General features: G+C 62.5%; 56 protein-coding genes and 1 tRNA gene (1 of these 57 running past the window's edge). 21 read left to right on the plus strand and 36 right to left on the minus strand.

Features of this window, described 5'->3' with window-relative positions; translation table 11 throughout:
- Positions 1–13: 13 nt before the first annotated feature.
- The 10 genes from ACF8R4_RS07315 to ACF8R4_RS07360 all read right to left on the minus strand — a co-directional run bounded on the left by ACF8R4_RS07315 (position 14) and on the right by ACF8R4_RS07360 (position 12,387).
- On the minus strand, positions 14–844 hold the full coding sequence (locus ACF8R4_RS07315) for an alpha/beta fold hydrolase (RefSeq protein WP_060497762.1): 831 nt from the start codon (positions 842–844) through the stop codon (positions 14–16).
- An 80-nt stretch (positions 845–924) separates the two neighbouring features.
- Positions 925–2,214 (minus strand): FAD-binding oxidoreductase, encoded by a 1,290-nt coding sequence (locus tag ACF8R4_RS07320; protein WP_060497761.1) that lies wholly within the window; start codon positions 2,212–2,214, stop codon positions 925–927.
- 217 nt (positions 2,215–2,431) lie between these two features.
- Positions 2,432–4,390 (minus strand): DNA topoisomerase III, encoded by a 1,959-nt coding sequence (locus ACF8R4_RS07325; RefSeq protein WP_392492283.1) that lies wholly within the window; start codon positions 4,388–4,390, stop codon positions 2,432–2,434.
- Positions 4,391–4,557: 167 nt separating this feature from the next.
- A complete protein-coding gene (locus tag ACF8R4_RS07330) occupies positions 4,558–4,986 on the minus strand; it encodes a GNAT family N-acetyltransferase (RefSeq protein ID WP_156867697.1) in 429 nt (142 codons plus the stop codon).
- Positions 4,979–6,145 carry a cupin domain-containing protein gene (locus tag ACF8R4_RS07335; protein ID WP_016711508.1) on the minus strand — a complete coding sequence of 389 codons (1,167 nt, stop codon included), beginning with the start codon at positions 6,143–6,145 and terminating at the stop codon, positions 4,979–4,981. The genes ACF8R4_RS07330 and ACF8R4_RS07335 overlap by 8 nt, the downstream gene beginning before the upstream one ends.
- A gap of 81 nt (positions 6,146–6,226) precedes the next feature.
- Entirely contained in the window at positions 6,227–7,597 is a 1,371-nt protein-coding gene (purB, locus tag ACF8R4_RS07340; RefSeq protein WP_033693092.1) for an adenylosuccinate lyase, read from the minus strand.
- Positions 7,598–7,727: 130 nt separating this feature from the next.
- Positions 7,728–8,354, minus strand: coding sequence for a high frequency lysogenization protein HflD (gene hflD / locus ACF8R4_RS07345; RefSeq protein WP_104834319.1), 627 nt, complete (start codon positions 8,352–8,354; stop codon positions 7,728–7,730).
- The gene (mnmA, locus tag ACF8R4_RS07350) at positions 8,351–9,475 is read right to left on the minus strand and encodes a tRNA 2-thiouridine(34) synthase MnmA (protein ID WP_060497757.1); all 1,125 of its coding nucleotides are present in this window, start codon (positions 9,473–9,475) and stop codon (positions 8,351–8,353) included. The genes hflD and mnmA overlap by 4 nt, the downstream gene beginning before the upstream one ends.
- Positions 9,476–9,534: 59 nt before the next feature.
- Positions 9,535–9,975, minus strand: coding sequence for an NUDIX hydrolase (locus tag ACF8R4_RS07355; protein WP_060497756.1), 441 nt, complete (start codon positions 9,973–9,975; stop codon positions 9,535–9,537).
- Between the two features lie 186 nt (positions 9,976–10,161).
- Positions 10,162–12,387, minus strand: coding sequence for an NADP-dependent isocitrate dehydrogenase (locus ACF8R4_RS07360; protein ID WP_060497755.1), 2,226 nt, complete (start codon positions 12,385–12,387; stop codon positions 10,162–10,164).
- A 414-nt stretch (positions 12,388–12,801) separates the two neighbouring features.
- Here ACF8R4_RS07360 and icd point away from each other — a divergent pair, with 414 nt between their 5' ends.
- Positions 12,802–14,058 carry an NADP-dependent isocitrate dehydrogenase gene (icd, locus tag ACF8R4_RS07365; protein ID WP_016711502.1) on the plus strand — a complete coding sequence of 419 codons (1,257 nt, stop codon included), beginning with the start codon at positions 12,802–12,804 and terminating at the stop codon, positions 14,056–14,058.
- 69 nt (positions 14,059–14,127) lie between these two features.
- Here icd and cspD read toward each other — a convergent pair whose 3' ends face one another.
- The gene (cspD, locus tag ACF8R4_RS07370; RefSeq protein WP_060497754.1) at positions 14,128–14,382 is read right to left on the minus strand and encodes a cold shock domain-containing protein CspD; all 255 of its coding nucleotides are present in this window, start codon (positions 14,380–14,382) and stop codon (positions 14,128–14,130) included.
- A gap of 229 nt (positions 14,383–14,611) precedes the next feature.
- On the opposite strand from cspD, the gene clpS reads away from it, so the two are divergent.
- Entirely contained in the window at positions 14,612–14,974 is a 363-nt protein-coding gene (clpS, locus tag ACF8R4_RS07375; RefSeq protein WP_013973290.1) for an ATP-dependent Clp protease adapter ClpS, read from the plus strand.
- Between the two features lie 30 nt (positions 14,975–15,004).
- A complete protein-coding gene (gene clpA, locus ACF8R4_RS07380) occupies positions 15,005–17,275 on the plus strand; it encodes an ATP-dependent Clp protease ATP-binding subunit ClpA (protein WP_104834320.1) in 2,271 nt (756 codons plus the stop codon).
- Positions 17,276–17,432: 157 nt separating this feature from the next.
- Here the strand turns inward: clpA and infA are convergent, their stop codons facing one another.
- From infA to aat, 3 genes are all read right to left on the minus strand, one after another.
- The gene (gene infA, locus ACF8R4_RS07385; RefSeq protein WP_002553999.1) at positions 17,433–17,651 is read right to left on the minus strand and encodes a translation initiation factor IF-1; all 219 of its coding nucleotides are present in this window, start codon (positions 17,649–17,651) and stop codon (positions 17,433–17,435) included.
- 101 nt (positions 17,652–17,752) lie between these two features.
- Positions 17,753–18,460, minus strand: coding sequence for an arginyltransferase (locus ACF8R4_RS07390; protein WP_016711499.1), 708 nt, complete (start codon positions 18,458–18,460; stop codon positions 17,753–17,755).
- A 56-nt stretch (positions 18,461–18,516) separates the two neighbouring features.
- The gene (aat, locus tag ACF8R4_RS07395; protein ID WP_019096728.1) at positions 18,517–19,197 is read right to left on the minus strand and encodes a leucyl/phenylalanyl-tRNA--protein transferase; all 681 of its coding nucleotides are present in this window, start codon (positions 19,195–19,197) and stop codon (positions 18,517–18,519) included.
- Positions 19,198–19,493: 296 nt separating this feature from the next.
- Here aat and ACF8R4_RS07400 point away from each other — a divergent pair, with 296 nt between their 5' ends.
- The 6 genes from ACF8R4_RS07400 (at position 19,494) to cysG (ending at position 27,156) form a co-directional block, all read left to right on the plus strand.
- Positions 19,494–22,058, plus strand: coding sequence for a DNA translocase FtsK (locus ACF8R4_RS07400; RefSeq protein WP_374754782.1), 2,565 nt, complete (start codon positions 19,494–19,496; stop codon positions 22,056–22,058).
- Between the two features lie 62 nt (positions 22,059–22,120).
- Positions 22,121–22,744, plus strand: a complete 624-nt coding sequence (lolA, locus tag ACF8R4_RS07405; protein WP_019096729.1) for an outer membrane lipoprotein chaperone LolA — start codon at positions 22,121–22,123, stop codon at positions 22,742–22,744.
- A 12-nt stretch (positions 22,745–22,756) separates the two neighbouring features.
- Positions 22,757–24,082, plus strand: a complete 1,326-nt coding sequence (locus tag ACF8R4_RS07410) for a replication-associated recombination protein A (protein WP_392492021.1) — start codon at positions 22,757–22,759, stop codon at positions 24,080–24,082.
- Positions 24,079–24,453: a fluoride efflux transporter CrcB gene (gene crcB, locus ACF8R4_RS07415; RefSeq protein WP_016711494.1), complete on the plus strand. Its 375-nt coding sequence runs from the start codon at positions 24,079–24,081 to the stop codon at positions 24,451–24,453. Before ACF8R4_RS07410 ends, crcB begins: the two co-directional genes overlap by 4 nt.
- A gap of 30 nt (positions 24,454–24,483) precedes the next feature.
- A complete protein-coding gene (gene serS / locus ACF8R4_RS07420) occupies positions 24,484–25,764 on the plus strand; it encodes a serine--tRNA ligase (RefSeq protein ID WP_060497748.1) in 1,281 nt (426 codons plus the stop codon).
- The gene (cysG, locus tag ACF8R4_RS07425) at positions 25,765–27,156 is read left to right on the plus strand and encodes a siroheme synthase CysG (RefSeq protein WP_392492023.1); all 1,392 of its coding nucleotides are present in this window, start codon (positions 25,765–25,767) and stop codon (positions 27,154–27,156) included.
- Between the two features lie 33 nt (positions 27,157–27,189).
- Here the strand turns inward: cysG and ACF8R4_RS07430 are convergent, their stop codons facing one another.
- The 8 genes from ACF8R4_RS07430 to ACF8R4_RS07465 form a co-directional block, all read right to left on the minus strand.
- Positions 27,190–28,149: a glutathione S-transferase family protein gene (locus tag ACF8R4_RS07430; protein WP_156867702.1), complete on the minus strand. Its 960-nt coding sequence runs from the start codon at positions 28,147–28,149 to the stop codon at positions 27,190–27,192.
- A 96-nt stretch (positions 28,150–28,245) separates the two neighbouring features.
- The gene (locus ACF8R4_RS07435; RefSeq protein WP_392492025.1) at positions 28,246–29,247 is read right to left on the minus strand and encodes a glycosyl transferase family protein; all 1,002 of its coding nucleotides are present in this window, start codon (positions 29,245–29,247) and stop codon (positions 28,246–28,248) included.
- Positions 29,244–29,579, minus strand: a complete 336-nt coding sequence (locus tag ACF8R4_RS07440; RefSeq protein ID WP_060497744.1) for a TusE/DsrC/DsvC family sulfur relay protein — start codon at positions 29,577–29,579, stop codon at positions 29,244–29,246. Before ACF8R4_RS07440 ends, ACF8R4_RS07435 begins: the two co-directional genes overlap by 4 nt.
- Positions 29,576–29,872 (minus strand): sulfurtransferase complex subunit TusB, encoded by a 297-nt coding sequence (gene tusB / locus ACF8R4_RS07445; protein ID WP_060497743.1) that lies wholly within the window; start codon positions 29,870–29,872, stop codon positions 29,576–29,578. Before tusB ends, ACF8R4_RS07440 begins: the two co-directional genes overlap by 4 nt.
- On the minus strand, positions 29,872–30,231 hold the full coding sequence (tusC, locus tag ACF8R4_RS07450) for a sulfurtransferase complex subunit TusC (RefSeq protein WP_060497742.1): 360 nt from the start codon (positions 30,229–30,231) through the stop codon (positions 29,872–29,874). Before tusC ends, tusB begins: the two co-directional genes overlap by 1 nt.
- A gap of 1 nt (position 30,232) precedes the next feature.
- Positions 30,233–30,625, minus strand: coding sequence for a sulfurtransferase complex subunit TusD (gene tusD / locus ACF8R4_RS07455; RefSeq protein WP_060497741.1), 393 nt, complete (start codon positions 30,623–30,625; stop codon positions 30,233–30,235).
- A 96-nt stretch (positions 30,626–30,721) separates the two neighbouring features.
- Positions 30,722–32,101, minus strand: coding sequence for a nucleobase:cation symporter-2 family protein (locus tag ACF8R4_RS07460; protein ID WP_060497740.1), 1,380 nt, complete (start codon positions 32,099–32,101; stop codon positions 30,722–30,724).
- A 204-nt stretch (positions 32,102–32,305) separates the two neighbouring features.
- Positions 32,306–32,977, minus strand: coding sequence for a Bax inhibitor-1/YccA family protein (locus tag ACF8R4_RS07465; protein ID WP_003251184.1), 672 nt, complete (start codon positions 32,975–32,977; stop codon positions 32,306–32,308).
- 134 nt (positions 32,978–33,111) lie between these two features.
- On the opposite strand from ACF8R4_RS07465, the gene ACF8R4_RS07470 reads away from it, so the two are divergent.
- Positions 33,112–33,199 (plus strand) — tRNA-Ser (locus ACF8R4_RS07470).
- Between the two features lie 138 nt (positions 33,200–33,337).
- Here the strand turns inward: ACF8R4_RS07470 and ACF8R4_RS07475 are convergent.
- Entirely contained in the window at positions 33,338–33,685 is a 348-nt protein-coding gene (locus tag ACF8R4_RS07475) for a hypothetical protein (RefSeq protein ID WP_223624402.1), read from the minus strand.
- Between the two features lie 51 nt (positions 33,686–33,736).
- On the minus strand, positions 33,737–33,871 hold the full coding sequence (locus ACF8R4_RS07480) for a hypothetical protein (RefSeq protein ID WP_317851767.1): 135 nt from the start codon (positions 33,869–33,871) through the stop codon (positions 33,737–33,739).
- 261 nt (positions 33,872–34,132) lie between these two features.
- Here ACF8R4_RS07480 and ACF8R4_RS07485 point away from each other — a divergent pair, with 261 nt between their 5' ends.
- The gene (locus ACF8R4_RS07485; RefSeq protein WP_060497648.1) at positions 34,133–34,312 is read left to right on the plus strand and encodes a hypothetical protein; all 180 of its coding nucleotides are present in this window, start codon (positions 34,133–34,135) and stop codon (positions 34,310–34,312) included.
- A 99-nt stretch (positions 34,313–34,411) separates the two neighbouring features.
- Positions 34,412–34,825, plus strand: coding sequence for an alternative ribosome rescue aminoacyl-tRNA hydrolase ArfB (gene arfB / locus ACF8R4_RS07490; protein WP_060497647.1), 414 nt, complete (start codon positions 34,412–34,414; stop codon positions 34,823–34,825).
- A 144-nt stretch (positions 34,826–34,969) separates the two neighbouring features.
- Here the strand turns inward: arfB and ACF8R4_RS07495 are convergent, their stop codons facing one another.
- Positions 34,970–35,611: a 3-oxoacid CoA-transferase subunit B gene (locus tag ACF8R4_RS07495; protein ID WP_060497646.1), complete on the minus strand. Its 642-nt coding sequence runs from the start codon at positions 35,609–35,611 to the stop codon at positions 34,970–34,972.
- A gap of 8 nt (positions 35,612–35,619) precedes the next feature.
- Positions 35,620–36,315: a 3-oxoacid CoA-transferase subunit A gene (locus tag ACF8R4_RS07500; protein ID WP_026020319.1), complete on the minus strand. Its 696-nt coding sequence runs from the start codon at positions 36,313–36,315 to the stop codon at positions 35,620–35,622.
- Positions 36,316–38,219: 1,904 nt separating this feature from the next.
- Between ACF8R4_RS07500 and ACF8R4_RS07505 the strand changes: the two genes are divergently transcribed.
- From ACF8R4_RS07505 to ACF8R4_RS07515, 3 genes are all read left to right on the plus strand, one after another.
- On the plus strand, positions 38,220–38,879 hold the full coding sequence (locus ACF8R4_RS07505; protein ID WP_392492286.1) for a methyl-accepting chemotaxis protein: 660 nt from the start codon (positions 38,220–38,222) through the stop codon (positions 38,877–38,879).
- Positions 38,880–38,896: 17 nt separating this feature from the next.
- Positions 38,897–39,076 (plus strand): hypothetical protein, encoded by a 180-nt coding sequence (locus tag ACF8R4_RS07510; RefSeq protein WP_016711479.1) that lies wholly within the window; start codon positions 38,897–38,899, stop codon positions 39,074–39,076.
- A gap of 117 nt (positions 39,077–39,193) precedes the next feature.
- Positions 39,194–40,084, plus strand: a complete 891-nt coding sequence (locus tag ACF8R4_RS07515; protein WP_025753674.1) for a LysR substrate-binding domain-containing protein — start codon at positions 39,194–39,196, stop codon at positions 40,082–40,084.
- 53 nt (positions 40,085–40,137) lie between these two features.
- Here the strand turns inward: ACF8R4_RS07515 and ACF8R4_RS07520 are convergent, their stop codons facing one another.
- Positions 40,138–41,358 (minus strand): amidohydrolase family protein, encoded by a 1,221-nt coding sequence (locus ACF8R4_RS07520; protein ID WP_019096742.1) that lies wholly within the window; start codon positions 41,356–41,358, stop codon positions 40,138–40,140.
- Positions 41,359–41,643: 285 nt separating this feature from the next.
- On the opposite strand from ACF8R4_RS07520, the gene ACF8R4_RS07525 reads away from it, so the two are divergent.
- Positions 41,644–42,798 (plus strand): MFS transporter, encoded by a 1,155-nt coding sequence (locus tag ACF8R4_RS07525; RefSeq protein ID WP_104834428.1) that lies wholly within the window; start codon positions 41,644–41,646, stop codon positions 42,796–42,798.
- A gap of 75 nt (positions 42,799–42,873) precedes the next feature.
- Here the strand turns inward: ACF8R4_RS07525 and ACF8R4_RS07530 are convergent, their stop codons facing one another.
- The gene (locus tag ACF8R4_RS07530) at positions 42,874–43,059 is read right to left on the minus strand and encodes a hypothetical protein (RefSeq protein ID WP_060497641.1); all 186 of its coding nucleotides are present in this window, start codon (positions 43,057–43,059) and stop codon (positions 42,874–42,876) included.
- A 555-nt stretch (positions 43,060–43,614) separates the two neighbouring features.
- Here ACF8R4_RS07530 and ACF8R4_RS07535 point away from each other — a divergent pair.
- Complete coding sequence (locus ACF8R4_RS07535) at positions 43,615–43,971, plus strand: SH3 domain-containing protein (protein WP_019096764.1); 357 nt, start codon at positions 43,615–43,617, stop codon at positions 43,969–43,971.
- A 334-nt stretch (positions 43,972–44,305) separates the two neighbouring features.
- On the opposite strand, the gene ACF8R4_RS07540 is transcribed toward ACF8R4_RS07535, so the two are convergent.
- Positions 44,306–45,211 (minus strand): LysR family transcriptional regulator, encoded by a 906-nt coding sequence (locus tag ACF8R4_RS07540; RefSeq protein WP_104834429.1) that lies wholly within the window; start codon positions 45,209–45,211, stop codon positions 44,306–44,308.
- Between the two features lie 100 nt (positions 45,212–45,311).
- On the opposite strand from ACF8R4_RS07540, the gene ACF8R4_RS07545 reads away from it, so the two are divergent.
- Complete coding sequence (locus ACF8R4_RS07545) at positions 45,312–46,073, plus strand: TSUP family transporter (protein ID WP_016711449.1); 762 nt, start codon at positions 45,312–45,314, stop codon at positions 46,071–46,073.
- Between the two features lies 1 nt (position 46,074).
- On the opposite strand, the gene ACF8R4_RS07550 is transcribed toward ACF8R4_RS07545, so the two are convergent.
- From ACF8R4_RS07550 to ACF8R4_RS07565, 4 genes are all read right to left on the minus strand, one after another.
- Positions 46,075–47,499: a GGDEF domain-containing protein gene (locus tag ACF8R4_RS07550; RefSeq protein ID WP_104834430.1), complete on the minus strand. Its 1,425-nt coding sequence runs from the start codon at positions 47,497–47,499 to the stop codon at positions 46,075–46,077.
- 137 nt (positions 47,500–47,636) lie between these two features.
- Positions 47,637–49,466, minus strand: a complete 1,830-nt coding sequence (locus ACF8R4_RS07555; RefSeq protein ID WP_156867706.1) for an SLC13 family permease — start codon at positions 49,464–49,466, stop codon at positions 47,637–47,639.
- A 138-nt stretch (positions 49,467–49,604) separates the two neighbouring features.
- Positions 49,605–49,994: a glycine zipper domain-containing protein gene (locus ACF8R4_RS07560; RefSeq protein WP_025753699.1), complete on the minus strand. Its 390-nt coding sequence runs from the start codon at positions 49,992–49,994 to the stop codon at positions 49,605–49,607.
- A gap of 73 nt (positions 49,995–50,067) precedes the next feature.
- The gene (locus ACF8R4_RS07565) at positions 50,068–50,259 is read right to left on the minus strand and encodes a hypothetical protein (protein WP_104834432.1); all 192 of its coding nucleotides are present in this window, start codon (positions 50,257–50,259) and stop codon (positions 50,068–50,070) included.
- A gap of 224 nt (positions 50,260–50,483) precedes the next feature.
- Here ACF8R4_RS07565 and ACF8R4_RS07570 point away from each other — a divergent pair, with 224 nt between their 5' ends.
- Positions 50,484–51,644, plus strand: coding sequence for a GGDEF domain-containing protein (locus ACF8R4_RS07570; RefSeq protein ID WP_104835441.1), 1,161 nt, complete (start codon positions 50,484–50,486; stop codon positions 51,642–51,644).
- Between the two features lies 1 nt (position 51,645).
- On the opposite strand, the gene ACF8R4_RS07575 is transcribed toward ACF8R4_RS07570, so the two are convergent.
- On the minus strand, positions 51,646–51,936 hold the full coding sequence (locus ACF8R4_RS07575; RefSeq protein ID WP_104834433.1) for an RcnB family protein: 291 nt from the start codon (positions 51,934–51,936) through the stop codon (positions 51,646–51,648).
- A gap of 114 nt (positions 51,937–52,050) precedes the next feature.
- Here ACF8R4_RS07575 and ACF8R4_RS07580 point away from each other — a divergent pair, with 114 nt between their 5' ends.
- Positions 52,051–52,401, plus strand: coding sequence for a hypothetical protein (locus ACF8R4_RS07580; protein WP_060497634.1), 351 nt, complete (start codon positions 52,051–52,053; stop codon positions 52,399–52,401).
- A 110-nt stretch (positions 52,402–52,511) separates the two neighbouring features.
- Positions 52,512–53,333, plus strand: a complete 822-nt coding sequence (locus ACF8R4_RS07585) for a bifunctional 2-polyprenyl-6-hydroxyphenol methylase/3-demethylubiquinol 3-O-methyltransferase UbiG (protein ID WP_060497633.1) — start codon at positions 52,512–52,514, stop codon at positions 53,331–53,333.
- On the opposite strand, the gene ACF8R4_RS07590 is transcribed toward ACF8R4_RS07585, so the two are convergent.
- Together ACF8R4_RS07590 and ACF8R4_RS07595 are read right to left on the minus strand one after the other, a co-directional pair.
- The gene (locus ACF8R4_RS07590) at positions 53,334–54,101 is read right to left on the minus strand and encodes an SDR family oxidoreductase (protein ID WP_016711440.1); all 768 of its coding nucleotides are present in this window, start codon (positions 54,099–54,101) and stop codon (positions 53,334–53,336) included.
- 36 nt (positions 54,102–54,137) lie between these two features.
- Positions 54,138–54,986 carry the 3' portion of a phosphotransferase family protein gene (locus ACF8R4_RS07595; protein WP_060497632.1) on the minus strand. It continues 219 nt past the right edge of the window, so the window shows 849 of its 1,068 coding nt (coding positions 220–1,068); the start codon falls outside the window, past its right edge; it ends in the stop codon at positions 54,138–54,140.

Genomic DNA, 54,986 nt, shown 5'->3' on the forward strand with positions numbered 1-54,986 from the left:
CAGGCTAACGACATCAACTACGGATGAACGCCAGCAAATCCGCATTGATCACATCGGCATGGGTAGTCGGCATGCCATGCGGGTAGCCCTTGTAAGTCTTCAGTGTGCCATTGGGCAGCAGCTTCGCCGACAACACCCCGGAATTCTCATACGGCACGATCTGGTCATCGTCCCCATGCATCACCAGCACCGGCTGCTGAATGCCCTTCAAATCCTCGGTGAAGTCCGTCTGGGAAAACGCCACGATGCCATCGTAATGGGCCTTGGCACTGCCGATCATGCCTTGGCGCCACCAGTTGCCGATGATGCCTTCGCTGGCTTCGACACCAGGGCGGTTGTAGCCATAGAACGGCCCGGCCGGCACATCCCGGTAGAACTGCGCCCGGTTACTGGCCACCTGGGCCTGAAACCCGTCAAACACCGACTTGGGCAGGCCGCCGGGGTTGGCGGGTGTTTGCACCATCAGTGGTGGTACAGCGGCGATCAGCACGGCCTTCGCCACCTTGTCTTCCGGGTGCCGCGCTATGTAGCGCACCACCTCGCCACCACCGGTCGAGTGGCCGACATGCACGGCGCCCTGGGTGCCCAGGTGAGTAACCACGGCAGCCGTATCATCGGCATAGTGGTCCATGTCATGGCCGTCCCATACCTGGCTGGAACGCCCATGGCCTCGGCGGTCGTGGGCGACCACGCGGAAACCCTGGGCCAGGAAGAACAGCATCTGCGCGTCCCAGTCATCGGCGCTGAGCGGCCAGCCGTGGTGGAAGTGGATGACCGGTGCGTCGCGTGGGCCCCAATCCTTATAGAAAATCTGCACCCCGTCCTTCGTGGTTACATAGCTCATGGTCGTGTCTCCTGTTTGCAGGAACCGAATGGAGCTGTTGAGAATAGGAGAGATTTCCGGGCAGCAAGCACCGGCCGTCTTCAGGCACGGTCGCGCATTCTGTACCAAGCCTTGGCGGCCGCCTCCAGCGGTGCTGCCAGCAGGTCGCCGCCGGGGAAGCGGCCGTTGTCGATGCCTTGGTACAGTGCCAGCAGGTCGTCGTCACCGAGAATTGCATCACTGACTGCCCGTGCCGCTGCCAGGGTTGGCAGCACGCCATGGCCGGAGAAACCTTGCAGCCAGTAGCGTTGGCCCTCGCGGCCGACGTCCGGGGTACGCTGGATACTGCAGTCGATATGGCCGCCCCAGGCATAGTCGATGGCCACCCCGGCCAGTTGCGGGAAGACGCGCTCCAGGTAGGGCCGGGTGGCGCTGGCGACGTCCTTGGGGATGCCGCCCAGGTAGGTACAGCCGCCACCGAACAGCAGGCGGTGGTCCGGCGTAAGGCGGAAGTAGTCGGGTACGAACTGGTTGTCGATCACGCAGCTGTTGCGCGGTAGCAGCGAACGGGCGAAGTCGGCGTCCAGTGGCGCGGTGGCCACCTGGTAGGAGCCGACGGGTAACAGGCGGCGCGACAGGCTGCGGTCGAGGCGGTCGATGTAGGCGTTGCAGGCCAGCACCAACACGTTGCAGCGCACTTCGCCTTTGTCGGTTCGGGCAACGTAGCCATCGCCTGCCTCCTGGTAGCGGAGTACCTGGCTTTGTTCGTAGATATGGCCGCCAGCGGCTTCAATGGTGCTGGCCAGGCCTTGTGCCAGCTTCAGCGGGTTGAGGTGGGCGCCTTTGGCGTCATACAGCGCGGCCTGATAGCGCGGGCTGTCGATCCATTGCGGCAGCTCTTCACGGCCGATCAGGCGCAGGGCGTCGTAGCCCCATTTGTGTTCAGCCTCGTGCTGGGCTTCCTCAAGCAGTTTCACCCGGCGCGGTAGCACGGCGGTCCATAGGCTGCCCAGCCGGTAATCGACATCGAAGCCGTGGCGCTGGGGGAGGTCGCGCATTTCGTCAGCGGCCCAGCACATGCTGGCCCACAGCCGTTGGGTGCGTTCGATGCCCAAGGCCTTTTCCAGCGGCGGCATATCGCACGACCAGCCCAATAGTGCCTGGCCGCCGTTGCGCCCGGAGGCGGCCCAGGCCACGCGGCTTGCTTCCAGCAGTGTGACGCGCTTGCCCGCCTGGGTAAGGCGCAGGGCGGTGTGCAGGCCGCTGAAACCGGCGCCGACGATAAGCACATCGGTGTCGTGGGGGCCTTGTAGCGTTGGGCGTAGGGGGATGTTGGCGGGGTAGGTCTGGGCGTAGTAGCTGGCGACGTGCTGGGCGGACTGCTTGAACATGCATAGACCTCATGAAAATTATTGTGATTATTTTCATGAAAACTTAGCAGGTAAATTTCATGCTGCCAATGTGTCGGGCTGGATGTGAGGTTTGCCTGTTAGTGATGTGCTGCCTGTACTGGCCTCTTCGCGGGTAAACCCGCTCCTACATTGGGTACAGTTTCGTTGTAGGAGCGGGTTTACCCGCGAAGAGGCCAGTAATGACGATGCAGAACTTTCAGGTTGCCGGTTTTTTTCGAGGCTGACGCGGCTTGCTAGCGGCCGACTTGCTGCCAGCTGTTTTACTTTTCCCCCCACCACGCCGCTTTTTCTTCCAAGGCGGCGGCGCACCTGCGGCCGGCCCGCTGATGGTCATGCGCATGCCGCTACACCGCTCGACCAGCTTGCCCATCCACGCCGATTGCCGGGCAACGAACTCTTCCAGGCTCATCTCGCCGCTCTGCACCATGTCCAGCGCCTGCTCCCAGATGGCCGTGGTGCCAGGGTCAGCAATGGCTTTCGGCACCGCATCGATCAGGCTGAACGCCGCCGGTGTGGCCGACAGTGCCTTGCCATTCTTCACCAGGTAGCCACGGTCAAGCAGGCCCTGAATGATGCTGGCGCGCGTGGCTTCGGTGCCGATACCGGTGGTTTCCTTCAGCTTCTGTTTCAACCGCGGGTCGTCCACCAGCTTGGCCACGTTTTTCATGGCCTTGATCAGGTCGCCTTCGGTGAACGGCTTGGGGGGTTGAGTCCACAGGTCTTTCAGTTGCAGACCTTGTACGTTGCAGTCCTGGCCTTCGCGCAGTGCTGGCAGCACCTGGGCGGGTGGTGCCTCGCGGCCCTTGGCCGGGGTCAATGCCTCAGGCAGGGCGCGGCGCCAGCCCGGCTCGACAATCTGCTTGCCCACCGCACGCAGGGCATGTCCGGCACAGTCGAAGTCGGCCTGGGTGCGGTCGTACTCATGGTTGGGCAGGAACTGCGCCAGGTAGCGGGCGCGGATCAGGGTATACACCGCCTTGTGCTTGGCCGGCAGGCGCGACGGGTCGCTGGCGGCGGCGGTGGGGATGATGCCGTGGTGGGCGCTGACCTTGGCGTCGTTCCATGCCCGCGAGCGGCGCTGTGGCTCCAGGTAGGGCTGTAGAGGCGCCAGGCTGGCATCGGCCCGTTGCAAGGCAGCGAGGATGGCCGGCGCTTCGGCGTGCTGGCTTTGCGGCAGGTAACCGCAGTCGCTGCGCGGGTAGGTGATCAGCTTGTGGGTTTCGTACAGGGCCTGGGCGATGTCGAGGGTTTCCTGGGCGCCGAGGCCGAACTTTTTCGAGCACAGCTCCTGCAGGGTGCCGAGGTCGAAGGGGAGTGGTGCGGCTTCACGCACGCGCTCGGTGGCAACCTTGACGGCGCGGGCTGTGCCAGCATTGCCGATGTCGGTGGCCGCTTGTTGTGCCAAGGCTTGCTTCAGGCAGCGGCCTTGGTCGTCGCAGGCGTCCTCGGGGGCGCGCCATTGGGCATTGAAGTGTTGGCCGGCGAGTTCCAGTTGCACATCGATGGCCCAGAACGGCACGGGTACGAAGTCGGCGATGCTGCGGTCGCGGTCGACCACTAGGCGCAAGGTGGGCGTTTGCACCCGGCCCACCGGCAATACGCCCTGGTAGCCGGATTGGCGGCCCAGCAGGGTGAACAGCCGGCTCATGTTCATGCCGATCAGCCAGTCGGCGCGCGAGCGGCCCAGTGCCGAGTGGTACAGGTTGAAGGTTTCGTGGCCGGGCAGCAGGCGGGCCAAGGCCTTGCGGATGGACGCGTCGTCCAGTGCCGACAGCCACAGGCGTTGCACCGGGCCGCGATAGCGGCAATGTTCGACCAGTTCGCGGGCGATCATTTCGCCTTCGCGGTCGGCGTCGGTGGCGATCACCAGCTCCCGCGCTTCGCCAAGCAGGCGTTTGACGGCCTTGAACTGGCTGGCGGTCTTGGGCTTGACCAGCATCTTCCACTTGTCCGGGATGATCGGCAGGTCGGCCAGGTTCCAGCGCTTGTAGCGTTCGTCGTAGCTGTCGGGCGGGGCGGTTTCCAGCAGGTGGCCGATGCACCAGGTGACGCAGACGTCGGTGCCTTGCCAGCAGCCGTCGCCCTTGCGGTTGGCGCCGAGCACTTTGGCGATGTCTTTTGCCTGAGAGGGTTTTTCGCAGAGGAACAGGCGCATGGCCGGGAACGCTTCATCGGGGGTGATGAGCACTAGGATGCGCAAGCGGGGGCGCAGAGGCAAGTTTTATCTGGATGGATGTACAGGTTTTTGTCAGTGGAAGTGTTTTGAGCCTGTACCGGCCTCTTCGCGGGTAAACCCGCGAAGAGGCCGGTACAGGTTACGGGTCAGGCGCGCGAGTCGCGCACCATGTCCACGTGCGGGATACCGGCTTCGAGGAATTCCTCGCTGACTACGCGAAAGCCCAGGCGCTCGTAGAACGGTGTGGCATGCACCTGAGCGCTGAGCATCTGCTGCTTCAGGTCGCGGTTCTGCGCTTCGACGATGACTGCGTTCATGAGTGCGTCACCCACTTTCAAGCCGCGCCAGTCCTTCAGCACCGATACCCGGCCGATCGTCCCGTCTGGCAGCAGGCGGGCAGTGCCGATCGGGTAGTCGCCTTCCAGGGCCAGGAAGTGTGCCGCGGTCGGGTCGTCCGAGTCCCACTCCAGCTCCGGCGGTACATGCTGTTCGGCAATGAACACCGCCTCACGGATACGGCGAATGTCGGCGTTGTCTTTGTGCCAGTCGGCGACGCGAACGCTGATCTTATTCATTGGCGAATCCCAGGCTTCCTTGTTTGACCAGCTGCTGTACCAGCATAAGGCCATCTTCGTCTTGCAGCCAGTCTGCCAGGTTGTCGATATGCAGGGCATCGGCCGCGCACACCAGCTTCAGCAGCTCGCGCAGTTTGCCCGGCAGCGGGCAGCTGCGGCCGCTGGCGAACAGCAGCAGGTCGTCTTCGAATTCGGACCAGGCCAGGCGTGCGCTTGGGTTGCGGATCAGGATGGCGCCTTGTTCCAGGGCATCGATCAGCTCCTCTTCGCTCAGCTCTTCGCCAACGATCTGCTCGGGGTAACGCGGCTCGGTCATGAACTGACCGAACCAGGTCAGCAGCAGGTCCTTGTCGTTCATGTGCTTGTCGAGCAGCGCCTTGAGGCGGTCGAGGGCGTCGTGCTGGATCTGGTGCGGGTCGCTGGCTGGCTGGGCGTCGGCATCGCTGTAGCGCTCTTCGTCAGGCAGGAACTGGCCCAGGAAGTCGGTGAAGTGGGTCAGCACTTCGGCGGCGCTTGGGGCGCGGAAGCCGACCGAGTAGGTCAGGCAGTCGTCCACGGCCACGCCATAGTGGGCCAGACGCGGTGGCAGGTAGAGCATGTCGCCTGGCTCCAGGGTCCATTCTTCGCTCTGCTCGAACTCGGCCAGGATACGCAGGTCGGCGTGCTCCAGCAGCGGGCTGTCGCTGCTGCACATCTGGCCGATCTTCCAGTTGCGCTGGCCGTGGCCTTGCAGCAGGAACACGTCGTAGTTGTCGAAGTGCGGACCAACGCTGCCACCCGGAGCGGCGAAGCTGATCATCACGTCATCGATACGCCAGCTGGGCAGGAAACGGAAGTTTTCCAGCAGTTCGGCCACTTCTGGGACAAACTGGTCCACGGCTTGTACCAGCAGGGTCCAGTCTTTTTCTGGCAGCTCGGCGAAGGTGTCTTCGTTGAACGGGCCGCGGCGCAGCTCCCACGGGTGGGCGCCGTGCTCCAGCACGATACGCGACTCGACTTCGTCTTCCAGGGCCAGGCCGGCCAGTTCGTCGGGGTCGATGGGGCTGATGAAGTCCGGGAAGGCCTGGCGCACCAGCAGCGGCTTCTTCTGCCAGTAGTCGCGCATGAATTCGCGGGCCGAGATGCCGCCGAGCAGCTGCAGTGGAGTATCAGGATTCATGTTCAACCTATTGAAAAAACGTAATTTTCGTACGGGAATAAAAACGCCCGGCCAGGCCGGGCGTTGTACGCGACGGTCAGCTTAGATGCGTTTGGCCTGCGCTGCCGCGTTACCGATGTAGGTAGCGGGGGTCAGCAGCTTGAGCTCGGCCTTGGCGTCGGCTGGCATGTCCAGGCCGTCGATGAAGGTCAGCAGCGCGTCCGGGGTGATGCCCTTGCCACGGGTCAGCTCTTTGAGCTTCTCGTAGGGGTTTTCGATGTTGAAGCGGCGCATCACGGTCTGGATCGGCTCGGCCAGCACTTCCCAGCAGGCGTCCAGGTCGGCGGCGATGCGGGCTTCGTTCACTTCCAGCTTGCCGATGCCTTTCAGGCTGGCTTCGTAGGCGATGACGCTGTGGGCAAAGCCCACGCCCAGGTTACGCAGCACGGTGGAGTCGGTCAGGTCACGCTGCCAGCGCGAGATCGGCAGCTTGCTGGCCAGGTGCTGGAACAGCGCATTGGCGATACCCAGGTTGCCTTCGGAGTTTTCGAAGTCGATCGGGTTGACCTTGTGCGGCATGGTCGACGAGCCGATTTCGCCAGCGACAGTCTTCTGCTTGAAGTAGCCCAGCGAGATGTAGCCCCACACATCGCGGTCGAAGTCGATCAGGATGGTGTTGAAGCGGGCAATGGCGTCGAACAGCTCGGCGATGTAGTCGTGCGGCTCGATCTGGGTGGTGTACGGGTTGAACTGCAGGCCCAGCTCGTCTTCGATGAAGGCGCGGGCGTTCTGCTCCCAGTCGATCTGCGAGTAGGCCGACAGGTGGGCGTTGTAGTTGCCCACGGCGCCGTTGATCTTGCCCAGCAGCGGCACGGCGGCAACCTGGGCGATCTGGCGCTCCAGGCGGTACACGACGTTAGCCAGTTCTTTGCCCAGGGTGGTCGGCGAGGCTGGCTGGCCGTGGGTACGCGACAGCATCGGCACGTCGGCGTGGGCGTGGGCCAGGGCACGGATGGCGTCGGCGATCTGGCGCATCAGCGGCAGCAGCACGTCGTCACGGCCGGCGCGCAGCATCAGGGCGTGGGACAGGTTGTTGATGTCCTCGCTGGTGCAGGCGAAGTGGATGAATTCGCTGACCTTGGCCAGCTCAGGCAGCTTGGCGGCCTGCTCCTTGAGGAGGTATTCGATCGCCTTGACGTCGTGGTTGGTGGTGCGCTCGATTTCCTTGACGCGCTCGGCGTGTTCAAGCTTGAAATCGGTGGCCAGGCTGTCCAGCAGGGCGTTGGCTTCGGCGGAGAACGCCGGCACTTCGCCGATCTGCGGGTGGGCGGCCAGGCGCTGCAGCCAGCGCACTTCGACCAGGGCGCGGAAACGGATCAGGCCGAATTCGCTGAAAATGGGGCGCAAGGCCTGGGTTTTGCCGGCATAACGGCCGTCTACAGGGGAAACCGCAGTGAGCGAAGAAAGCTGCATGGGGTGTTCTCGGACAGTCAGGCTTTTGGAAGGGCGCATATCATACATGAAAATTGCGCCCGAGTCGGGTGGCTGACCAAAGGTCGGCCCGATTGGGATCTGGTGGCAGACCCTGTGGGAGCGCAGCCTGTCAGTTGGGGCTGCGCATCATGTCATACAGTTCGTTCAGCAGCTTGCGCCGGCTGAACACCAGCTGCCAGCGGTGCCCGCCCAGTTGGCGCCACAGCCGGGCGGCGCGGATGCCGGCCAGCAGCAGGGCACGGATCTTCGAGGCGTTGCTGGCCTGCTGCAGGAAGCGCATGTCGCCGTGCACCTGGATGCGCTGGCGCAAGGTGCTGAGCGTGTCCTGATACAAGGCTCCGCTGGAAGCGATGACGTTTTCATGAACCAGGCCGAAATGCTCGGCCTGGGACTGGATTTGCGGCAAGCGGTTGCCGATGGTGTCGAGCAGGTCGCCACGCTTGTTCAGCTGGCGCTCCAGGCCCAGCATCGACAGGGCATAGCGCAGCGGCTCGCGCTGCAGGCTGCTGGGGTCGCGCTCCAGGGCGCCTGCCAGTGCACGGTAGCCGTCGCGCAGGTTCAGGTCGTCGCCACCGAACACTTCCAGGGTGTCCTTGGGGTCGCGGACCAGCAGGCTGCCGAGCATGCAGCCAATGTTGGCCTCGCTGGCCTGGCCGGTGCGGGCGATACGGTCAACCAGCACGGCGGCCTGGAATACACCGCCCAAAGCAATCAATTGCTCCTGCAGGTTGCTCATGCGCGCGGGCTCCACGGCTCGGCGGCTTCGATCACGCCGCCGCCCAGGCACACTTCGCCGTCGTAGAACACCACCGACTGGCCCGGGGTGACGGCGCGCTGCGGCTCGTCGAACACGGCGCGGTAGCCGGTTTCGGTCAGCTCAAGGGTGCATTGCTGGTCGCTCTGGCGGTAACGCACCTTGGCAGTCAGCTGGCGTGGGCGGCTGAGGTCGATCGGGTTGACCCAGAAGATTTCCGAGGCGAGCAGGGCGCGGGAGAACAGCCATGGGTGTTCGTTGCCCTGGCCGACCACCAGCACGTTGCGGGTCAGGTCCTTGTGCAGCACGTACCACGGCTCGTCACCGGCATCTTTCAGGCCGCCAATCCCCAGGCCCTGGCGCTGGCCGATGGTGTGGTACATCAGGCCATGGTGGCGGCCGATCACTTCACCTTCGGTGGTTTCGATATCGCCCGGCTGGGCTGGCAGGTACTGCTTGAGGAAGTCGCTGAAACGGCGCTCGCCAATGAAGCAGATGCCGGTGGAGTCCTTTTTCTTGGCGGTGGCCAGGCCGTGTTTCTCGGCAATCGCGCGCACCTCGGGCTTTTCCAGCTCGCCGACCGGGAACAGGGTGCGGGCGATTTCCTTGCCGCCGACGGCGTGCAGGAAGTAGCTCTGGTCCTTGTTCGGGTCAAGGCCCTTGAGCAGTTCGGTGAGCTCACCGGTGTCGCGGCGGCGTACGTAGTGGCCGGTGGCGATCAGGTCGGCACCCAGCGACAAGGCGTAGTCGAGAAACGCCTTGAACTTGATTTCGCGGTTGCAGAGGATGTCCGGGTTGGGCGTACGGCCAGCCTTGTATTCTTCAAGGAAGTGCTCGAACACGTTGTCCCAGTATTCGGCGGCGAAGTTGGCGGTGTGCAGCTTGATGCCGATGCGGTCGCACACGGCCTGGGCGTCGGCCAGGTCTTCGCGGGCGGTGCAGTATTCGGTGCCGTCGTCTTCTTCCCAGTTCTTCATGAACAGCCCTTCCACCTGGTAGCCCTGCTCCATGAGCAGAAGGGCGGAGACGGAAGAGTCCACGCCGCCGGACATGCCGACGATGACGCGGGTCTTGGCGGGGTCTTTGAGTGCTGGGCTGGTCATGGGTACCGGTGTGTATCAGAGGGGAAAAACGCCGATTCTATCAAACCCGCGACGTTGCGTCAGTCGCGTAGCAGTTCGAGGCTGTGCAAGGGGCCTTTGAGGTAGTCGTCGAGACAGCGCGGCACCAGCTCGCTGCGCCAGTGGGTGGGGTCGGCCAGCAGCTCGTCGCGGGTCAGCCACACGGCACGGACGATGTCGCTGTCCAGGGCCAGGTCGGCGTGGTGGCGAACGGGGCGGGCGGCGAAGCAGATGCGCTGGTAGGTCACGCCGTTGCTGGGGGCGGTGTAGAGGTAGATGCCGACCACGCCGGTGAGCTCCACTTCCCAGGCGGTTTCTTCCAGGGTTTCGCGCAGGGCGGCCTGGGGTAGGGTCTCGTTGGGTTCGAGGTGGCCGGCGGGTTGGTTGAAGACATGCTGGTTGGCTTTGAACTCTTCGACGAAGAGGAACTTGCCTTCGTGCTCGACGATGGTGGCGACGGTGATGTGGGGTTGCCAGGTCATTTGCGGTGTCCTTTCGATCTTGGGGTCGCTTTGCGGCCCAATCGCGACTTGCAGTCGCTCCTACAAGGGGGCGCGCGCCCGTAGGAGCGACTGCAAGTCGCGATTGGGCTGCAGAGCAGCCCCATTTCCCAGAAAGCACAAACCCCGGTGCGTGGCCGGGGTTTGTGCTGTTACTTCAAGCGAACCTTACAGGGCGGCAATGGCGCTGTTCAGGGTCTGGCTTGGGCGCATCACCTTGGCGGTCAGCTCGGCATCCGGGGCGTAGTAGCCACCGATGTCGGCTGGCTTGCCCTGAACGGCGTTGAGCTCGGCGACGATCGTCTCCTCGTTCTCGGTCAGGGTTTTTGCCAGCGGGGCGAAGCGAGCCTGCAGGGCAGCGTCGTCAGTCTGGGCAGCCAGGGCCTGGGCCCAGTACAGGGTCAGGTAGAAGTGGCTGCCGCGGTTGTCGATACCACCGACTTTGCGCGAAGGCGACTTGTTGGTGTCGAGGAACTTGCCGGTAGCCTGGTCCAGGGTGTTGGCCAGAACCTTGGCACGCGGGTTGTCGTAGGTGTTGCCCAGGTGCTCCAGGGAAGCGGCCAGGGCCAGGAATTCACCCAGCGAGTCCCAACGCAGGAAGTTCTCTTCAACCAGCTGCTGCACGTGCTTCGGAGCCGAACCGCCGGCGCCGGTTTCGAACAGGCCACCGCCGTTCATCAGCGGCACGATCGACAGCATCTTGGCGCTGGTGCCCAGTTCCATGATCGGGAACAGGTCGGTCAGGTAGTCGCGCAGCACGTTGCCGGTCACCGAGATGGTGTCCTTACCTTCGCGGATGCGGGCCAGGGAGAACTTGATGGCGTCGACCGGGGCCAGAACGCGGATGTCCAGGCCGGTGGTGTCGTGATCTTTCAGGTACTTCTGCACTTTTTCGATCATCACGCCGTCGTGGGCGCGGGCCGGGTCCAGCCAGAACACCGCAGGGGTGTTGCTCAGGCGGGCACGGTTGACGGCCAGCTTGACCCAGTCCTGGATCGGCGCGTCTTTGGTCTGGCACATGCGGAAGATGTCGCCAGCTTCGACGTTCTGCTCAAGTACGACGTTACCTTTGCCATCGACCACGCGCACAACACCGTCGGCCTTGATCTGGAAGGTCTTGTCGTGGGAACCGTACTCTTCGGCCTTTTGTGCCATCAGGCCAACGTTCGGCACGCTGCCCATGGTGGTTGGGTCGAAGGCGCCGTTTTTCTTGCAGTCTTCGATGGTGGCCTGGTAGATGCCAGCGTAGCAACGGTCCGGGATCACGGCCTTGGCGTCTTGCAGTTCGCCAGCGGTGTTCCACATCTTGCCCGAGTCACGGATCATGGCCGGCATCGAAGCGTCGACGATGACGTCGCTCGGTACGTGCAGGTTGGTGATGCCTTTGTCGGAGTTGACCATGGCCAGGGCTGGGCGCTGGGCGTACAGGGCCTGGATGTCGGCTTCGATCTCGGCCTGCTTGTCGGCTGGCAGGTCCTTGATGCGGGCGTACAGGTCGCCGATGCCGTTGTTGGCGTTGAAGCCGACTTCAGCCAGCGCGGCGGCGTGCTTGGCCAGCACGTCGTTGTAGAACTCTTCGACGATGACGCCGAACATGATCGGGTCGGAAACCTTCATCATGGTGGCTTTCAGGTGCACCGACAGCAGTACGCCGGAGGCCTTGGCATCGGCGATCTGCTCGGCGATGAAGGCTTTCAGGGCCTTGCGGCTCATGGTGGCGCAGTCGATCACTTCGGCAGCTTTGACGGCGGTCTTTTCTTTCAGCACGGTGGTGCTGCCGTCTTTGGCAACCAGCTCGATGCGCAGGCTATCGTCAGCTTCGATCAGGGCAGCTTTTTCGCTGCCGTAGAAGTCGCCCTGGGTCATGTGGGCAACGTGCGACTGAGAGTCGGCGGCCCAGGCGCCCATCTTGTGTGGGTGCTTGCGGGCGTAGTTCTTGACCGACAGCGGCGCGCGGCGGTCGGAGTTGCCTTCGCGCAGTACCGGGTTCACGGCCGAACCCTTGATGCGGTCGTAGCGGGCGCGGGACTCTTTTTCTTCCGCGGTGGCCGGCTCGTCGGCGTAGTCAGGGATGTTGAAGCCCTTGCCTTGCAGTTCCTTGATCGCGGCTTTGAGCTGCGGTACCGAGGCGCTGATGTTCGGCAGCTTGATGATGTTGGCTTCAGGGGTGGTAGCCAGCTGGCCCAGTTCCGCCAGGTGATCGCCTACTTGCTTCTCTGCGCCCAGTTGCTCCGGGAAGGCGGCAAGGATACGGCCGGCCAGGGAGATGTCGCGGGTTTCGACGGCGATGTCAGCCGAAGCGGTGAAGGCTTCGACGATCGGCAGCAGCGAGTAAGTGGCGAGGGCGGGGGCTTCGTCGGTGAAGGTATAGATGATCTTGGAACGGGTGGGCATGCGGGTTAACTCTCTGTGTGCTGAGCGTGCTCGAGTCTCGTGGTGCGCAGGGTAGGCGCATCGCCCTGACAACGCCATGAGCGGAAAGTCGAGAGGCTGCGAGCGGTGATGGTGGATGCATCAGTCGAGCGTCAAGTGCTGAACTGCGGTAACAGCCCAGGCTTTACGGCCATTCATGGCCTAGGGCGGTCCGCATTTTCCTGGGATTCGCCCCGATGACCCTTCGGTCGCGGCGGAGTATACCAAACCATTCGGGCTAATCAGCAAGGCCAAGTGATATCGGCCCATTTATAAGACCAAAGACTAAGCGGCAATGTGGCGGGTTGTCGCATGCCTTGCAGGTCGGCAGATGTGGTTTAGGCTCATTGCATCGCATGATGTCCAAACCACACCCGACAGCGGAGTAGTGCAAGCATGGGATACCAGAAAATCAAGGTTCCGACCGACGGCACCAAGATCACCGTCAATGCAGACCATTCGCTTAACGTGCCTGACCACCCGATCATTCCTTACATTGAGGGTGACGGGATCGGCGTCGATGTTTCGCCCGTGATGATCAAGGTGGTCGATGCCGCCGTGCAGAAGGCCTACGGCGGCAAGCGCAAGATTGCCTGGATGGAGGTGTACGCCGGCGAGAAGGCCACCCAGGTGTACGACCAGGACACCTGGCTGCCTCAGGAAACCCTCGACGCCGTGCGTGATTACGTGGTGTCGATCAAGGGCCCGCTGACCACCCCGGTGGGTGGCGGCATCCGCTCGCTCAACGTGGCCCTGCGCCAGCAACTGGACCTGTATGTGTGCCTGCGGCCGGTGCTGTGGTTCCAAGGTGTACCGAGCCCGGTGAAAAAGCCTGGCGACGTCGACATGGTGATCTTCCGCGAGAACTCCGAAGACATCTATGCCGGCATCGAGTGGAAGGCCGGCTCGCCCGAGGCCAACAAGGTGATCAAGTTCCTCAAGGAAGAAATGGGCGTCACCAAGATCCGCTTCGACCAGGACTGCGGCATTGGCGTGAAGCCGGTTTCGAAAGAGGGCACCAAGCGCCTGGTGCGTAAGGCCCTGCAATACGTGGTGGACAATGACCGCGAGTCGCTGACCCTGGTGCACAAAGGCAACATCATGAAGTTCACCGAAGGTGCCTTCAAAGACTGGGGTTATGAAGTGGCCCGGGATGAGTTCGGCGCCGAACTGCTCGATGGTGGCCCTTGGATGAAGTTCAAGAACCCCAAGACCGGCCGCGAGGTCATCGTCAAGGACGCCATCGCCGACGCCATGCTGCAGCAGATTCTGCTGCGCCCGGCCGAGTACGACGTGATTGCCACCCTGAACCTCAACGGTGACTACCTGTCCGACGCTCTGGCGGCGGAGGTGGGCGGTATCGGCATCGCACCGGGCGCCAACCTTTCCGACACCGTGGCCATGTTCGAGGCCACTCACGGCACTGCGCCCAAGTACGCGGGGCAAGACAAGGTCAACCCCGGCTCGGTCATTCTCTCGGCGGAGATGATGCTGCGACACATGGGCTGGACCGAGGCGGCCGACCTGATCATCAAGGGCACCAATGGCGCGATTGCGGCCAAGACCGTGACCTACGACTTCGAGCGGCTGATGGACGGGGCAAAGCTGGTGAGCAGCTCAGGCTTTGGTGATGAAATGATCAAGCATATGTAAGGCAAGAGAAAACCGGTCGCCAGGGTAAAAGGGCGACCGGTTTTTTCGTACTACGACACGGGGCGGCGATCAGACGCGTACGGTTTCGCTTGCGGCCTGGCCTTGGGCTTTGGCAGCCGCAGCGGCGTCCATTATCTTCACCGCGTGCAGGCCTTTGGGGCCCTGGATGATTTCGAACTCCACGGCCTGGCCCGCCTTCAGTGTCTTGTATCCGTCCATCTGGATGGCCGAGTAATGAGCGAAAAGGTCATCGGATTTACCTTCCTCGTTGATGAATCCGTAGCCCTTGGCATTGTTGAACCACTTGACTTTACCGCTTGCCATCCCTATGTCCCTCTGCAAAGGACTCCATCACTGGAGTATCATCCACTTCATCCGCATACGAACCTTGCGAAATTCTGGTTGACTGCGCGGATCTTTATCGACCACGGTGGGTTCTTATTGGTTGTAACACCGTTTTTCCGATAGTCAAGGTCGCCCGGCGCCTGCGCCGTTCGTGGCCTGTGCGGTCAACCCACAACCTTAACCTGACGCTCATGATGAAATTCTTTCCATGCATGCACCTAGTGAGATTCGACTAACATTCAATCAGGATCGCCCGCAATCGAATGAGGACGACGGCTCAGGTCTTGCAGTTCAGGAAGCCAAGCCGATCCTGCAGGCGCCACCGATGTACAAGGTGGTTTTGTTCAACGATGACTACACGCCGATGGATTTCGTCGTCGAAGTGCTCGAGACGTTCTTTAATCTGAACCGCGAGCTGGCGACCAAGATCATGCTGACCGTCCATACCGAAGGGCGGGCAGTGTGCGGATTGTTTACCCGTGACATCGCCGAAACAAAGGCTATGCAGGTCAACCAATACGCCAGGGAAAGCCAGCATCCGCTACTCTGTGAAATCGAGAAGGACGGTTAATCGCCGACCACTTGGGTATGAGGTGAAGCTATGTTAAACCGCGAGCTCGAAGTCACCCTCAATCTTGCCTTCAAGGAGGCCCGTTCGAAGCGTCATGAGTTCATGACCGTCGAACATCTGCTGCTGGCACTCCTTGACAATGAGGCTGCCGCGACCGTTCTGCGCGCCTGTGGCGCCAATCTCGACAAGCTCAAGCACGACCTGCAAGAGTTCATCGATTCCACTACGCCGCTGATTCCTGTCAACGACGAAGACCGTGAAACCCAGCCGACCCTGGGCTTCCAGCGGGTGCTGCAGCGTGCCGTGTTCCACGTGCAAAGCTCCGGCAAGCGCGAAGTGACCGGCGCCAACGTGCTGGTGGCGATCTTCAGCGAGCAGGAAAGCCAGGCTGTGTTCCTGCTGAAACAGCAGAGCGTGGCCCGTATCGACGTGGTCAACTACATCGCCCATGGCATCTCCAAGGTGCCTGGGCATGGTTCGCAATCTGAAAGCGACCAAGACATGCAGGACGAGGAGGGTGGCGAAACCTCCTCTTCGAGCAACCCGCTGGACGCCTATGCCAGCAACCTGAACGAGCTGGCCCGTGCTGGCCGTATCGACCCGCTGGTGGGGCGCGAGCAGGAAGTGGAGCGCGTGGCGCAAATCCTGGCACGCCGGCGCAAGAACAACCCGTTGCTGGTGGGTGAGGCGGGCGTTGGCAAGACTGCCATCGCCGAAGGCCTGGCCAAGCGCATTGTCGATGGCCAGGTGCCCGACCTGCTGGCGCAAAGCGTGGTGTATTCCCTTGACCTGGGCGCGCTGCTGGCCGGTACCAAATACCGTGGCGACTTCGAGAAGCGCTTCAAGGCGCTGCTCGGCGAGCTGCGCAAGCGCCCGCAGGCGATCCTGTTCATCGACGAAATCCACACCATCATCGGTGCCGGTGCGGCATCGGGCGGGGTGATGGATGCCTCCAACCTGCTCAAGCCGCTGCTGTCGTCGGGTGAGATCCGTTGCATCGGCTCGACCACCTTCCAGGAATTCCGCGGCATCTTCGAGAAGGACCGTGCCCTGGCACGTCGCTTCCAGAAGGTGGATGTCAGTGAGCCGTCGGTCGAAGACACCGTGGGCATCCTGCGCGGCCTGAAAGGGCGTTTCGAGAGCCACCACAACATCGAGTACAGCGACGAAGCCCTGCGCGCCGCCGCCGAACTGGCCTCGCGCTACATCAATGACCGGCACATGCCCGACAAAGCCATCGATGTGATCGACGAAGCCGGTGCCTACCAGCGGCTGCAGCCGGAGGCCATGCGCGTCAAACGCATCGATGTGCCTCAAGTCGAGGACATCGTCGCCAAGATCGCGCGGATTCCGCCGAAGCACGTCACCAGCTCCGACAAGGAGCTGCTGCGTAACCTTGAGCGTGACCTGAAGCTGACCGTGTTCGGTCAGGACCAGGCCATCGACTCGCTGTCTACGGCCATCAAGCTGTCCCGTGCTGGCCTGAAGTCGCCAGACAAGCCCGTCGGTTCGTTCCTGTTCGCTGGCCCTACCGGCGTCGGCAAGACCGAAGCGGCGCGGCAGCTGGCCAAGGCGCTGGGCGTGGAGCTGGTGCGGTTCGACATGTCCGAGTACATGGAGCGCCATACCGTGTCGCGCCTGATCGGTGCGCCTCCTGGTTACGTAGGGTTCGACCAGGGGGGCTTGCTGACCGAGGCGATTACCAAGCAACCGCATTGCGTATTGCTGCTCGATGAAATCGAGAAGGCCCACCCGGAAGTCTTCAACCTGCTGCTGCAGGTGATGGACCACGGTACCCTGACCGACAACAACGGGCGCAAGGCCGACTTCCGTAACGTGATCCTGATCATGACCACCAACGCGGGTGCAGAAACGGCAGCGCGGGCCTCGATCGGCTTCACCCATCAGGACCACGCGTCCGATGCCATGGAAGTGATCCGCAAGAGCTTCACGCCAGAGTTCCGCAACCGTCTGGATACCATTATCCAGTTTGGTCGCCTGAGCACCGAGACGATCAAGAGCATCGTCGACAAGTTCCTTATCGAACTGCAGGCGCAGCTGGAAGACAAGCGTGTGCTGCTGGAAGTCAGCGACGCCGCACGCGGCTGGCTGGCGGTGTCGGGCTACGACGTGCAGATGGGTGCGCGGCCGATGGCGCGGCTGATCCAGGACAAGATCAAGCGGCCGCTGGCCGAGGAGATCCTGTTTGGAGAACTGGCCGAGCATGGTGGTGTGGTGCACGTCGACCTGCGCGATGGCGAGCTGGTGTTCGACTTCGAGACCACGGCTGAGGTTGCCTGATCGATGAGGGTCGCTTTGCGGCCATCGCGAGCTGCGCTCGCTCCTACGGGGTTTAGTGTGCCCATGTAGGAGCGAGCGCAGCTCGCGATGGCCGCAAAGCGGTTCTGGCAGGCACAAAAAAGCCCGGCGCATGGCCGGGCTTCTTCATGGCTTGAGCTTAGCGCGCACGGTAGGTGATGCGGCCCTTGCTCAGGTCGTATGGTGTCAGTTCGACGCGGACCTTGTCGCCAGTGAGAATACGGATGTAGTTCTTGCGCATCTTTCCGGAGATGTGCGCGGTTACGACGTGCCCGTTTTCCAACTCCACGCGGAACATGGTGTTGGGCAGGGTGTCGACGACAGTACCTTCCATTTCGAAGCTGTCTTCTTTCGACATGCAGTAGAGCCCTCGGATCCAGTGTTGGCCCGACGCATATCCGCACCGGGCAAAAAAGTGGCGTGGATTATGCCCGAAAACTGTGTGTCAAGCCAATGCTTTCAGTTGAGGGTGACCCAGCGCTGGTTTATCAGCAATTCGATGGGCCGATACTGCGTCTTGTAGTTCATTTTCTTGCAGTTCTTGATCCAGTAACCCAGGTATACCGCTTCCAGGTCCTGGCGCAGGGCTTCGGTGATTTGCCACAGGATGGCAAAGCGGCCCAAGCTGCGTCGCTCTTCGTCCGGTTCGTAGAAGGTGTAGACCGCCGACAGGCCGTTGGGTAGCAGGTCGCACACGGCCACTGCCATCAAGCGGCCTTCCAGGCGGAACTCGTAAAACCAGCAGAACGGCAGGTCGCGCACCAGAAAGGTGGAAAACTGGTCGCGGCTGGGCGGGTACATGTCACCGTCGGCGTGGCGTGTTTCGATATAGCGCCGGTACAGCTCGAAATACTCTTCCTTGAAGGTTGGGCGCGCCGCCGTCACGGTCAGGTCGGCATTGCGCTTGAGGATGCGCCGTTGCTGGCGGTTGGGGATAAAGCGCGCCGCCGGGATGCGTGCCGGCACGCAGGCGTTGCAATTCTGGCAGTGCGGGCGGTACAGATGGTCGCCACTGCGGCGGAAGCCCATTTCCGACAGGTCGGCGTACACGTTAACGTCCATCGGCTGGCTGGGGTCGAGGAACAGCGTGGTGGCCTGTTCCTCGGGCAGGTAGCTGCAGGAGTGGGGCTGAGTGGCATAAAACTTCAACCGCGCCAACTCTGTCATGATCAACCCCCTCGGTGAGACTTTGTTTTAAGTGTAAGCCAGCTACGGGAACTCGCCTAGGCAACCCATGTGGCGCTGTTGGGCTGGTCGAGGTGGCGTGCCAGGTAGCCAGCGAATTCGGCGCGGCTGATGGCGTGGGCGCCCAGGCTGTGCAGGTGGTTGGTGGGCATCTGGCAGTCGATCAGCACGAACCCGGCCTGGCGCAGGTGGTTGACCAAGGTCACGAAGCCGACCTTGGAGGCGTTGTCGGCGCGGCTGAACATCGATTCACCGAAGAACAGCTGGCCCATGGCCAGGCCGTACAGGCCGCCGACCAGCTCACCGTCCTGGCGCACTTCCACCGAGTGGGCAATACCGCGTCGGTGCAGTTCGCAGTAGGCATTGCGCATGGTATCGGTGATCCAGGTGCCGTCGGCGTAGTCGCGTGGCGCGGCGCAGGCGGCGATCACGGCCGGGAAGTCGGTGTCGAAGCTGACCTGGTAGCGGCCCTGGCGCATCAGCTTGGCCAGCGAGCGCGACACGTGCAGCTGGTCGGGCAGCAGCACCGTGCGCGGGTCGGGTGACCACCACAGGATCGGCTGGCCATCCTGGTACCACGGGAAGCAACCGTGACGATAGGCCTGAACCAGGCGCTCGGGGGTAAGGTCGCCGCCGGCGGCCAGCAGGCCGTTGGGGTCGTGCAGGGCCTTTTCCAGGGGCGGGAAGGTCAGCGAGTCGCGGGTCAGCCAGGTAAGCATGGTCTATCGTGCGGTGGGGGAGGGGAGAGGGCAGCATGGCTTGCGCGCATGGCAGGGTCAATGGTTGTGGCTGCTTTGCGGGGGGCGAATTCAGGCAATTTCCTACACATTCATGAAACCGCAGGCACCATCCGCTACATTTGCTGTCACACCTGTGCAAAAACACAGCATAAGCCTTTGTCACAAAAGAAAATGCATGCTCAAATTGCAGGTATATGAAAGTCGCCCCCGGCCAAACCCCCATACGGCGTGCCGCCATGGCGGCTGTCGGGCAGTAATGTTAAAAGTAGTGGTTCATTGGCCGCACCGCCGCCGATCACTATTGGACGCGCAGCACGCGCAGGAATAGACGCGTTTTGAAGAAATCCACCGCAACCCCAGCTCCCTTGCCCGTGCCCCTGTGGCGGCAGCAGCTGCATTATCGCCTCAAGGAAGGTGCGTTGATCGCTGTCGGCGCCCTGTGCCTGTACCTGTGGATGGCCCTGCTGACCTACGACACTTCGGACCCGGGTTTCAGCCACACCGCCACCGTCGACCAGGTGCAGAACGCCGCCGGGCGTGCCGGCGCCTACTTCGCCGATATCCTGTTCATGGTGCTGGGTTACTTCGCCTATATCTTCCCGCTGCTGCTGGCGGTGAAGACCTGGCAGATCTTCCGCGAACGCCACCAGCCGTGGGACTGGAGCGGCTGGCTGTTTTCCTGGCGGTTGATCGGCCTGGTCTTCCTGGTGTTGTCCGGGGCGGCGCTGGCGCATATCCACTTCCACCCGCCGGCGAGCTTGCCGTTCTCTGCAGGTGGCGCATTGGGCGAAAGCCTTGGTGATCTGGCGCGCAACCTGCTGAACGTGCAGGGCAGCACGCTGATGTTCATTGCCCTGTTCCTGTTCGGCCTGACGGTCTTCACCGACTTGTCGTGGTTCAAGGTGATGGACCTGACCGGCAAGATCACCCTCGACCTGTTCGAGCTGGTGCAGGGCGCCGCCAACCGTTGGTGGGAAGCCCGCAACGAGCGCAAGCGCCTGGAGGCGCAACTGCGCGAGGATGAGCCGGTGGTCAAGGCCGCGCCGATGGCCGCCGAGAAGCGTGAACCGGCCAAGCCGGCGTTGCGTGAGCGTATTTTCAAGCGTGAAGAAGCGCCGGCCCCGGTCGTTGAACCCCGTGAGCCAACGCTTGGCCGTGAGCCTGTCGTGCCACCACGTGAGGCCGCCCGTGAGCCCGTAGTGCCGCGTGAAACCGTGGTCCCTCGCGAGCAGCACGCCGCCCCGACGATCGTGCCACCCGCCGCCGCCAAGGCTCCGGAGCCGAGCAAGCGGGTGATGAAGGAAAAGCAGGCACCGCTGTTCATCGACAGCGCGGTGGAAGGCACCTTGCCGTCGATTTCCATCCTCGACCCTGCCGAGCAGAAGAAAATCGAGTATTCGCCAGAGTCCCTGGCCGGTGTCGGCCAACTGCTGGAAATCAAGCTCAAGGAATTCGGTGTAGAAGTGGCGGTGGACTCGATTCACCCCGGCCCGGTGATTACCCGTTACGAAATCCAGCCGGCCGCTGGCGTGAAGGTCAGCCGCATCGCCAACCTGGCCAAGGACCTGGCGCGCTCGCTGGCCGTGACCAGCGTGCGCGTGGTCGAGGTGATCCCCGGCAAGACCACCGTGGGTATCGAGATTCCCAACGAAAACCGGCAGATGGTGCGCTTCTCCGAGGTGCTGGCCACGCCGCAGTACGACGAACAGAAGTCCCCGGTCACGCTGGCCCTGGGCCATGACATCGGCGGCAAGCCGGTGATTACCGACCTGGCCAAGATGCCCCACCTGCTGGTGGCCGGTACTACCGGCTCCGGTAAGTCGGTGGGTGTGAACGCGATGATCCTGTCGATCCTGTTCAAGTCCAGCCCGGAAGACGCGCGGCTGATCATGATCGACCCGAAAATGCTCGAACTGTCGATCTACGAAGGCATCCCGCACCTGCTGTGCCCGGTGGTCACCGACATGAAAGACGCCGCCAACGCCCTGCGCTGGAGCGTGGCCGAGATGGAGCGGCGCTACAAGCTGATGGCGGCCATGGGCGTGCGTAACCTGGCCGGTTTCAACCGCAAGATCAAGGACGCCCAGGAAGCTGGCGAAATCATCCACGACCCGCTGTACCGTCGCGAGAGCATGGACGACGAGCCGCCAGCGCTGAAAACCTTGCCGACCATCGTGGTGGTGGTGGACGAGTTCGCCGACATGATGATGATCGTCGGCAAGAAGGTCGAAGAGCTGATCGCCCGTATCGCCCAGAAGGCGCGGGCAGCCGGTATCCATCTGATTCTCGCCACCCAGCGCCCGTCGGTGGACGTGATTACCGGCCTGATCAAGGCCAACATTCCGACCCGCATGGCGTTCCAGGTGTCGAGCAAGATCGACTCACGCACCATCATCGACCAGGGTGGTGCAGAGCAGCTGTTGGGTCATGGTGACATGCTGTACATGCCACCGGGCACCAGCCTGCCAATCCGCGTGCACGGTGCGTTCGTTTCCGACGACGAAGTGCACCGTACGGTCGAAGCGTGGAAGCTGCGAGGCGCGCCGGATTACAACGATGACATCCTCAACGGTGTCGAAGAAGCCGGCAGTGGCTTCGACGGCGGCGGCGGTGGTGGCGGTGATGGTGAAGATTCGGAGAGCGACGCCCTGTATGATGAGGCCGTGCAGTTCGTGCTGGAAAGCCGCCGCGCGTCCATTTCGGCCGTGCAGCGCAAGCTGAAAATCGGTTACAACCGCGCCGCCCGTATGATCGAAGCCATGGAAATGGCCGGCGTGGTCACCCCCATGAACAGCAACGGCTCGCGGGAAGTGATTGCCCCGGGCGGCCCGCGCGACTGAAGAACACCTTGCCGGGCGCCAACGGTGGCGCCCGGCCTTTTCAATGCTCAATGAGGATTCCCATGCGCGCGATTCGCATGCTGTTGGTTTCTGCCCTGACCCTGGGCTCGGTTACTGCTTATGCCGGTGAGCAAGACGTACAACGCCTGACCCAGTTGCTGGAAAAGTCGCAGACTATCGAGGCCAACTTCTCCCAGCTGACCCTGGGCGCCGATGGCACCAGCCTGCAGGAAACCTCGGGCAAGATGGCGGTCAAGCGCCCGGGCCTGTTCTACTGGCATACTGATGCGCCGCAGGAGCAGGTGGTGGTTTCGGACGGCAAGAACGTCACCCTGTGGGACCCGGACCTGGAACAGGCCACCATCAAGAAGCTCGATGTGCGACTGAACCAGACCCCTGCACTGCTGCTGTCCGGTGATGTGTCGAAGATCAGCCAGAGTTTCGACATTGCTTCCAAGGAGCAGGGCGAGGTGATGGACTTCACCCTCAAACCGAAGACCAAGGACACCCTGTTCGACTCGCTGCGCGTGTCGTTCCGCAAAGGCCTGATCAATGACATGCAGCTGATCGACAGTGTCGGCCAGCGCACCAACATCCTGTTCAATGGCGTCAAGGCCAACCAGGCGGTGCCGGACAGCCAGTTCAAGTTCGACATCCCCAAAGGCGCGGACGTGATCAAGGAGTAACCAGAGCCCGTCATGGACCTGTTTCGAAGCGAACCCGTCGCCCAGCCCCTGGCCGCTCGCATGCGCCCGTCCAACCTGGACGAGTACGTCGGCCAGGAGCACTTGCTGGCGCGCGGTAAGCCGTTGCGCGAGGCGCTGGAGCAGGGTGCGCTGCACTCGATGATCTTCTGGGGGCCGCCGGGGGTGGGCAAGACCACCCTTGCGCGGCTGCTGGCGCAGTTTTGTGACGCGCATTTCGAAACCGTGTCGGCGGTACTGGCCGGGGTGAAAGAAATCCGCCAGGCCGTTGAAGTGGCCAAGCAACAGGCCGGTCAGTATGGCCGCCGCACCATCCTGTTCGTGGATGAAGTGCACCGCTTCAACAAGTCGCAGCAGGATGCCTTCTTGCCCTACGTGGAAGACGGCACGCTGCTGTTCATCGGCGCCACCACTGAAAACCCGTCCTTCGAACTGAACAACGCGCTGCTGTCGCGGGCGCGGGTGTACGTGCTCAAAAGCCTGGACGAGGCGGCACTGCGCAAACTGGTCAACCGCGCGCTGACCGAAGAGCGCGGCCTGGGCAAGCGCAACCTGCGGGTGGGCGACGATGCTTTCAAGATGCTGATGGCTGCCGCCGATGGCGATGGCCGGCGCATGCTCAACTTCCTTGAGAACGCCTCGGACCTAGCCGAAGACGGCAGCGAAATCGACGTCGAGATGCTGCAAAGCCTGCTTGGTGATAGCCGCCGTCGTTTCGACAAGGGGGGGGAGGCGTTCTACGACCAGATTTCCGCGCTGCACAAGTCGGTGCGCGGTTCCAACCCCGATGGCGCCCTGTACTGGTTTGCGCGCATGCTCGACGGCGGTTGCGACCCGCTGTACATCGCCCGCCGTGTGGTGCGCATGGCCAGCGAGGACATCGGCAACGCCGACCCGCGTGCGCTCAGCCTGTGCCTGGCGGCCTGGGATGTGCAGGAGCGCCTCGGTAGCCCCGAAGGCGAGCTGGCAGTGGCCCAGGCCATCACCTACCTGGCCTGCGCGCCGAAGAGCAATGCGGTGTACATGGGCTTCAAGACTGCCCTGCGCGAAGCGGCCGAGCATGGCTCGCTGGAGGTGCCGTTGCACCTGCGCAACGCCCCGACCAAACTGATGAAGCAACTGGGCTATGGCGACGAGTACCGCTATGCCCACGATGAACCCGATGCTTATGCCGCCGGTGAAGATTACTTCCCCGACGAACTGGAACCCCGCCAGTACTACCAGCCGGTGCCCCGCGGCCTTGAGCTGAAGATTGGCGAGAAGCTGCGCCACCTGGCCGAGCTCGACCGCAACAGCCCCCGTCAACGGAGAAAACCGTGATTGCACTCATCGCCGCGGTCAGCGCGGGCGGTATCGCCGGTACCTTGTTGCGCTTTGCTACCGCCAACTGGGTAGCGGCCCACTGGCCACGGCACTTCTATGCCGGTACGCTGGCGGTCAACCTGGTTGGCTGCCTGCTGATCGGCCTGCTTTATGGCCTGTTCCTGCACAAGCCGCTGGCGCCGGTCGAGCTGCGCGCCGGCCTGATTGTCGGCTTCCTCGGCGGCCTGACAACCTTTTCCTCCTTCTCGCTCGATACCGTGCGCCTGATGGAAAGCGGGCAGGTGCCCCTTGCCTTGGGCTATACCAGTATCAGCGTGGTGGGCGGGCTGCTCGCGACCTGGGCCGGCCTGTCCCTGACCCGATTCTGAACCAACACCTACTTATAACGAGAGAACGATATGCTCGATTCCAAACTGTTACGCGGCCAACTTCAGGAAGTGGCGGATCGCCTGGCCTCCCGTGGCTTCAGCCTGGATGTCGCGCGCATCGAATCACTGGAAGAGCGCCGCAAGGCAGTGCAGACTCGCACCGAGCAGCTGCAAGCCGAGCGCAACGCCCGTTCCAAGTCCATCGGCCAGGCCAAGGCCAAGGGCGAAGACATCGCGCCATTGATGGCCGACGTCGAGCGCATGGCCAATGAACTGGCTGCTGGCAAGACCGAACTGGACGCCATCCAGGCCGAACTGGATGGCATCCTGCTGACCATCCCCAACCTGCCGGACGCCAGCGTACCGGTCGGTGCCAGCGAAGACGACAACGTCGAAGTGCGCCGTTGGGGCACGCCGAAGGCCTTCGACTTCGAAATCAAGGACCACGTCGCCCTGGGCGAAGTCAGCGGTGGCCTGGACTTCGAAGCCGCTGCCAAGCTGTCTGGCGCCCGTTTTGCCGTGCTGCGTGGCCCGATCGCCCGCCTGCACCGCGCCCTGGCGCAATTCATGATCAACCTGCACACCGGCGAGCACGGCTACGAGGAGCACTACACCCCGTACCTGGTGCAGGCCCCGGCCCTTCAAGGCACCGGCCAGCTGCCGAAGTTCGAGGAGGACCTGTTCAAGATCACCCGCGAAGGTGAGGCGGACTTCTATCTGATCCCGACCGCCGAAGTGTCGCTGACTAACCTGGTGGCCGGTGAGATCCTTGACGCCAAGCAGCTTCCGCTGAAACTGGTTGCCCATACCCCGTGCTTCCGCAGTGAAGCCGGTGCTTCCGGCCGTGACACCCGCGGCATGATCCGCCAGCACCAGTTCGACAAGGTCGAGATGGTGCAGGTGGTAGAACCGGCCAAGTCGATGGAAGCGCTGGAAGGCCTGACCGCCAACGCCGAACGTGTACTGCAGCTGCTGGAGCTGCCTTATCGCGTACTGGCCCTGTGCACCGGCGACATGGGCTTTGGCGCCGTCAAAACCTACGACTTGGAAGTGTGGGTGCCGAGCCAGGACAAGTACCGCGAAATCAGCTCGTGCTCCAACTGCGGCGACTTCCAGGCGCGCCGCATGCAGGCCCGCTGGCGCAACCCGGAAACCGGCAAGCCAGAGCTGGTGCACACCCTCAACGGCTCCGGCCTGGCCGTCGGACGTACACTGGTTGCCGTGCTGGAAAACTACCAGCAGGCTGATGGTTCGATCCGCGTGCCGGACGTGCTGAAGCCGTACATGGGCGGCGTCGAGGTCATCCGCTAAATGGATTACCTGCCGCTGTTCCACAAGCTGCAGGGCGGCCGCGTGCTGGTCGTCGGTGGCGGTGAGATCGCCTTGCGCAAGGCGCGCCTGCTGGCGGATGCCGGTGGCGTGCTGCGCGTGGTGGCGCCGGATGTCGACGGCCACTTGGCTGCGTTGGCCCGGGAAGGTGGCGGTGAGGTGCTGGTGCGTGGCTATCAGGCCGCTGACCTGGTCGGTTGCCGGCTGGTGATCGCAGCGACCGACGACCCAGGGCTGAATGCCCAGGTGTCAGCGGATGCGCAGGCCCTCAGCCTGCCGGTCAATGTGGTGGATGCGCCGGCCCTGTGCACGGTGATCTTCCCGGCGATCGTTGACCGTTCACCCCTGGTGATTGCGGTGTCCAGTGGCGGTGACGCCCCGGTTTTGGCGCGGTTGATTCGCGCCAAGCTCGAGGCCTGGATTCCGTCGGCCTATGGTGAGCTGGCCGGCCTGGCAGCGCGCTTTCGGCACAAGGTGAAATCCTTGTACCCGGACGTCAACCAGCGCCGAGGCTTCTGGGAAACCGTGTTCCAGGGGCCGATTGCCGAGCGTCAGCTGGCCGGGCAAGGTGCCGAGGCCGAACGCCTGTTGCAAGCGATGGTAGACGGCGCGCCGGTGCAGCAGGGGGGCGAGGTGTATCTGGTCGGTGCAGGCCCGGGTGATCCCGACTTGCTCACCTTCCGTGCCTTGCGCCTGATGCAGCAGGCCGACGTGGTGCTGTACGACCGCCTGGTAGCCCCCGCGATCATCGAGATGTGCCGGCGTGATGCCGAGCGTATCTACGTGGGCAAGCGCCGCGCCGACCACGCCGTGCCGCAGGACCAGATCAACCGCCTGCTGGTCGATCTGGCTCAGCAGGGCAAGCGTGTGCTGCGTCTGAAGGGGGGCGACCCGTTCATCTTCGGCCGGGGTGGCGAAGAGATCGAAGAGCTGGCCGAGCATGGCATTCCGTTCCAGGTGGTGCCGGGCATTACGGCGGCCAGCGGCTGTTCCGCTTATGGTGGGATTCCGCTGACTCACCGGGACTACGCCCAGTCGGTGCGCTTCGTGACCGGGCACCTGAAGGATGGCACCAGCAACCTTCCGTGGGATGACCTGGTGGCGCCGGCGCAGACCTTGGTGTTCTACATGGGGTTGGTGGGCTTGCCGACCATCTGTGCCGAGCTGATTCGCCATGGGCGGGCGGCGAGTACGCCGGCTGCGTTGGTGCAGCAGGGGACTACGCGTAATCAGCGGGTATTCACCGGTACCCTGGCGGATTTGCCAGAGCTGGTGGCGCGGCATGAAGTGCATGCGCCTACCCTGGTGATTGTGGGGGAAGTCGTGCAACTGCGTGAAAAGCTGGCCTGGTTTGAAGGTTCGCAAAACGGCTGAAATCGTTGGGGCTGCAAAGCAGCCCCGGCAATCTCAAACCTGCCAAATCCCCTTGCCCGCCAACCGCTCCCGGTCATGTGCCAGGCCAAAGTCCTGCAACGGCCCTTTGGGCACGATCCCGGTCGGGTTGATGGTCTTGTGGCTCATGTAATAGTGCTTCTGGATATGCTCCATATCCACCGTGCCCGCCACACCAGGCCACTGATACAGCTCGCGCAGCCAGTTCGACAGGTTGTGGTAGTCGCTCAGGCGCCGCAGGTTGCACTTGAAATGCCCGTGATACACCGCATCGAAGCGCACCAGCGTGGTACACAGGCGCACATCGGCTTCGGTCAGGTATTCACCCGCCAGATAGCGATTGCGGCTTAGCACGTCTTCCAGATAGTCCAGCTCATTGAACACGTCGTCGAACGCGGCTTCGTACGCCTCCTGCGTGGTGGCAAAGCCTGCGCGGTACACGCCGTTGTTCACGGCGGGGTAGATGCGCTCGTTGAGCGCCTCGATGGTTGGGCGCAGCGGTTCGGGGTACAGGTCCAGTGTATTGCCGGTCAGCTCGTTAAACGCGCTGTTGAAGATGCGGATGATCTCCGACGATTCATTGTTGACGATGCGCTTCTCTTTCTTGTCCCACAGCACGGGTACGGTCACGCGGCCGGTGTAGTGCGGGTCATCCTGGGTGTAGCGCTGGTGCAGGTACTGCAAGGCGTCGAGGTGGTCGCCCGTGGAGCCTTGCTGCACATCGAAAGTCCAGCCGTGGTCCTGCATCAGCCAACTGACTACCGAGACATCGATCAAGGGCTCCAGGCCTTTGAGTGCGCGGACAATCAGGGTGCGGTGGGCCCATGGGCAGGCCAGCGAGACGTACAGGTGGTAGCGGCCGGCCTCAGGGGCGGGCAGTTGATTGCGGCGTTGGGCGTTTTCACGTTTGAACGTGCCGTCCTTGCCGTTTTCATACCACTGGTCATGCCAGCGGCCGTCGATCAAAAGGCCCATGCGTAGGCTCCTCGGAACAAAGTTGTTTGTCGTTGGAGCCCAGTCTAGGCCAAAACGTTCGAATAAATAGCGCAAATAACCGGGGGTTATGATCGGCTAAATCGATTTGTTGCGTGTCTCCCAATAGCCTTGGGCGGTTGCGAACGCCTGCTCGCGGTCCTGCCCCAGGCCACGCAGGGCCAGGGCCATGGTGGCGATGAGGGCCTTCTCGCCATAGCTGTCTTCCACTTCGCCCCGCCAGAATGCCAGCAAGTGTTCGGCTTGCAGGCTGGCCGGTTTCACATGGCGGCGTTCGCTCAGTGCTGGCCACTCTTCGTCCCACGCTTCGCCTGCCGTGGTGCCGTAGAGGTGGCTGATGACATCGGGGTTTACTTCGATCTCGCCGCCATCGCCCTTGATTACCACCGCATGATCGCCCAGCAGGCGACTGGCCTCGCGGTGCACCGCCTGGTAACCGGGGTGGAAGATACTTTGCAGGCCGCAGCGTGCGCCCAGCGGGTTAAGTACCCGGGCAAGGGAGTGGATGGGCGAGCGCAGGCCCAAGGTGTTGCGCAGGTCGATCATGCGCTGTAATTGCGGCGCCCAGCCGTGCAGCGGGAAAAACGCCAGCTGATGCTGGTCGAGGGTGCTGCCGACAGCGGCCCAGTCGCGGCACAGGGGGATTTGCAGCAGCTCGAGCAGTTGCTCGGTGTACATGCGCCCGGCGGTGTGGGCGCCGCCACCGTGCATCAGGATACGCACGCCGTTGCCGGCCAGGCATTTGGCCGCCAGCAAGTACCAGGGCAGGTGGCGCTTTTTGCCGGCGTAGGTGGGCCAGTCCAGGTCCACTGCAATGCTCGGTGCCTGCAGGTGGGCGCGCAGGGCCTCGGTGAAACCGGCAAGCTCGTCGGCGCTTTCCTCTTTATGGCGCAGCAGCATGAGGAATGCACCCAGCTGGGTGTCTTCGACTTTGCCTTCCAGCAGCAGAGTCATGGCTGCGCGGGCTTCTTCGCGGGTCAGGCCACGCGCGCCGCGCTTGCCTTTGCCGAGAATGCGCACGAATTCGGCGAATGGGTGTTCGGCCGGGGGTTCCAGGGTAAGTGGGCGAGGTTCGTTCATATGCAGTTGGTCGGCTTGGGCAGGCCCGCCAGCTTGGCGGCAAGTTTGGCGGGTGTGCCGTTGAACAGGCGGTTCAGGTGCGGGCTGTTGCCCTTCTCCGGCCCCAGCTTCAGGGCCGTGTACTTGATCAGCGGGCGTGTGGCCGGGGACAGCTGGTATTCCTGGTAGAACTCACGTAGCAGTTCGAGGATTTCCCAATGGTCCGCGGTCAACGGGATGCCCTCGCGCTCGGCCAAGGCCTCGGCGGCAGCGTGGGACCAGTCTTGCAGGTCGACCAGAAAGCCGTCCTTGTCCAGGGCGATGGCGTTATCGCCAACGTTGAGCGTATTCATAGCCAGCTGTTGACCTTGTCGTAGTGCAGCGACAGTTCGACGAAGCCAGGGTAGTCCACGGCCTTGGCCAGGTCGTTGCCGACTGCGCGGGCCTGCACGTCTTCTTCCAAGGCGAACAGGCGCTGGGCCAGGCCGGCAGCTTGTAGCAGGTGGTGCGGCTCGCTGCCGCTGCGCAAGGCATACACCGCATCGCCGCACAGCAGCAGCGCGTCGTCGGCACCGAGCAGGCGCAGGCAGCTGGCCAGGCGTTCGTCGCCGAACGGGGAGTGGGCAATTACATGCAGGGTCGTCATCAGAGCGTTACCACCTGGTCGAAACGGGCGATCAGCGCGGTTAGCGCTGCGTCATCGAGCACTTGTACCGGCAGTGCCAGGGTGTCGGCTGCCAGGCCGCGGCGGGTGAGGCTGTGGCTACAGGCAAACAGCTCTTCAACACCGAACATCGGCAGTGCTTGCAGGTTGGCGGCCAGGTTCTTCTGTTGCACGGCGGTGGGTTGTTGGTTGGGCGCAAGCTGGAACACGCCATCGTCGAGGAACAGCATGCCCAGCGGCAGGTCGAACGCGCCGCCGGCCAGGGCGATGTCCAGTGCTTCACGGGCGGATGGGCCGTTCCACGGTGCCTGGCGGCTGATGATCAACAAGGATTTGGCCATTTCAGTCGCCTCCGAAGCAGACAAGGCGGTCGGCTACCTGCGCAGCCTCATGCAACTGGCCAAGACCCGACAGCTCCCAAGGCTTGGGCAGGTTCACGGCCGGGCGCTGGTAGCGGCTGGCCTCGGCTTCATCGAGCACGCCACGGCGCAGGGCGGCAGCGATACACACCACGGCGTCCAGTTGGTTAGTCTCGATAAAGGCGCGCCACTGGCCGGCCACGTCGAGTTCGTCCTGCGGGGCGACCACGTTGGCCGAGGCACTGTGCACCCCGTCCTGATAGAAGAACAACCGGGCAATCTCATGCCCGCCGGCCAGTACCGCCTCGGCATAGCGCAAGGCGCGCCGTGAAGAGGGCGCATGGGCCGGAGAGAACACCGCGATAGCGAATTTCATGGGTAACTCATGCAAAGGAATGGTGCCATGATAAAGCAAAAAAGCCCGCGCCCGCTTGTGCATGGCGGGGCGGGCTTCCTGTCATGCCTGAAGGGCTCAGGCGTGTTCCTTGCTCTCCGGCAGGAACCAGTTCAACACCAGGGCACAGATACCGCCCGTGGCCACACCCGACTCCAGCACATTGCGGATCGCAGCCGGCATATGCGCCAGGAATTCCGGCACCTGCGCCACACCCAGGCCCAAGGCCAGCGACACCGCAATAATCAGCAGCGCGCGGCGGTCCAGCCGGGTGCTAGCCAGAATATTGATCCCCGAAGCCGCGACCGCACCGAACATCACCATGGCCGCACCACCCAGCACCGGCTCCGGCACCGCCTGAATCACCCCGGCAACGCTCGGGAACAGGCCCAGCAGCACCAGCATCACGGCAATCCAGATACCGATATGGCGGCTGGCAATACCGGTCAGCTGAATCACGCCGTTGTTCTGCGCAAAGATCGAGCTGGGGAAGGTGTTGAACAAGCCCGCCAGCAGCGAGTTGGCTCCGTTGACCAGCACGCCGCCCTTGATCCGCTGCATCCACACCGGCCCTTCGACCGGCTGGCGCGAGACCTTGCTGGTGGCGGTAACGTCACCGATGGCTTCCAGCGAAGTCACCAGGTAAATCACCAACATCGGAATGAACAGCGCCCAGGAGAAGCCAAGGCCGAAGTGCAGCGGTGTAGGCACCTGGAACAGCGCGGCTTCATGCATGCCGGTGAAATCCAGGCGGCCCATGTAACCGGCCAATGCATAACCAACCGCCAAGGCGATGACGATGGCGCAGCTGCGCATCCACACCACCGGGACGCGGTTGAGGATCACGATAATCGCCAGTACCACGCCCGACAGCAGCAGGTTTTCGCTATTGGCGAAGGTGCCGTTGGCCATGGCGCCAAAGCCGCCACCCATGCTGATAAGGCCGACCTTGATCAGCGTCAGGCCGATCATCAGCACCACGATGCCAGTCACCAGCGGGGTGATAAGACGCTTTACGAAGGGCAGGATGCGCGAAACGCCCATCTCCACGAACGAGCCTGCGATCACCACGCCGAAAATAGCCGCCATCACGCCTTCTACCGGCGTGCCTTGCTTGACCATCAGCGCACCGCCAGCAATCAGCGGACCGACGAAGTTGAAGCTGGTGCCCTGAACAATCAGCAGCCCAGCGCCGAACGGCCCGAAACGTTTGCACTGGACGAAGGTGGCAATACCCGAGATCACCAGCGACATGGAAACGATCAGGTTGGTATCACGCGCCGAAACACCCAGCGCCTGGCAGATCAGCAGGCCAGGGGTCACGATCGGCACAATGATCGCCAGCAGGTGCTGCAGGGCCGCCAGCAGGCCGATCACCAGCCGTGGCTTGTCCTCAAGGCCAAGCACCAGTTCATTGGCAGGCGCCGCCGCGCCTGGGCTGTGTTCGTGTGAGCTCATTGCTGGAAGCTGCCCCGGAAGAAAAAAGGAGCGCATTCTACGGGGTGATGAGGGATTGCGGTAGAGAAAAGCACGATGGCGGCACGGTCGGCGACCATGTGCCTAGTTATCTGACTTTTTGGTCAGTTATTGGTTGTGCTTTCTGGGGCTAAGTAGTGCCCACAAAAAAGCCCGCCGAAGCGGGCTTTCTCGCACATTCATCAATCAGTCATCACGACCCATGATGCCGAACAGCTGCAGCAGGCTGACAAACAGGTTGTAGATCGACACATACAGGCTGATGGTCGCCATGATGTAGTTACGCTCGCCACCATGAATGATCGCGCTGGTCTGGAACAGGATGCACACCGACGAGAATAGCACGAAGCCAGCGCTGATCGCCAGTTGCAGGCCGCTGATCTGGAAGAAGAAGCTGGCCACGACAGCACCCAGCAGAACGAAGAAGCCAGCAGTGATGAAGCCACTGAGGAAGCTCATGTCCTTGCGGGTGATCAGCACATAGGCCGACAGACCACCAAACACCAGCGCAGTCATGGCAAACGCCGAGCTGACCACTTCAGCGCCACCGGCCATGCCCAGGTAGCGGTTGAGGATCGGGCCGAGGATGAAGCCCATGAAGCCGGTGAGGGCAAAGGTCGACACCAGGCCCCAGGCCGAATCACGCAGTTTGTTGGTGAGGAAGAACAGCCCGTAGAAGCCGATCAGCACCACGAACACGTTCGGGTAGCCGACGCGCATCTGCTGGGCCACGAAGGCCATGACACCGCTGAAGGCGAGGGTAAGTGCCAGCAGGCTGTACGTGTTGCGCAGGACCTTGCTGATCTCCTGCTGCTCGACCTGCTGGCCGTGGTGTACGGCGTAATCCTGTTCGCGCATGGCGACACTCCTTGGTAAAACCTGTGGTTTCGAACGTTCAGATGCTAGGAGTCTATCAGAGCTCCCACAACCCGCGACACAGAGAGTTTGACAGCGTGTTTCATTAAGGTATTATGGCGGCCGCAAAACGAGCTGGAAGCGTGGCCGAGTGGTTTAAGGCAACGGTCTTGAAAACCGTCGATGGGCAACTATCCTAGAGTTCGAATCTCTACGCTTCCGCCACATTCAAAGCCCTGATTACTCAGGGCTTTCTGCGTTTTTGGGGCCGTAAAATGAGTCTCTGAAGACAGACGGCCTGAGTCCAGCAAGGCCAACGACTTTCAAGTCCAGAAAAGCCCAGATCTTCTCAGGGCTTCGGCATCACGCCTTGCGCAGAATGACATCAATCCGATGCCAGTTCACCGTTCCGGAATCGATGACCATGGCTGATTCGGTTTCGCGCAGCAGGACAGTTTCCAACCCCGCAGCAAGCGCCTGAACATTTTCAACGCTATGAAACGACATATGCCCCTGGCTAGCCCAGCCGTGCCTTAGCCCGAAGAAATGACCTGCAAAGACACCTCCGGGAACCAGCGCTTTGCACATCAGATTCCACAGGTGATCGAATCGCCCAGGGTGGCAAAAGGGAAGGGCAAGCCCGGCATGAATCAGGCTTGAAGGCGGTAGCTCGGCAAGGTACTCAAAGTCTGCCACCTTGGCGTTCAGCATTCGTGCCTCAACTGGTGAGCATTTGTTGGCGGTTCGAGCGATGGCCTCAGGTTATTTATCGATGGCCAGCACCTGCCAGCCCGCCTGGATCATCTGCAGCGCTTCATTACCCGCGCCACACCCGAGGTCTACCGCATGCAGGGGACGTAGGTGCCTGGCGTGATCAATGGCGCAACTGAGCAGCAGAGAGGGCGCGCGTTCGTTCGTGCGTTAGTAAAAAGCGTTCCAGCTCGTCATGGAGAAAGCGTCCTTACCTTTCCATCTTGTACAGGGTGGCTACCGCAATGCATGAATGGGGGATGTTATCCCATTGGGGGTTACCGCTTGGCGGCTTGAGTATTTCCACAGGTTACCGGCCTGGTTACGAAATCATGACCGGCGCTGGCACTGTCTCTGTGTAGACTGTGCCTCCTCACACATTCTGTCGCTCGCATTCGGAATACCAAAATGAACAAACTGATCCTGCCCGCCGCCATCTTCGTAAGCGTGATGATCGTAGGGACGATCGCCGATAACTTTGGCGTGGAAGGGGGCTGGAAAATAGGTGTGCTGTGCCTTGTGGCCGGAGCTGTTCAAATTGTGGTTACACGCTTTCAGCGTGCACGCAGCAACAACGTCCAGCCTTAGGCGCTGCGGCTAAGGCAAAGGCGGCCACACTTTGCGTGCTGTTGTTCTATGGGAGAGCGACGGAGGCTGTGATAATGGGGTAATTACCAGGACCATGTCATGCTGACCATCTCCAACAACGTGCATCTGCCGGATGCCGAAATCGAACTGACCTACATTCGTGCGCAAGGCGCGGGTGGGCAGAATGTCAACAAGGTGTCCAGCGCCGTGCACCTGCGCTTCGACATCCCGGCCTCATCATTGCCAGGGTTCTACAAAGAGCGGCTGCTGGCGCTGCGTGACAGTCGCATCACCGGCGACGGCGTGTTGATCATCAAGGCTCAGCAGTACCGCACCCAGGAGCAGAACCGTGCTGACGCATTGGCGCGTCTCGCCGAGTTGATCATCGCTGCCGGCAAGACCGAGAAGAAACGCCGCCCCACCAAGCCGACCCTCGGCTCGAAGACCCGCCGCCTCGAAGGAAAAGCCAGGCGGAGCACCGTCAAGGCGGGGCGGGGCAAGGTGGAGTTTTAGTGCGGGTGGTGGAACGATGCTGGCAAGTATCGGTATCGCCTGAGTGAGCAAAGACAGTGGCTGTTGACTGGGGCCATGGGGGCTGCTACGCAGCCCATCGCAGGCAAGCCACAGAGATTGCGTCTTGCCAGAAGGTTTCGCCGATCACTTGATCAGCGGCACACCACTCAACTTCTGCAACTCGTCAAAGTCGATATCCGCACAGATCTCGACCACTTTCAGCCCTTCAGGCGTCACTTCCAGCACGGCCAGGTCAGTGTAGATACGGCTGACGCAAGCAATGCCGGTCAGCGGGTAGGTGCACTCAGGCACCAGTTTGCTTTCGCCGGATTTGGTCAGGTGGTCCATCATCACGAACACCTGGCGGGCGCCGGTGGCCAGGTCCATTGCGCCGCCTACGGCCGGGATCGAACCTTCGGCACCGGTGTGCCAGTTGGCCAGGTCGCCCTTCACCGACACCTGGAATGCGCCCAGTACGGCGATGTCCAGGTGGCCGCCACGCATCATCGAGAACGAGTCGGCATGGTGGAAGAATGCACCGCCAGTCAGCAGGGTCACGTGCTGCTTGCCGGCGTTGATCAGGTCATCGTCTTCCTCGCCCGGGGCCGGGCTTGGGCCCATGCCCAGCAGGCCGTTTTCGCTGTGCAGGAACACTTCCTTGTCGCCCAGGTAGTTGGCCACCAGGGTAGGTGCGCCGATGCCCAGGTTGACGTAGGCACCTTCCTGGATGTCTGCGGCCACGCGCTGGGCCATCTCGGTGCGGGAGAGCTTTTTGGTGATGGTCATGGCAGGCCTCAGACAGCGTTGGCGATCGAAGAAGCGGCAGCGCCGGTCACGGCGACCACGCGCTGGACGAAGATACCCGGGGTAATGATGTGTTCCGGGTCCAGTTCACCGAGTTCGACAACCTGGTCGACCTGGGCGATGGCGGTCTTGGCGGCCATGGCCATGATCGGGCCGAAGTTGCGGGCGGCCTTGCGGTAGGTCAGGTTGCCCCAACGGTCGCCCTTGTGCGCCTTGATCAACGCAAAGTCGGCGTGCAGCGGCATTTCCAGCACGTACATGCGACCGTCGATCTCTCGGGTTTCCTTCCCTTCGGCCAGCAGGGTGCCGTAGCCGGTTGGCGAGAAGAATGCACCAATGCCCGAGCCTGCGGCGCGGATGCGCTCGGCCAGGTTGCCCTGCGGGACTACTTCCAGCTCGATCTTGCCGGCGCGGTACAGTTCGTCGAACACGTAGGAGTCGGACTGGCGCGGGAACGAGCAGACCACCTTGCGCACGCTGCCTGCCATGAGCAGGGCGGCCAGGCCGATCTCGCCGTTACCGGCGTTGTTGCTGATGATGGTCAGGTCGCGGGCACCGGTGGCAATCAGGCCGTCGATCAGCTCGGACGGCATGCCCGCCGTGCCAAAGCCACCGACCATGATGGTCGAACCGTCGGTAATCCCTTCCACCGCGCTGGCGATGGACTCGTACGTTTTATTGATCAAGGCGAGCTCCTGGTTGTTCCTGGAGTTGTGGTTGTCGGGCTGGCCGGAGCGCGTGACGCGATGGGGCCTGTCAGCGCTTGAAATTACTTGCTGACTTTCGCTATAGCGTGCCGCAAGATAGGGCAACAGTAGAGGGGGTTTGGCTGAATTTGTGCGATTATCGAACTGTTGTGCGATGTGCGAGCAGTTTCGGAAGCTATCTGCCTCACTCAACTTGAACGTGTGATCCCATCATTGTTGCCCCTCGTTGGTGCGCTTTGCGCTTCTCTGCCACGGTTCTGCACTGATCAAGTGCGGCAGGCTCGCGAAATCACCCATTAATCACCCCTGCCGCGTTGGCGTGCGACTTGCTATCAGATTGCCATTCGATGTCGCGTATGGTGAAGATAATGTCGCTTTCCAGTGGTTCGATGCAGTTGTCGTCGCATGAAAGGGGCTGGCTGCCGTGGTTTGGTAAAACTGGCAAATTCAGCATGGGCTGGGCGTGCCGCGTTAACCGGGCCAGTTACCCGCAGATCGAGCAAACCTTCGAAGCCATCGCCCACACCCGTGTGCAGTTGCTGCATGAGTGGGCGCGCGAGCAGTGGGAGCATCTGGCCGAGTTGGCCGATCAACTGGCGCCCGGTCTCGCTCAAGTCGATAGCGCGATGTTGCGCAGCACGCTGGCCCAGGCCGAGGACTTTTCCGAACTGTTTGTCGTCGATGCCCACGGCAGCGTCATCGCTTCGACCTGGCCGCAACGTGGCACGCCGCGTATCGAACACATGTCAGCCCTGGCACAAGGGCTGAAAGCCCCCTTTCTGCACGGGCCTTACAGCGACCCACTGACCTTGCAGATCGGCCCGTCATCCTCACGCTTTCACGACGAAGTCACGCTGATGTTCTACCAGCCCCTCAGGCACGCGGGCAAAGTGCTCGGTTGCCTGTGCGGGCGGGTGCCCAACGACGTGCTGGGCGATCTGATCCAGCGCGAGGCCGGGCACATCTACCCCGAGTCGGGTGACAACTACCTGTTCATGGCGCAATCGCGCTTCGACCTTGCCATTCAGCCTGGCACCGCGCTGTCCCGCTCGCGGTTCGAAGACGCCACCTTCACCCATGGCGAAAACCTCAAGAGCGGCGTGCACACGCCCTGGACCACGGTGCAGGTCCAGCGCCATACCGAACTGGAGCTGCGTTTCACCGATCCCTCCACGCGGGAACTGCACCCGGGCGTAAGGGAGACCATCAGGCGCGGTGAAAACCTGTTCGTGACCTACCCCGGTTATTCGGACTATCGCCACGTACCGGTGGTGGGCAAGGGCGTAACGTTCCAGTTGCCGGGCTCACCCGACCGCTGGGGCATGATGTGCGAGGCAGACCTGGAGGAGGTCTACCGCCGGCGCTCGCTGAGCTACGGTTTGATGAAGCCCTATGTGGCGATCATGGCGGCCCTTTTCGGCTGCAACTATCTGGTGCAGCACTGTGCAGGCCTGCCGCAAGGGCTGAACGACGCAATCGAGGCCGCGAGCATGCTCGGCGCCACGTTGCTGTTCGGTGTGCTCGGGCCCAAGCGCCTGGCGGCCAGGCTGAATGGCATGAGCGGCGTGCTGCGCACCATCGCCGAGGGAGAAGGCAACCTGCGCCAGCGGTTGGACACCAGCACCTTGGCCAACGACGAAAGCGGCGACATGGCGCGCTGGATCAACAGCTTCATCGACCGCCTGGACGCGGTGGTGGGGCAGGTGGTCAAGGCCAGCCGCACCGTCGGCAGCACCAACCAAGTGATGCTCGGGCGCAGCCAGGAAGCCAGCGTGAGCTCCGCCGATGTGGCGGACGCCGTGCACCAGATGATGATCATCATGGAAGAGCAGCTCGGCGAGTTGCAGCAGGCTTCGGTCAGTGCCGAGCAGATGAAGCAGGCCATGGACGAAGTGGTCAGCCGCGCGCGCGAGCAGTACTTGGCGGTGCAGGCGGGCACGCAGTCGATCCGCGATGTGGTCGCGCGCTCGTCGTCCAGCGTGCAGCGGCTCGACAGCCGCATGGTCGAGATCGACAACATTACCGGGTTGATCAGCGAAATCACCAACCAGACCAACCTGCTGGCGCTCAATGCCGCCATCGAGGCGGCGCGCGCCGGGGAGCATGGCCGTGGCTTTGCGGTGGTGGCCGAGGAAGTGCGTAGCCTGGCCGCGCGCACCTCGCGTGCTGCCGACGACATTCGCCATATGGTCGAAAGCCTGCAGGGCGAAACCCGTCAGGCCGTAAGCTTCATGGAGCAGGGCGTGCAGGACGTCGACAACAGTCTGCGCCTCGCCGAGGACGCCTCTTCGGAAAATGTGCAACTGCACCAGGCGGTGGAGGGCATGTTCGCCATCATCCAGCAGCTCAACCGGCGCAGTGTGGAATACGGCAAGACCATCGAGCAGGTCAACCAGTCGTCCAGCGAGATGCGCCAGACCGCCGTGGTGCTGCAAAGCAGTGCGCAGAAGGTGAAGGTGGATGCCGGCAAGTTGCAGAAGTTGGTGGGGCAGTTCGAAGTCAGCGATGATGGCGCACGGGGCGCTGTCCCGATCTCTGCTTAGTACACCTGGAAGACTACATGAACAAACTGATCCTCCCTGTCGCCATCTTCGTAAGCGTAATTGCCGCTGGGAAGGCATCCGAGCACTTCGGCCTGGAAGGGGGCTGGAAAATAGGCGTGTTGTGTCTGGTGGCAGGTGCTGTTCAAATCGTGGTGACGCGTTTTCAACGCGCACCCCGCAAAAACGCTCAATCGTAAGCCCTGGACATCACTCGTGCGCACGCACAAAGCGCACCTCGCATCAGGGCAATGCCTAATGCACGCCTGCTTCAGGCATCATGCAGCAAGCCCCATTCCAAAAGCTGAACCCGCCAAATGTCAGAATCCACCAACCCCAATCGCGCCATCTACGACCTGGACATGCTCCGCACCGTGGTCATGGTGGCCGACTGCGGCAGTTTCACCACCGCCGCAGCCCGCCTGCATTCCACCCAGTCCACGGTCAGCCAGAAGGTGCGCCGGCTGGAGGAACTGGTCGGCCAGCAACTGCTAGACCGCAGCAACCGCGAAGTGCACCCGACCGACGCCGGTGAAACCCTGCTGCGTTACGCACGGCATTTGCTGGCGGTGAGTAATCAGCTCACCGAGGCCATGTCGGGCGGAGTGACGGTGACCGTGCGGATCGGCCTGCCGGACGATTTTGTCGCGGGCAAGACGATGCAGGCGCTGGCAGCATTTAACCGGCGCAACCCGACGGTGAAGCTGGAGATTACCGGTGGGTTGAGCCGCGATTTGATGAGCACCTACGACCGTGGCGAGCTGGACCTGGTGTTGATCAAGCAGCGGCGCCACAGCCGCGAGGCGAATGCCTGCCAGCCGGAGCGCATCGAGTGGATCGACAGCGCGCAGTACCCGTGTTTTGCCCAGGACCCGATTCCGCTGGTGACCTTTCCGCCACGCGGGTTGTACCGGGATGACATGATCAGTGCGGTCGAGGCCATGGGGCGCAGTTGGCGCATTGCATTCACCAGTTCGAGCCTGGCAGGGATTCAGGAGGCGGTGGCCAATGGGCTGGGGGTGAGCCTGTTGCCATCGCGGGTGGTGACGGCGGGGCATCGGGTGCTGGGGGTGGAAGAAGGGTTCAAGCCGATCAAAGTGTTTGAGGCGGCGATTTTTCATCGGCCTACGGCGGATCCGATGGTTATGGCGTTGGCCGAAATTCTGATAGGTATTTTGCGGGCAGAAGCAGAGGAAATCTTGGTCTAGTGGCTGTCAGTCAGGGCCATGGGGCTGCATGGCAGCCCCAGGATTTTTGCCTGTCAGTGGCGGCGCAGTTCGGCAGCAAACTGCGCAGCCTCCAACTGCAACTGCGCAGGCCCGCCCCAGAACGCCCCGTGGCGCACGATCACCCGCTCATGAATGGCAGCCGCCACCGCCGCAGCGGCATTCGGTGCCTTGAACAGGATGAAGCTGGCTTCATTGCCCACCTTCAAGCCGTAGTCCTGTTTACCCATCACGCCGGCACCCGCCTCGGTCGCCATGTGCAACGCTACCCGCAGTTCCTCGTCGGTGTTGAAGCCTGAGCGGTAGCTGACCAGCATGGCCCGTTGCAGCATGTCGCCGTTGCCGTAGGGCCACCAGGCATCCTGGATGTTGTCGTTGCCGGTAAACACCCGCACGCCGCCGTTACGCAGGCGCAGGACGGGGGGAAAAGCATGCTCGCCGGGGGCGTTGGTCATGATGGAAATGCCGGCGCCAGCCAGCACTTCGGCGGTGCGGTCGACCACGGCATCGGATACGTCGCCCAGCCCATAGGCGTGGCTGACCGCCACCAGGCCTTGCATGCCCAGTGCCTGGGTGCGGGCAGCGATGCGTTCGAGTTGGGCGATACAGATATCGCCAGGCTCATGCAGGTGGATGTCGACCTTCACCCCATGTCGGTCGGCGATGCCGAACACGATGTCGAGCTGGCCATCGGCATCGCCATCAAGGGTGGTCGGGTCGATGCCGCCGACCACCTGCACGCCTTCGCGGATGGCCGCTTCCATCACTTCAGCAGTGCCGGGGCAGGTCACCACGCCGGCCTGGGGGAAGGCCACCAGTTGGATGTCGATCAGGTCTTTCCACATGTCCCGGGCTTCGAGCATGGCATGCAGGTTGGTAAGGCCGGTGGTGGCGTCCACGTCCACATGGCAACGCATGGCCAGGGTGCCAAACGAGGCTGCCTGGCGCATCAGCGCATCGGCGCGCTCAACGATGGGCGGGGCGCTGGCCAGTTCGCGTTTTTCCACGGCCAGGCGTTCGCGCAGGCTGGCCACGGGTTGGTGCGGGTGCCAGCGGTCACCGACGAAGCTTTTATCCAGGTGGATGTGGCCATCGACAAAGCCCGGCAGCGCCAGCAGGCCTTCGAGGTCGATGGTTTCGCGGGCGGGCGTGCTGGCGCGTTGCGGGCCGATGTGGCTGATGCGGCCATTGCTTACGGCAATGTTCAGAGGCAGGCCATCGGCGTCGATGGCGTTGATGAACTCACGGTCGTTCATGGTTGGGCCTTTTTTACTAACGGCTTGGGTGACGTACCACGGTAGGGCGGATGCGGGCATGTCTCCAATTAATTATCAGGATTGGGTTCAGTGCATTTCTGGATGCGGGCTGGTGAAGTTGCCCTGCATTAAAAAGCCCACTGCATTCGATTCTGATAATTAACTTTCAAAGCGTTCGATCACGGCCCAGGATTGAGCCCGAGATCGGCCCAGCCGCCAGTCATGGCGCCCTCCAGGGCTGAGCCTCACACACAATAAAAACAAATGCCGTGTCGGAGTCCTCCCATGACCTACGATTCCAAGCTGCTGCGTGCCGCGCTGATTTTCATCGCCTGTACTTCCTTCATCGTCTGTGGTGTGCAGCCCATCTTCATGGGTTTGGTCACGGAGCAACTGAGCCTGTCACTCGACCAGCAAGGCTGGGTGGTGTCGGTCGAGATGATTGGCATGACTCTGGGCACCTTGCTGTGCCCGCTGCTGATGAAGCGCCATGGCGGGCGCAGTCTGTGCCTGTTCGTTGGCGCGCTGTGCGTGGCGTTGAGTATCGCCACCGCCTTTGCCATCACCAACACGATGTTGCTGGTCGTGCGCCTGGCGGCCGGCACCTGTGCGGGGCTGGTTTATGCCTACGCGGTGTGCATGCTGGGCCGCTTGCCCAACCAGGACCGATCGTTCGGGTTGATGCTGTTGTTGCAAACCCCCGAATACTCGCTGTTCTCCGCCGCATTGCCGTTGCTGGCCGCGCAGAGCGGCACCGTAACTGCATTGTGCGCATTCGGCCTGTGGTATTTGCTGATCTGCGGCGCCAGCCTGGTGTTGCCGCGCCGTCCGGCGGCGTTGCTGGCCAGTGGCGAAGGCTCACCTGCCCAGGGTGGTTCGGCACGTACCGGGCGTACGGCGCTGGTGGGCATGCTGTTCATGCAGATTGCCATTTACTGTGTGTGGGGCTTCATCGACCAGCTGGCGCGAGACCAGGGTATCAGCGGGGTCGACATCGGTTGGGCGTTCGGCCTGTCGGCCATTGGCGGATTGCCTGGGGCGGGGCTGCCAAGCCTGCTGGGGGCGCGGGTCAACCGCCAACTGATGATTGCTGTGGGGTTGGTGGCGGTGTTCGTTTCCATCGCCATGCTCACGGGCCATACCCGCACACCGATGCAGTTGTTCGTGGCGTTGTTGCTGATCAACTTTGGCTGGGTGCTGTCACTGTCGTACTACATGGCGCTGATCACCACCAACGACCCGACCGGCAAGCTTACGCCGCTGGTCAGTATTACCTTGATGGGCGCTGCGGCGGTGACGCCGGCTTTGATTGCCCTATTGGTGGAGGGGTCGAACCAGCAGTTGATCTTTTTGCTGGGGACCGGGGCGTTGGTGATTGCCTTTGCGGTGACCTGCCTGGGGGCGAGCGCTAAAGGCGTGGGCAGAAAGGCTGCCTACTGAGTGCTGGCACTTGGGGCCGACGGGGGCGAGCCCATGGATTACAGAGCCGGTGCTTGCCTTGCAGGATGTTAGAGGTCACTGCAAGGTCACGGGCTTCAAGCTATCCGGTAACTGCTGGATAGCCGCCTCTATCCTGGCGATCGGTTCAGCCAACGCGTCCGCTTCGTTGTCCTTACCCTCCCTCCTTAGGCGATCGCGCTCAAGGCGCAGGTTCAGCAAATTCTTCTGCAGCTTCAGGGCCGAGGCATTGTACGGGTCCATGCTTTTCTCACGCTGTGGGCTTCCGTGCCGTTGTAGGAAAACCGGACCGTAGCAGCTCGATTTTGCTGTAGAAACTGATGTTTCATACAGGGAAATCCCCTCAAGGCGAATACTCCTACGTTGCGAGGTAAAAGATCCTACAAGCTGCATTTCAAATCGTTTCATTCAATCTTGGCTGAACCCCGCGTGATACCTAGCCACAACGGGGCTTCGTCCCTACAGGCTCTCGGCAATTTCCTGTAAATGGCTTGCCGTGCCCTTCGCAACTTCGTGTAGCAATTGCTTGCGCGTTACAAGTGGTTCGCATCCACGACCGCCTGGCCGCGTGTCGAGTGGCGGGCAGGCATCGGGCATCTCCTTGGTATGAGCCAGTGGGGCGGGTTGATGTGTGCTAGTAAAGTTGATAGCTGTATCGCCGATATGTCCGATTGACCCGTTGGATACGTGCTTGTGTATCAGGTCTCAATGGGTACAGATAACGATACAAGCGCGGTGCAGCGGTGGTTTTTTCCGCTGCTGCACCCATCGAAGGTTTACCCGGCCAAGGAGAGGCCCATGCATTACGTTGTCATTGAACCCCATCGCAGTGAATACCCGCGGCCCATTCGCTTCGCCAAGGGCACGCTGCTGAACATCGGGCCACGCTACGAGGGTGAGCCAGGCTGGCAGGACTGGTACCTGTGCACCTGCAGTGGTCAGGAGCCTGGCTGGGTGCCGGCCCAGTTGATCGAGCGGATCAGCGTGTGCCAGGGCAGGGCACTGGACAATTACTCAGCGCATGAGCTCGATGCCGACCCCGGGCAACGGGTGCAGATGCTGCGCCCGCTCAACGGGTGGGTCTGGTGCCGTCGCCATGGCAATGGCGAGCTGGGCTGGCTGCCTGCAGAAAAGCTTCAGCAGGTTTCCATCTGATCCGCTTTTTTTCCACAAAGCTGAATCTGTAACCGTATCAGCCCAAGGCCGAGAATATGCCCATTCCCGCATCACAACTGTAGAGGTTCCAATGGGCAAGCTGGCGCTATTCCTGGGTGGTTTTCTGCTACTGACCATTCTGATTGGTCTTCTTGGTACGATTCCGCCAAGCTGAGGTTCAACGTTTACCCGCGCATGGGATAAGTCATTCTTTGCGCGGGGAAATCTGTCCACAAAAAACGTGGGTAGGTCTGTGGATAAAGTGCTGAAAGCCAAGCCCACGGCGGGCTCTGTTAAATTGAGCAGAAATTGAACAGCCGTTTCAGTGGCTGTTTCATTGGGCCATGCCGGCTCGGCGCAGGGCCGCCAGCAAGTCACGTACCCGTGTCGGCAGCTCGCCGGCAGGGTACAGCGCATGCATCTGCGGGTCCTGGCCGCTGCTGGAGGTCAGGCGGTACTGTGGGCACACCCGCACCAGGCGCCCGGTTTTGACATGCGCTTCGCCAACCCAGGCGGCCAGGCGGGCGATACCGGCACCGGCCAGGGTGCTGTGGTACACCGCATCACCCGAACCCAGGCGCAACCTGGGCCTGGGGCGCAGGCTGGTGATCTGGCCCTCGCGGCAGAAATGCCAGGCCTTAAGGATGCGTGGCGCGGTATGCAGGATCAGCGTATGCCCCTCCAGGTCTTCCGGGTGTTGCGGTGTGCCGGCCTGGCCCAGGTAGGCGGGGCTGGCATACAGGTGGCGCTGATAGGGCCAAAGCGGGTAGCCGATCAGCTCGCTTGATTGGGGGAAGGCGCCGCGTACCACGAAATCGAATTTGCCTTGCAGTGGGTCGAGGGCTTCGTCGCTGTACTGCACGTCCAGGGTCACTTGCGGGTGGCAGCGAGAAAACTCGGCAAGCACCTGCGGCAACACATGCTCCCCCAGCAACTGCGGCACGGCAAAGCGGATCCAGCCTTGGGCACTGCCGCTGAGCGCGGCCAGTTCGTCGGCTGCATCGCGTTGCACATCCAGCAAGCGTTCGGCGTGCGGCAACAGGCGCTTGCCGGCTTCGGTCAAGGTCACGGCGTTGGCGTTGCGGTTGAGCAGCTTGCTTCCGGCATTGTCTTCCAGGGTTTGCACAGCCCGGGTAACTGCGCTGGGAGAGCGCCCCAATGCGCGGGCAGCGGCGACAAAGCTGCGCTTGTGTGCCACGCTGACGAACGCCTGGATTTCCCGCAGCATGTCCAATGCCATCGTCTTCTCCTTGTTGCAGTTTTCGCAATATGGCATTTCAACACAAGCGCGGTACTTTGATTAGCCTTGCAGGCGTCTTCTCTGCCTCTGGGCCTGCATCATGATGGATATCGCTGTACTTTCCGTGTTCGCTTTTGCCGCTGGGCTGATCGATGCCGCCGTGGGGGGCGGTGGGCTGATCCAGATCCCGGCCTTGTTCAATGTGCTGCCCACCGCACAGCCAGCGGCATTGCTCGGCAGCAATAAGCTGGCGTCGGTGTGCGGCACGGCCTTCGCGGCGCGGTCGTTTATCCGCAAGGTGACGCTGGACTGGGGGCTGATCGTACCCGCTGCACTCAGCGCCTTTGTCATGTCGTTCGCCGGTGCCGCCACGGTGTCGCTGGTGCCGCCCAGCGTGATGCGCCCGGCGGTGCTGGTGCTGATCGTGCTGATGGCCATCTACACCTTCTGCAAGAAAGACTTCGGCACCCTGCACAAGCCTGCGCAAATCGGCCGCAAGGAGCAGTGCCTGGCGGTGCTGATCGGCGGTGCGATCGGTTTTTACGACGGTCTGTTTGGCCCGGGCACCGGAAGCTTCCTGATCTTCCTGTTCATCCGCTTCTTTGCCCTGGACTTCCTGCACGCCTCGGCGTCGGCCAAGGTGGTGAACATCGCCACCAACCTGGCGGCACTGGTGTTCTTCGTGCCGACGGGCAACGTGTTGTATGCCATCGCCCTGCCCATGGCGGTGTGCAACATCCTGGGCGCGCTGACCGGTACCTGGCTGGCAGTGCGCAAGGGCGCCGGCTTTGTCCGCGGGTTGTTCCTGGTGCTGTTGTGCGTGCTGATCGCCAAGCTGTCGTGGGACTTGCTGGCCGGTTGACTCAGATCACCTGGCGCTGCGCCTCGGCCTGCTCGACGCGATTGCGGCCATGGGCCTTGGCCCGGTACAGCGCCTGGTCGGCGCTTGCCAGCAGCGCGTCCAGGCTGGGGGCCGGGCGGTCGGCGTCGCAGCCGGCCAGGCCGATACTGACGGTAATCTGCAGGCGCTGGTCGGCCTGCACCACATGCAGGTCCTGTACGGCGCGGCGCAGGCGTTCGGCGGTGAACTTGGCCCGTTCTGGCGCAAGGCCCGGGAGAATGACGACGAACTCCTCGCCTCCCAGGCGCGCGAGCAGCTCATCGTTGTGCAACTGGTCTTGCAAGGTGCTGGCGAACTGGCGCAGCACCTGGTCACCAACCGCGTGGCCGTGGACATCGTTGATCGACTTGAAATGGTCGATGTCCAGCATCATCAGGGTCACCGGCAGTGCCTGGGCATGCTGTTGGCGGCTGTCCAGCAACGCGTTGGCGCGGCGGGTAAAGGCACTGCGGGTGAGCACGCCGGTAAGGTGGTCGATGGTCGCCTGGTGCGCCAGGCGGGCCATCAGGCTGCGGTTGGCCTGGCTGACGCAGGCCACCACCAGCGGGCCAAGCACCAACATGGCGATGCCCAGGCGCGCCGACATCAGCGTGGTCACCCCTGGCTCGCTTTGCGGCACGCTAAAGTGCATGAGGTTTTGCGCCACCGCCACAATCAAGGTACTGCCGGCGGTGAGTGCCAGCAGCGAAACCATAAAGGGCGAATAGGTCCAGGCACACCACAGCAAAGCGGCAATCGGGAAGGCAATGGCCCCGGGGCCGCCAAAGGCAATGCTGAACGCCAGCGAGGCCAGCAGCACCAGCAGCGGTGCCAGGCGGATGGCCTGGGCACCACCGCGCACCAAGGCCCGTACCGAGGGCGCAGTCAGCAGCACCGGCAGCACCAGCACGCTTGTCGAGAACTGTTCGCTGAACCAGGCCAGCCAAGTGGCGCGCAACGATTGTTGGAACCAGGGCGCGGCCATCGCCGCCGCCATGCTGGCCGCCACCATGGCGCCAGCGGCGCAGGCGGCAAATACGCTGAGTACGCCGTGCGGGGTTCGCATGCGTCGGTGCAGGCGCGGCAAGCGCGACAGCAATTGCCAGAGGGTCACCACCACGCCCAGGTTGCACAGGTTGAACCACAGGGCCGGGGCCCAGGCGCTGCCGCACAGCAGGTCGGCACCGACCATGGCCAGCCAGACGAGGCCAAAGCCGGTAAGTGTGGCCTGGCGAGGGTAGCGCAGCAGTACACCGGCCAATACGGCATTCACCGGCCAGAACAGCGACAGCGATTCGATCGGGCGTGCCAGGATGCCCCCCAGGGTGAGGGCAAAGGTCAGGCAGAGCAGAACGACGTAAGGCAACAAGCGCGATTGGGCAGCAAAAACCATGGGCTCGACCGGCAAGCGGAAACGAAATCCAGGACAACGCCTTGAAGCACCTGGGGCAATGACCCGCAGTGTGTTTCGTCAGGGCAGTTGATGTCAATCTGCCGCGAACGGTCGAGATAATGCCAAATTGCCTTCATTCCTCAATTGTGTCGTCACAGCCCGAAGAACCACGGCACCATCAACACGGTCACCAGCATCACCAGCAGGGTGAACGGTACGCCGATTTTGACGAAGTCTGCGAAACGGTACTGCCCTGGGCCCAGCACCAGCGTATTGACCGGCGATGACACCGGCGTCATGAACGCCGCCGATGCGGCCAACGCCACGGTCATGGCGAACGGGTAGGGTGACATCCCCAGCTGTGCTGCGGTACTGACAGCCACCGGCGCCATCAGCACCGCAGTGGCCGTATTGGAAATGAACAGGCCAATCACCGCCGTGACGGCAAACAGGCAGGCGAGAATGGCACTGGGGCCGGCCCCTCCCAGCACGCTGACCAGCCCGCTCACCGCCAGGTCGATGCCGCCGGTTTTCTGCAGCGCCTGGGCGAAGGGTAGCATGCCGACAATCAGCACCAGGCTTTGCCAATGAATGGCCCGATAAGCGCTGCTCATGTCGATGCAGCGGCCGGCGCCCATCAGCAGGCAGCCGATCAGCGCGGCCATGACATTGGGCACGGCACCACTGACCATCAGCCCGACCATCACCGCCAGGCTCAGTAGCGCTTGCGGCGCGCGGGTGCGGGCGGGGGCCACCTGGTCGATTTCGGCAGGCAGGCTCAGCACCAGGAAGTCTCTGGGTTTGCTTTGCAACTGGCGTACGGCCTTCCACGGGCCGACCACCAGCAGCGTGTCGCCAAGGCGCAGCTTTTCTTCCACCAGTTGGTCTTCGATCGCTGCCTGCTCGCGGCGCAGGCCGACCACGTTGAGGTCGAAGCGGGTACGGAAGGCCAGTTCGAGAATGCTCTTGCCAATCAGCTGCGACCCCGGTGGTAGGGAGACCTCGGCCATGCCCAGTTCCTGGGACTGGTCGATGAAATAGGCGGCCTTGAAGTGAAGCGGCTCCAGTTGCATGGTCTGGCACAGGCTGCGCAGGTCATCGCGGTTGGCGAACAGGTCGAGCAGCAGCACGTCGCCCTGGTGCAGCACGGTGCTGGAGTCGGCAGCCATCACCCGCGTGGTGAACTTGTGCTGGCGTTCGATGCCGATCACGTTGGCGCCGTGCCGGGTACGCAGTTCCAGTTCGCCGAGGGTGTGGCCGATCAGCGGCGAGTGAGGGCGGATGCGCAGGCGCCGTTCGCGGCCGTTGAGCTTGTAGTCCAGCACCAGGTCCAGCAGTGTCCGGCGGGTTTCCACGCGGCCGTCCTTGCGCACTTCGCCGTTGAGCCAGTGTCGGGTCAGCAGCATGTAGCCGATGCCCAGCACCAGCACCACCAGGCCAAACGGGGTAAAGCTGAAGAAGCTGAAACCGGCTTCGCCATTGCGCACCAGCTCGCTGTGCACCACCACGTTGGGCGGTGTGGCCACCAGACTGAGCATGCCGCTGATCAGGCCGGCGAACGCCAGCGGCATCATCAGGCGGCTGGGCGAGAGTTTCAGGCGTGCGGCAATACTGAGCACCACCGGGATGAAGATGGCCACCACGCCGGTGGAGCTCATGATCGAGCCCAGCCCGGCCACCGCCACCATCAGCAGCACCAGCAGGCGCGCCTCGCTGTTGCCGGCCCGCTCGCTCATCCATTCGCCGATGCGGTAGGCAATGCCGGTACGCACCAGGCCTTCGCCAATCACGAACAGGGCGGCGATCAGCACCACGTTGGGGTCGCTGAAGCCGGCCAGGGCCTGCTCGACGGTGAGGATGCCGAGTAGCGGCAGGGCGAGAATTACCAGCAGTGCGACCACGTCCATGCGCGGGCGGTTGATGACGAACAGGAGGATGACGATGGCCAGCAGGCCGAGGACCCAGAGCAGCTCTTGGTTCATGGGGAGGGGGTGTTCCTTCACACAGGGGCACGATAGACAGTAGCAGCCAGTGTGCCAGCTTGTGATGAAGGGGGTGTTGATGTACTGCAGGGTTTGCCAAACAACAGGGGCCGCATTGTGGCCCCTTGGGTCACCGGATCAGTGACGGTGACGGCGGTGCTTTTTGCTGCCGTTATTGTCGCCCAGGTGGTTGCCGATGGCACCACCGGCCGCGCCGCCCAGGCCGGCACCGACGGTAGAGCCGGTCTTGCCGCCCACCGCGCCGCCCAGCAGCGAGCCGCCGGCCGAGCCCAGGCCGCCGCCGATGGCGGCTTCGGTACGGTTGCCTTTGCGTGCACCTACCGCACTGCCGGCTGCGCCGCCGAGGCCGGCGCCGATGGCCGCCCCGGTCTTGCCACCGATCGATTGACCGACAACGTTACCCAGGGCACCACCCAGGCCACCGCCAATGGCGGCAGTACCGTCACCGGCGAAAGCGCCCTGGCACAGCAGCAGGCCGAGGGCAAGGGAAGGCAGAGTCAGACGCATGATACGAACCTCAAAGGAATCATCAGGTTAAGGTGCCGCGCAACGGGCGGCGGGTCAGGGGTGCAAAGACGCTTCAGCGGTAGTAGCGGTCACCGCGATACTGGCGATTGTCATCGTCATCATCGTCGCGCTCATGGCGATGGTGGTGGCGATGGTCGCGGTCACGGTTACGCCAGCCATCGTCGTCGTCATGGTAGCGATGGCTGTGGCAGCCTGCGGTCAGCAGGACAACAGCAACCAGCGAAAGGCTTGCAAGGCGGGTCATCACGATATAGGTCCTTGATCCGCAATGGTTTACAGGGCACTTGCTGAGACTGGGAATGATCCATTTGGTTTCCCTGGCAGGCAAAAATTTGTCGCGCCAGTGATGAGCGGCGTGCTTGTGGGCTGCTGTTCTGTCCCATTCGGTCATGGTCGAGCCGGCGATGCCCCTCTAGACTGTGGGTTAAGCCGCTGGCAAGACGGCAATTTGCCACACAGTGAATCATGATGATCGCCCATACCCCCACGTTGTTCGCCGCCGTTGCCTTGGTTGCAACCATTCTGGCCTTCTGCCTGTTGCTGGTCGGGCGCAGTAACCGCCGTGACAACCTGTTACTCACGGGGTGCGGGTTGCTGGTGCATGCCCTGGCCTATGTCTGCTACACCGTCTATGCCCATGCCCCGCTGTGGCTCAGCTATGGCCTGGGCAACAGCCTGTTGTCGCTGGCCCTGGCGTTCTATACGGCCAGCCTGTTCCGGGTGCGTCAGCAGATAGTGCCTTGGCGCATTATCTTCATTATCCCGGCGTGCATGCTGGTGGGGTTGATGCTGCTGCTCGATACGGTAGAGCCACGTATGCTGCTGGCAACGCTGGTGCTGATGCTGCAGTGCTCGATGATTCTGTACTGGGCGCGACGCTATGCCGAGCGGCCGGGCAAGGCCCACTTGCTGCTGCAGATCGGTGCGTTGATCAGCCTGGTCGGCCTGGGCATGCGTGTGGTGGCGGTGGCCAATGGCACGGCGGTGGAGTTGCGCTATGACACCAGCAACCTCAAGCAGAGCATTTCCGTGGCGATTGGCACCGTCACGGTGATGATGTATTCGATCGGGCTGGTGTTGATGGCCAAGGAGCGCAGCGAATCCCGCTTGCAGCACCTGGCCCTGCACGATGTGCTGACCGGCACGCTGAACCGCAGGGCGATCCTTGAGCGCTTTGCCGTGGAACTGGACCAGGCTCGCCAGCAACAGGGCAGCCTGGCTGTGGCGATGATCGACATCGACCATTTCAAGCGCATCAACGACCTGTATGGGCACCTGGCAGGTGATGAGGTGCTGTGCCACTGCGTGCGCCAGTTGCAACAGCGGCTGCGCCAAGGTGACTGCCTGGGCCGTTATGGTGGCGAGGAGTTCCTGTTGCTGCTACCGGGCGCTGACCGCAGCGGGGCGATGGCCGCGCTGCAAGGGCTGCGTGAGGCCATTGCGCGCAACCCGGCGAGTTTTGCCGGTGACCAGATCGAACTGCGCTTCAGCGTGGGCTTGTGGTGCGGCGTGCCTGGGCTCAAAGACAGCACCGCCAGCCTGTTGGCCCAGGCTGACGCAGCGCTTTACCAGGCCAAGGCCGCCGGGCGCAATACAGTGCATATGGCGGCAATGGCCGAAGCGGGTTGACTCACGACGCCGGCTGGATTGCCAGTACTACGCCGTTGGTGATCTGTACCAGTACAAAGTGCTCGCCCATGCGTACCCAGTGGCTTTCTTTTTCGGGCTTGGGCAGGCCCTTGGCTTGCCAGTCCTGAATGGCTTGATCGTCCCGTTTGTACTGGTCCGGCGCCTTGTCACCCACCTTGAGTTCGCGATTGTGTGTTTCCAGGGCGGTGACGCTTTCTTCGCTGGAAGGAGTGGCGTTTGCCGCCAGGGGTAGGCAGGGTAGGGCCGCGAGCAGCAGATAGTGCAGTTTCATGGGGTATTCCTCTTGGCTACGTGTCTTATCTGCGACAGCGGCAGGTGTGTGGCAATTCACTCGCGATGCATGCCAGTGCTAGAGTCGCCTTCTTTTTTACCCTGAGGATGGAACATGCGTGCGATTCTGCCGATGGCCGCAGCACTGATGCTGGTCGGTTGTGCTTCTGCGACCATGGAGACAGCCCGCGGCGGCAAGCCGACGGCGCAGCTCGATTCGCATAAGGCGCCAGAGCTGGTGGCCCAGTGCATCCAGTTCAGCTGGCAGGAAGAGAAGGTGTTCGGCGACGATGCCAGTGGCTACCTGGAGCCGAGCAAGCAGGGCGGGTTTACCGTGTATACCCGCGAAGCCGAAGCGTTCGTGGATGTTTACCCACAGGCGGGTGGGGCGCGGGTTGACTATTACGCGCAGAAGAATGACGGCGTGGCGCTGCAGCGCCGGGCGGCTGCGGCTACGTGCCTGTAACGCAGGCGCTCATCCTATAGGGGCGGGCTTTACACTTTTTAGCAAGGCAGTTGTGTCGCAAGACGCGTGGTAACGGCTAGCATCAGCCGTTACCACTCAAGGACGACACCATGGATCGCTCACTGCAACTCAACCGTGCCAGCTGGGACGAACGCGCTCCGCTACACGCAGCCTCCAAGGACTACGAAGTCGAGCTTCTGGTCCAGCGCCCCGGGCACCTTTCCGAAACCGTCCGCTTCGACCTGCCACTGCTTGGTGATATCAAAGGGCTGAACGCTGTGCACCTGCAGTGCCACATCGGTACCGATACGCTCTCGCTGGCGCGCCTTGGCGCCAAGGTCTGTGGCTTGGACTATTCCGCAGCTTCACTGGCCGAAGCGCGTGCTCTGGCCAAGCGGTGCGCGGTGCCCATCGAGTATGTCGAGTCTGACGTCTATGCCGCCGACAGCGTGCTGCCGGCAGGCACTTTCGACCTCGTTTATACCGGTATCGGCGCACTGTGCTGGTTGCCCCGCATCAAGCCGTGGGCGCGTACGGTGGCAGCACTGTTGAAGCCAGGCGGGCGGCTATTCCTGCGTGATGGGCACCCGATGCTGATGGCGGTCAACGAAGACCATCAGGACCGCCTGCAGCTCGAATACCCGTATTTCGAGCACGAAGCGCCGACGGTGTGGCACAACGACCAGACCTACGTCGAAACCGACCAGCGCCTTGCCCACACCGAAACCCACGAATGGAACCACGGCCTGGGCGAGGTGGTGACTGCCTTGCTGGCGCATGGGCTGCAACTGACGGCACTGGTCGAGCACCAGAGCATTCCCTGGGAGGCGCTGCCGGGGCAGATGGTCAAGGGCAGCGACGGTGAGTATCGCTTGCGCGAGCAGCCCGCACGTCTGCCCTTGAGCTACACCTTGGTGGCAATCAAGGCTTGATCAGGACAGGTAGCCGCCGTCTACATTGAGTGCCGTGCCGGTGGTGTAGCTGGACGCATCGCTGGCCAGGTACAACACTGCGCCGGCCATTTCTTTGGGGTCGGCCACGCGCTTGAGCGGGATCTGCTGCAGTGCGGCGTTCAGAATGGCGTCGTTCTTCACCAGAGCCGAGGCGAACTTGGTGTCGGTCAGGCCCGGCAACAGGGCGTTGCAGCGAATGCCAAACTGGGCGCACTCCTTGGCAAAGACCTTGGTCATGTTGATGACCGCTGCCTTGGTTACCGAATAGATCCCCTGGAAGTGGCCGGGCGATACACCGTTGATGGAGGCGACGTTGATGATGCTGCCGCCGCCGTGCTCACGCATCAGCTTGCCGGCTTCCACCGACATGAAGAAGTAGCCGCGGATGTTCACGTCCACGGTCTTCTGGAAGGCGTTCGGGTCGGTATCCAGCACGTTGCAGAACTGCGGGTTGGTGGCGGCGTTGTTGACCAGCACGTCCAGGCGCCCGAACTGTTCGCGAATGCCGGCAAACACCTGCTGGATCTGCTCCAGCTCACCGATGTGGCAGGCTACCGCCGTGGCCTTGCCGCCGGCGGCGATGATGGCATCGGCCACCTGCTGGCAACCGTCGAGCTTGCGGCTGGAAACGATCACATGAGCCCCTTGCTGCGCCAGCAAGTGGGCGATCGCCTCGCCAATGCCACGGCTGGCGCCGGAAACGAAGGCAATCTTGCCGTCGAGGTCGAACAGGTGGGTCTTGGACATGCTGTTTTCCTTGTTATCCGTCGTCGTGGTCATGGCTTACAGGCTGGACTTGGCAATGACCTGCAGGGTCATCTGCTCCAGCAAGCGGTTCATGTGGATGAACTGGGCGAAGCGCTTGTCCTGGGTCTGGCCGTGGAAATAGCGGTAATAGATTTGCTGGACGATGCCGGCCAGGCGGAACAGGCCATAGCAATAGTAGTAATCGAAGTTGTCGAGCGGGATGCCCGCACGCTCGGCGTAGTAATCGACGAACTGGCGACGGGTAAGCATGCCTGGTGCATTGCTCGGCTGGCGGCGCATCAGTTGCACGGGTGCCGGGTCTTCGGCCTCGATCCAGTAGGCCAGGCTGTTGCCCAGGTCCATCAGCGGGTCACCCAGGGTGGCCATTTCCCAGTCCAGTACCCCGATGATGCGCATGGGGTTGTCGGCGTCGAGGATCACGTTGTCGAAGCGGTAATCGTTGTGCACGATGCCGGGCTTTGGGTGGTCGGCGGGCATCTTGTCGTGCAACCAGGCAATCACCTGCTCCCAGCGCGGGGCATCCGGGGTCAGGGCTTTTTCGTAGCGGCTGGTCCAACCCTCGATCTGGCGTTGCACATAGCCTTCCGGCTTGCCCAGGTCGGCCAGGCCGCAGGCGTTGTAGTCCACCTGATGCAGCTCGACCAGGCGGTCGATGAAGCTTTTGCACAGGGCCTCGGTGCGGCTGGCGTCCAGGTTCAGTTCGGCAGGGATATCCGAGCGCAGGATGATGCCCTTGACCCGCTCCATCACGTAGAACTCGCCGCCGATCAGGCTGCTGTCGGTGCAGTGCACATAGGCCTTGGGGCAGTAGGGGAAGCCGCTGTTCAGCTGGTTGAGGATGCGGAACTCGCGGCCCATGTCGTG

This window comes from Pseudomonas sp. FYR_2 (assembly GCF_043106425.1).
GTDB lineage: Bacteria > Pseudomonadota > Gammaproteobacteria > Pseudomonadales > Pseudomonadaceae > Aquipseudomonas > Aquipseudomonas monteilii.

Coding starts and splice junctions, on each gene's coding strand:
- icd (WP_016711502.1), top strand. CDS start 12,802: ATGGGATACCAGAAAATCAAGGTTCCGACCGACGGCACCAAGATCACC.
- ACF8R4_RS07525 (WP_104834428.1), top strand. CDS start 41,644: ATGACCTACGATTCCAAGCTGCTGCGTGCCGCGCTGATTTTCATCGCC.
- ACF8R4_RS07510 (WP_016711479.1), top strand. CDS start 38,897: ATGAACAAACTGATCCTCCCTGTCGCCATCTTCGTAAGCGTAATTGCC.
- ACF8R4_RS07440 (WP_060497744.1), bottom strand. CDS start 29,579: ATGAATACGCTCAACGTTGGCGATAACGCCATCGCCCTGGACAAGGAC.
- infA (WP_002553999.1), bottom strand. CDS start 17,651: ATGTCGAAAGAAGACAGCTTCGAAATGGAAGGTACTGTCGTCGACACC.
- ACF8R4_RS07575 (WP_104834433.1), bottom strand. CDS start 51,936: ATGAAACTGCACTATCTGCTGCTCGCGGCCCTACCCTGCCTACCCCTG.
- ACF8R4_RS07570 (WP_104835441.1), top strand. CDS start 50,484: ATGATCGCCCATACCCCCACGTTGTTCGCCGCCGTTGCCTTGGTTGCA.
- aat (WP_019096728.1), bottom strand. CDS start 19,197: ATGCTTACCTGGCTGACCCGCGACTCGCTGACCTTCCCGCCCCTGGAA.
- tusC (WP_060497742.1), bottom strand. CDS start 30,231: ATGGCCAAATCCTTGTTGATCATCAGCCGCCAGGCACCGTGGAACGGC.
- ACF8R4_RS07515 (WP_025753674.1), top strand. CDS start 39,194: ATGTCAGAATCCACCAACCCCAATCGCGCCATCTACGACCTGGACATG.
- ACF8R4_RS07325 (WP_392492283.1), bottom strand. CDS start 4,390: ATGCGCCTGTTCCTCTGCGAAAAACCCTCTCAGGCAAAAGACATCGCC.
- ACF8R4_RS07360 (WP_060497755.1), bottom strand. CDS start 12,387: ATGCCCACCCGTTCCAAGATCATCTATACCTTCACCGACGAAGCCCCC.
- ACF8R4_RS07535 (WP_019096764.1), top strand. CDS start 43,615: ATGCATTACGTTGTCATTGAACCCCATCGCAGTGAATACCCGCGGCCC.
- ACF8R4_RS07430 (WP_156867702.1), bottom strand. CDS start 28,149: ATGGGCCTTTTGATCGACGGCCGCTGGCATGACCAGTGGTATGAAAAC.
- ACF8R4_RS07320 (WP_060497761.1), bottom strand. CDS start 2,214: ATGTTCAAGCAGTCCGCCCAGCACGTCGCCAGCTACTACGCCCAGACC.
- clpS (WP_013973290.1), top strand. CDS start 14,612: ATGCATGCACCTAGTGAGATTCGACTAACATTCAATCAGGATCGCCCG.
- ACF8R4_RS07465 (WP_003251184.1), bottom strand. CDS start 32,977: ATGCGCGAACAGGATTACGCCGTACACCACGGCCAGCAGGTCGAGCAG.
- ACF8R4_RS07505 (WP_392492286.1), top strand. CDS start 38,220: ATGGACGAAGTGGTCAGCCGCGCGCGCGAGCAGTACTTGGCGGTGCAG.
- ACF8R4_RS07520 (WP_019096742.1), bottom strand. CDS start 41,358: ATGAACGACCGTGAGTTCATCAACGCCATCGACGCCGATGGCCTGCCT.
- hflD (WP_104834319.1), bottom strand. CDS start 8,354: ATGAGCAACCTGCAGGAGCAATTGATTGCTTTGGGCGGTGTATTCCAG.
- ACF8R4_RS07355 (WP_060497756.1), bottom strand. CDS start 9,975: ATGACCTGGCAACCCCACATCACCGTCGCCACCATCGTCGAGCACGAA.
- cspD (WP_060497754.1), bottom strand. CDS start 14,382: ATGGCAAGCGGTAAAGTCAAGTGGTTCAACAATGCCAAGGGCTACGGA.
- ACF8R4_RS07335 (WP_016711508.1), bottom strand. CDS start 6,145: ATGAATCCTGATACTCCACTGCAGCTGCTCGGCGGCATCTCGGCCCGC.
- purB (WP_033693092.1), bottom strand. CDS start 7,597: ATGCAGCTTTCTTCGCTCACTGCGGTTTCCCCTGTAGACGGCCGTTAT.
- clpA (WP_104834320.1), top strand. CDS start 15,005: ATGTTAAACCGCGAGCTCGAAGTCACCCTCAATCTTGCCTTCAAGGAG.
- ACF8R4_RS07545 (WP_016711449.1), top strand. CDS start 45,312: ATGATGGATATCGCTGTACTTTCCGTGTTCGCTTTTGCCGCTGGGCTG.
- ACF8R4_RS07560 (WP_025753699.1), bottom strand. CDS start 49,994: ATGCGTCTGACTCTGCCTTCCCTTGCCCTCGGCCTGCTGCTGTGCCAG.
- ACF8R4_RS07590 (WP_016711440.1), bottom strand. CDS start 54,101: ATGTCCAAGACCCACCTGTTCGACCTCGACGGCAAGATTGCCTTCGTT.
- lolA (WP_019096729.1), top strand. CDS start 22,121: ATGCGCGCGATTCGCATGCTGTTGGTTTCTGCCCTGACCCTGGGCTCG.
- ACF8R4_RS07475 (WP_223624402.1), bottom strand. CDS start 33,685: ATGCTGAACGCCAAGGTGGCAGACTTTGAGTACCTTGCCGAGCTACCG.
- ACF8R4_RS07530 (WP_060497641.1), bottom strand. CDS start 43,059: ATGGACCCGTACAATGCCTCGGCCCTGAAGCTGCAGAAGAATTTGCTG.
- ACF8R4_RS07330 (WP_156867697.1), bottom strand. CDS start 4,986: ATGAATAAGATCAGCGTTCGCGTCGCCGACTGGCACAAAGACAACGCC.
- serS (WP_060497748.1), top strand. CDS start 24,484: ATGCTCGATTCCAAACTGTTACGCGGCCAACTTCAGGAAGTGGCGGAT.
- ACF8R4_RS07460 (WP_060497740.1), bottom strand. CDS start 32,101: ATGAGCTCACACGAACACAGCCCAGGCGCGGCGGCGCCTGCCAATGAA.
- ACF8R4_RS07495 (WP_060497646.1), bottom strand. CDS start 35,611: ATGACCATCACCAAAAAGCTCTCCCGCACCGAGATGGCCCAGCGCGTG.
- arfB (WP_060497647.1), top strand. CDS start 34,412: ATGCTGACCATCTCCAACAACGTGCATCTGCCGGATGCCGAAATCGAA.
- ACF8R4_RS07410 (WP_392492021.1), top strand. CDS start 22,757: ATGGACCTGTTTCGAAGCGAACCCGTCGCCCAGCCCCTGGCCGCTCGC.
- mnmA (WP_060497757.1), bottom strand. CDS start 9,475: ATGACCAGCCCAGCACTCAAAGACCCCGCCAAGACCCGCGTCATCGTC.
- tusD (WP_060497741.1), bottom strand. CDS start 30,625: ATGAAATTCGCTATCGCGGTGTTCTCTCCGGCCCATGCGCCCTCTTCA.
- ACF8R4_RS07540 (WP_104834429.1), bottom strand. CDS start 45,211: ATGGCATTGGACATGCTGCGGGAAATCCAGGCGTTCGTCAGCGTGGCA.
- ACF8R4_RS07435 (WP_392492025.1), bottom strand. CDS start 29,247: ATGAACGAACCTCGCCCACTTACCCTGGAACCCCCGGCCGAACACCCA.
- ACF8R4_RS07585 (WP_060497633.1), top strand. CDS start 52,512: ATGGATCGCTCACTGCAACTCAACCGTGCCAGCTGGGACGAACGCGCT.
- ACF8R4_RS07555 (WP_156867706.1), bottom strand. CDS start 49,466: ATGAACCAAGAGCTGCTCTGGGTCCTCGGCCTGCTGGCCATCGTCATC.
- ACF8R4_RS07580 (WP_060497634.1), top strand. CDS start 52,051: ATGCGTGCGATTCTGCCGATGGCCGCAGCACTGATGCTGGTCGGTTGT.
- cysG (WP_392492023.1), top strand. CDS start 25,765: ATGGATTACCTGCCGCTGTTCCACAAGCTGCAGGGCGGCCGCGTGCTG.
- ACF8R4_RS07315 (WP_060497762.1), bottom strand. CDS start 844: ATGAGCTATGTAACCACGAAGGACGGGGTGCAGATTTTCTATAAGGAT.
- ACF8R4_RS07485 (WP_060497648.1), top strand. CDS start 34,133: ATGAACAAACTGATCCTGCCCGCCGCCATCTTCGTAAGCGTGATGATC.
- ACF8R4_RS07565 (WP_104834432.1), bottom strand. CDS start 50,259: ATGACCCGCCTTGCAAGCCTTTCGCTGGTTGCTGTTGTCCTGCTGACC.
- tusB (WP_060497743.1), bottom strand. CDS start 29,872: ATGACGACCCTGCATGTAATTGCCCACTCCCCGTTCGGCGACGAACGC.
- ACF8R4_RS07390 (WP_016711499.1), bottom strand. CDS start 18,460: ATGACAGAGTTGGCGCGGTTGAAGTTTTATGCCACTCAGCCCCACTCC.